At 69.8% G+C, this 54,501-nt stretch carries 63 protein-coding genes (2 of these 63 only partly in view); 25 read left to right on the top strand and 38 right to left on the bottom strand.

Annotated elements, in window-relative coordinates; translation table 11 throughout:
* The 3 genes from MQN93_RS33405 to MQN93_RS33395 all read right to left on the bottom strand — a co-directional run.
* Positions 1-416 carry the beginning of a polyamine ABC transporter substrate-binding protein gene (locus MQN93_RS33405; RefSeq protein WP_242712486.1) on the bottom strand. 775 nt of this gene lie to the left of the window's left edge, so only the first 416 of its 1,191 coding nucleotides appear in the window; its start codon is at positions 414-416; the stop codon falls past the left edge of the window.
* An 82-nt stretch (positions 417-498) separates the two neighbouring features.
* The gene (locus tag MQN93_RS33400) at positions 499-1,701 is read right to left on the bottom strand and encodes a sensor histidine kinase (protein ID WP_242712485.1); all 1,203 of its coding nucleotides are present in this window, start codon (positions 1,699-1,701) and stop codon (positions 499-501) included.
* Complete coding sequence (locus MQN93_RS33395; protein ID WP_037780334.1) at positions 1,698-2,354, bottom strand: response regulator transcription factor; 657 nt, start codon at positions 2,352-2,354, stop codon at positions 1,698-1,700. The genes MQN93_RS33400 and MQN93_RS33395 overlap by 4 nt, the downstream gene beginning before the upstream one ends.
* Positions 2,355-2,473: 119 nt before the next feature.
* On the opposite strand from MQN93_RS33395, the gene MQN93_RS33390 reads away from it, so the two are divergent.
* On the top strand, positions 2,474-3,115 hold the full coding sequence (locus MQN93_RS33390) for a hypothetical protein (protein ID WP_242712484.1): 642 nt from the start codon (positions 2,474-2,476) through the stop codon (positions 3,113-3,115).
* Positions 3,116-3,212: 97 nt separating this feature from the next.
* Here the strand turns inward: MQN93_RS33390 and MQN93_RS33385 are convergent, their stop codons facing one another.
* Positions 3,213-4,652 carry a gamma-aminobutyraldehyde dehydrogenase gene (locus MQN93_RS33385; RefSeq protein WP_016432372.1) on the bottom strand — a complete coding sequence of 480 codons (1,440 nt, stop codon included), beginning with the start codon at positions 4,650-4,652 and terminating at the stop codon, positions 3,213-3,215.
* Positions 4,653-4,832: 180 nt separating this feature from the next.
* Here MQN93_RS33385 and MQN93_RS33380 point away from each other — a divergent pair, with 180 nt between their 5' ends.
* The 7 genes from MQN93_RS33380 (at position 4,833) to MQN93_RS33350 (ending at position 11,485) form a co-directional block, all read left to right on the top strand.
* Entirely contained in the window at positions 4,833-5,351 is a 519-nt protein-coding gene (locus MQN93_RS33380; RefSeq protein ID WP_016432373.1) for an Lrp/AsnC family transcriptional regulator, read from the top strand.
* Positions 5,336-6,718, top strand: a complete 1,383-nt coding sequence (locus tag MQN93_RS33375; RefSeq protein WP_242712483.1) for an aspartate aminotransferase family protein — start codon at positions 5,336-5,338, stop codon at positions 6,716-6,718. The genes MQN93_RS33380 and MQN93_RS33375 overlap by 16 nt, the downstream gene beginning before the upstream one ends.
* A 193-nt stretch (positions 6,719-6,911) precedes the next feature.
* Positions 6,912-7,652, top strand: a complete 741-nt coding sequence (locus MQN93_RS33370) for an ABC transporter ATP-binding protein (RefSeq protein ID WP_242712482.1) — start codon at positions 6,912-6,914, stop codon at positions 7,650-7,652.
* Complete coding sequence (locus MQN93_RS33365; RefSeq protein WP_242712481.1) at positions 7,634-9,013, top strand: hypothetical protein; 1,380 nt, start codon at positions 7,634-7,636, stop codon at positions 9,011-9,013. Before MQN93_RS33370 ends, MQN93_RS33365 begins: the two co-directional genes overlap by 19 nt.
* Before the next feature lie 62 nt (positions 9,014-9,075).
* A complete protein-coding gene (locus MQN93_RS33360) occupies positions 9,076-9,483 on the top strand; it encodes a VOC family protein (protein ID WP_016432377.1) in 408 nt (135 codons plus the stop codon).
* Between the two features lie 26 nt (positions 9,484-9,509).
* Entirely contained in the window at positions 9,510-10,634 is a 1,125-nt protein-coding gene (locus MQN93_RS33355; RefSeq protein ID WP_242712480.1) for an LOG family protein, read from the top strand.
* A gap of 194 nt (positions 10,635-10,828) precedes the next feature.
* Entirely contained in the window at positions 10,829-11,485 is a 657-nt protein-coding gene (locus MQN93_RS33350) for an LAETG motif-containing sortase-dependent surface protein (RefSeq protein WP_242712479.1), read from the top strand.
* A gap of 108 nt (positions 11,486-11,593) precedes the next feature.
* On the opposite strand, the gene MQN93_RS33345 is transcribed toward MQN93_RS33350, so the two are convergent.
* The 5 genes from MQN93_RS33345 to MQN93_RS33325 form a co-directional block, all read right to left on the bottom strand.
* Entirely contained in the window at positions 11,594-12,613 is a 1,020-nt protein-coding gene (locus tag MQN93_RS33345) for an ABC transporter ATP-binding protein (protein WP_242712478.1), read from the bottom strand.
* Positions 12,614-14,215 (bottom strand): ABC transporter permease, encoded by a 1,602-nt coding sequence (locus tag MQN93_RS33340; RefSeq protein WP_242712525.1) that lies wholly within the window; start codon positions 14,213-14,215, stop codon positions 12,614-12,616.
* A 59-nt stretch (positions 14,216-14,274) separates the two neighbouring features.
* A complete protein-coding gene (locus MQN93_RS33335) occupies positions 14,275-15,333 on the bottom strand; it encodes a thiamine ABC transporter substrate-binding protein (RefSeq protein ID WP_278191444.1) in 1,059 nt (352 codons plus the stop codon).
* Positions 15,334-15,594: 261 nt separating this feature from the next.
* Positions 15,595-16,701 carry a dual-specificity RNA methyltransferase RlmN gene (rlmN, locus tag MQN93_RS33330; protein WP_016432383.1) on the bottom strand — a complete coding sequence of 369 codons (1,107 nt, stop codon included), beginning with the start codon at positions 16,699-16,701 and terminating at the stop codon, positions 15,595-15,597.
* A 340-nt stretch (positions 16,702-17,041) separates the two neighbouring features.
* Entirely contained in the window at positions 17,042-18,493 is a 1,452-nt protein-coding gene (locus tag MQN93_RS33325; protein WP_242712476.1) for an ApeA N-terminal domain 1-containing protein, read from the bottom strand.
* Between the two features lie 467 nt (positions 18,494-18,960).
* Between MQN93_RS33325 and MQN93_RS33320 the strand changes: the two genes are divergently transcribed.
* Positions 18,961-19,521, top strand: coding sequence for an HD domain-containing protein (locus MQN93_RS33320; protein WP_242712475.1), 561 nt, complete (start codon positions 18,961-18,963; stop codon positions 19,519-19,521).
* On the opposite strand, the gene MQN93_RS33315 is transcribed toward MQN93_RS33320, so the two are convergent.
* Positions 19,509-19,979: an NUDIX hydrolase gene (locus tag MQN93_RS33315; RefSeq protein WP_242712474.1), complete on the bottom strand. Its 471-nt coding sequence runs from the start codon at positions 19,977-19,979 to the stop codon at positions 19,509-19,511. The two genes, MQN93_RS33320 and MQN93_RS33315, sit on opposite strands and share 13 nt — an antisense overlap.
* A gap of 93 nt (positions 19,980-20,072) precedes the next feature.
* Positions 20,073-20,804, bottom strand: coding sequence for a helix-turn-helix domain-containing protein (locus tag MQN93_RS33310; RefSeq protein ID WP_242712473.1), 732 nt, complete (start codon positions 20,802-20,804; stop codon positions 20,073-20,075).
* 159 nt (positions 20,805-20,963) lie between these two features.
* Here MQN93_RS33310 and MQN93_RS33305 point away from each other — a divergent pair, with 159 nt between their 5' ends.
* The 14 genes from MQN93_RS33305 to MQN93_RS33235 all read left to right on the top strand — a co-directional run bounded on the left by MQN93_RS33305 (position 20,964) and on the right by MQN93_RS33235 (position 29,624).
* Positions 20,964-21,320: an SCO3933 family regulatory protein gene (locus tag MQN93_RS33305; protein ID WP_242712472.1), complete on the top strand. Its 357-nt coding sequence runs from the start codon at positions 20,964-20,966 to the stop codon at positions 21,318-21,320.
* A 2-nt stretch (positions 21,321-21,322) separates the two neighbouring features.
* Positions 21,323-22,678 carry an FtsK/SpoIIIE domain-containing protein gene (locus MQN93_RS33300; protein WP_242712471.1) on the top strand — a complete coding sequence of 452 codons (1,356 nt, stop codon included), beginning with the start codon at positions 21,323-21,325 and terminating at the stop codon, positions 22,676-22,678.
* 81 nt (positions 22,679-22,759) lie between these two features.
* Positions 22,760-22,966 carry a hypothetical protein gene (locus tag MQN93_RS33295; protein WP_242712470.1) on the top strand — a complete coding sequence of 69 codons (207 nt, stop codon included), beginning with the start codon at positions 22,760-22,762 and terminating at the stop codon, positions 22,964-22,966.
* 2 nt (positions 22,967-22,968) lie between these two features.
* Complete coding sequence (locus MQN93_RS33290; RefSeq protein WP_242712469.1) at positions 22,969-23,115, top strand: hypothetical protein; 147 nt, start codon at positions 22,969-22,971, stop codon at positions 23,113-23,115.
* 74 nt (positions 23,116-23,189) lie between these two features.
* Positions 23,190-23,858, top strand: coding sequence for a DUF2637 domain-containing protein (locus tag MQN93_RS33285; RefSeq protein ID WP_242712468.1), 669 nt, complete (start codon positions 23,190-23,192; stop codon positions 23,856-23,858).
* A gap of 21 nt (positions 23,859-23,879) precedes the next feature.
* Positions 23,880-24,071, top strand: a complete 192-nt coding sequence (locus MQN93_RS33280) for a mobile element transfer protein (RefSeq protein WP_242712467.1) — start codon at positions 23,880-23,882, stop codon at positions 24,069-24,071.
* A gap of 12 nt (positions 24,072-24,083) precedes the next feature.
* The gene (locus MQN93_RS33275; protein WP_242712466.1) at positions 24,084-24,239 is read left to right on the top strand and encodes a hypothetical protein; all 156 of its coding nucleotides are present in this window, start codon (positions 24,084-24,086) and stop codon (positions 24,237-24,239) included.
* A 24-nt stretch (positions 24,240-24,263) separates the two neighbouring features.
* Positions 24,264-24,581, top strand: a complete 318-nt coding sequence (locus tag MQN93_RS33270) for a SpdD-like protein (protein WP_242712465.1) — start codon at positions 24,264-24,266, stop codon at positions 24,579-24,581.
* 87 nt (positions 24,582-24,668) lie between these two features.
* Positions 24,669-24,866, top strand: coding sequence for a hypothetical protein (locus tag MQN93_RS33265; protein ID WP_242712464.1), 198 nt, complete (start codon positions 24,669-24,671; stop codon positions 24,864-24,866).
* Positions 24,863-26,248: a replication initiator protein RepSA gene (gene repSA / locus MQN93_RS33260; protein WP_242712463.1), complete on the top strand. Its 1,386-nt coding sequence runs from the start codon at positions 24,863-24,865 to the stop codon at positions 26,246-26,248. Before MQN93_RS33265 ends, repSA begins: the two co-directional genes overlap by 4 nt.
* Positions 26,249-26,250: 2 nt before the next feature.
* Entirely contained in the window at positions 26,251-26,448 is a 198-nt protein-coding gene (locus MQN93_RS33255) for a helix-turn-helix transcriptional regulator (protein ID WP_242712462.1), read from the top strand.
* A complete protein-coding gene (locus tag MQN93_RS33250; protein WP_242712461.1) occupies positions 26,448-27,710 on the top strand; it encodes a tyrosine-type recombinase/integrase in 1,263 nt (420 codons plus the stop codon). Before MQN93_RS33255 ends, MQN93_RS33250 begins: the two co-directional genes overlap by 1 nt.
* Positions 27,711-27,993: 283 nt before the next feature.
* Positions 27,994-28,584 (top strand): hypothetical protein, encoded by a 591-nt coding sequence (locus MQN93_RS33245; RefSeq protein ID WP_242712460.1) that lies wholly within the window; start codon positions 27,994-27,996, stop codon positions 28,582-28,584.
* Between the two features lie 374 nt (positions 28,585-28,958).
* Positions 28,959-29,624 carry a DUF4352 domain-containing protein gene (locus tag MQN93_RS33235; RefSeq protein WP_242712459.1) on the top strand — a complete coding sequence of 222 codons (666 nt, stop codon included), beginning with the start codon at positions 28,959-28,961 and terminating at the stop codon, positions 29,622-29,624.
* Between the two features lie 37 nt (positions 29,625-29,661).
* Here MQN93_RS33235 and MQN93_RS33230 read toward each other — a convergent pair whose 3' ends face one another.
* The 6 genes from MQN93_RS33230 to rpsB form a co-directional block, all read right to left on the bottom strand.
* A complete protein-coding gene (locus MQN93_RS33230; protein WP_242712458.1) occupies positions 29,662-30,120 on the bottom strand; it encodes an SRPBCC family protein in 459 nt (152 codons plus the stop codon).
* Positions 30,121-30,212: 92 nt separating this feature from the next.
* Positions 30,213-31,349, bottom strand: a complete 1,137-nt coding sequence (locus MQN93_RS33225; protein ID WP_016432387.1) for a phosphatidate cytidylyltransferase — start codon at positions 31,347-31,349, stop codon at positions 30,213-30,215.
* Entirely contained in the window at positions 31,349-31,906 is a 558-nt protein-coding gene (gene frr / locus MQN93_RS33220; RefSeq protein WP_037781101.1) for a ribosome recycling factor, read from the bottom strand. Before frr ends, MQN93_RS33225 begins: the two co-directional genes overlap by 1 nt.
* 145 nt (positions 31,907-32,051) lie before the next feature.
* Complete coding sequence (gene pyrH / locus MQN93_RS33215; RefSeq protein ID WP_016432389.1) at positions 32,052-32,810, bottom strand: UMP kinase; 759 nt, start codon at positions 32,808-32,810, stop codon at positions 32,052-32,054.
* Between the two features lie 187 nt (positions 32,811-32,997).
* Positions 32,998-33,834: a translation elongation factor Ts gene (gene tsf, locus MQN93_RS33210; protein ID WP_016432390.1), complete on the bottom strand. Its 837-nt coding sequence runs from the start codon at positions 33,832-33,834 to the stop codon at positions 32,998-33,000.
* 179 nt (positions 33,835-34,013) lie between these two features.
* The gene (rpsB, locus tag MQN93_RS33205; RefSeq protein WP_242712457.1) at positions 34,014-34,940 is read right to left on the bottom strand and encodes a 30S ribosomal protein S2; all 927 of its coding nucleotides are present in this window, start codon (positions 34,938-34,940) and stop codon (positions 34,014-34,016) included.
* Between the two features lie 271 nt (positions 34,941-35,211).
* Here rpsB and MQN93_RS33200 point away from each other — a divergent pair, with 271 nt between their 5' ends.
* Positions 35,212-35,874 carry a M23 family metallopeptidase gene (locus tag MQN93_RS33200; RefSeq protein ID WP_242712456.1) on the top strand — a complete coding sequence of 221 codons (663 nt, stop codon included), beginning with the start codon at positions 35,212-35,214 and terminating at the stop codon, positions 35,872-35,874.
* A 15-nt stretch (positions 35,875-35,889) separates the two neighbouring features.
* Here MQN93_RS33200 and MQN93_RS33195 read toward each other — a convergent pair whose 3' ends face one another.
* The 17 genes from MQN93_RS33195 to MQN93_RS33115 form a co-directional block, all read right to left on the bottom strand.
* A complete protein-coding gene (locus MQN93_RS33195; protein WP_242712524.1) occupies positions 35,890-36,447 on the bottom strand; it encodes a TetR/AcrR family transcriptional regulator in 558 nt (185 codons plus the stop codon).
* Positions 36,448-36,521: 74 nt separating this feature from the next.
* Positions 36,522-37,364 (bottom strand): RNA polymerase sigma factor WhiG, encoded by an 843-nt coding sequence (whiG, locus tag MQN93_RS33190; protein ID WP_242712455.1) that lies wholly within the window; start codon positions 37,362-37,364, stop codon positions 36,522-36,524.
* 277 nt (positions 37,365-37,641) lie between these two features.
* Positions 37,642-38,790 carry a DNA-processing protein DprA gene (gene dprA, locus MQN93_RS33185; RefSeq protein ID WP_242712454.1) on the bottom strand — a complete coding sequence of 383 codons (1,149 nt, stop codon included), beginning with the start codon at positions 38,788-38,790 and terminating at the stop codon, positions 37,642-37,644.
* Entirely contained in the window at positions 38,787-40,412 is a 1,626-nt protein-coding gene (locus MQN93_RS33180; protein ID WP_242712453.1) for a YifB family Mg chelatase-like AAA ATPase, read from the bottom strand. The genes dprA and MQN93_RS33180 overlap by 4 nt, the downstream gene beginning before the upstream one ends.
* A 1-nt stretch (position 40,413) precedes the next feature.
* Entirely contained in the window at positions 40,414-40,773 is a 360-nt protein-coding gene (locus tag MQN93_RS33175; RefSeq protein ID WP_242712452.1) for a YraN family protein, read from the bottom strand.
* A 161-nt stretch (positions 40,774-40,934) separates the two neighbouring features.
* Positions 40,935-41,243, bottom strand: a complete 309-nt coding sequence (locus tag MQN93_RS33170) for a DUF2469 domain-containing protein (protein WP_003993268.1) — start codon at positions 41,241-41,243, stop codon at positions 40,935-40,937.
* 56 nt (positions 41,244-41,299) lie between these two features.
* Entirely contained in the window at positions 41,300-41,833 is a 534-nt protein-coding gene (locus MQN93_RS33165) for an NUDIX hydrolase (RefSeq protein ID WP_242712451.1), read from the bottom strand.
* Entirely contained in the window at positions 41,823-42,593 is a 771-nt protein-coding gene (gene lepB, locus MQN93_RS33160; RefSeq protein WP_016432399.1) for a signal peptidase I, read from the bottom strand. The genes MQN93_RS33165 and lepB (MQN93_RS33160) overlap by 11 nt, the downstream gene beginning before the upstream one ends.
* 90 nt (positions 42,594-42,683) lie before the next feature.
* On the bottom strand, positions 42,684-43,688 hold the full coding sequence (lepB, locus tag MQN93_RS33155; protein WP_242712450.1) for a signal peptidase I: 1,005 nt from the start codon (positions 43,686-43,688) through the stop codon (positions 42,684-42,686).
* The gene (gene lepB / locus MQN93_RS33150; protein ID WP_242712449.1) at positions 43,576-44,679 is read right to left on the bottom strand and encodes a signal peptidase I; all 1,104 of its coding nucleotides are present in this window, start codon (positions 44,677-44,679) and stop codon (positions 43,576-43,578) included. Before lepB (MQN93_RS33150) ends, lepB (MQN93_RS33155) begins: the two co-directional genes overlap by 113 nt.
* Complete coding sequence (gene lepB / locus MQN93_RS33145; RefSeq protein ID WP_242712448.1) at positions 44,672-45,388, bottom strand: signal peptidase I; 717 nt, start codon at positions 45,386-45,388, stop codon at positions 44,672-44,674. Before lepB (MQN93_RS33145) ends, lepB (MQN93_RS33150) begins: the two co-directional genes overlap by 8 nt.
* A 45-nt stretch (positions 45,389-45,433) precedes the next feature.
* A complete protein-coding gene (gene rplS / locus MQN93_RS33140) occupies positions 45,434-45,784 on the bottom strand; it encodes a 50S ribosomal protein L19 (protein ID WP_016432403.1) in 351 nt (116 codons plus the stop codon).
* Positions 45,785-45,917: 133 nt separating this feature from the next.
* On the bottom strand, positions 45,918-46,751 hold the full coding sequence (trmD, locus tag MQN93_RS33135) for a tRNA (guanosine(37)-N1)-methyltransferase TrmD (RefSeq protein ID WP_242712447.1): 834 nt from the start codon (positions 46,749-46,751) through the stop codon (positions 45,918-45,920).
* A 3-nt stretch (positions 46,752-46,754) separates the two neighbouring features.
* Positions 46,755-47,297, bottom strand: a complete 543-nt coding sequence (rimM, locus tag MQN93_RS33130; RefSeq protein WP_242712446.1) for a ribosome maturation factor RimM — start codon at positions 47,295-47,297, stop codon at positions 46,755-46,757.
* A 91-nt stretch (positions 47,298-47,388) separates the two neighbouring features.
* Positions 47,389-47,628 carry an RNA-binding protein gene (locus tag MQN93_RS33125; protein ID WP_003973401.1) on the bottom strand — a complete coding sequence of 80 codons (240 nt, stop codon included), beginning with the start codon at positions 47,626-47,628 and terminating at the stop codon, positions 47,389-47,391.
* Between the two features lie 2 nt (positions 47,629-47,630).
* Complete coding sequence (gene rpsP / locus MQN93_RS33120; protein WP_016432406.1) at positions 47,631-48,050, bottom strand: 30S ribosomal protein S16; 420 nt, start codon at positions 48,048-48,050, stop codon at positions 47,631-47,633.
* A 307-nt stretch (positions 48,051-48,357) separates the two neighbouring features.
* Positions 48,358-48,954, bottom strand: a complete 597-nt coding sequence (locus tag MQN93_RS33115) for a hypothetical protein (protein ID WP_016432407.1) — start codon at positions 48,952-48,954, stop codon at positions 48,358-48,360.
* 518 nt (positions 48,955-49,472) lie between these two features.
* On the opposite strand from MQN93_RS33115, the gene MQN93_RS33110 reads away from it, so the two are divergent.
* Positions 49,473-50,339 (top strand): type 1 periplasmic-binding domain-containing protein, encoded by an 867-nt coding sequence (locus MQN93_RS33110; protein ID WP_051183505.1) that lies wholly within the window; start codon positions 49,473-49,475, stop codon positions 50,337-50,339.
* A gap of 6 nt (positions 50,340-50,345) precedes the next feature.
* Here the strand turns inward: MQN93_RS33110 and ftsH are convergent, their stop codons facing one another.
* The 4 genes from ftsH to MQN93_RS33090 form a co-directional block, all read right to left on the bottom strand.
* Positions 50,346-52,283: an ATP-dependent zinc metalloprotease FtsH gene (gene ftsH, locus MQN93_RS33105; RefSeq protein ID WP_242712445.1), complete on the bottom strand. Its 1,938-nt coding sequence runs from the start codon at positions 52,281-52,283 to the stop codon at positions 50,346-50,348.
* A 73-nt stretch (positions 52,284-52,356) separates the two neighbouring features.
* Complete coding sequence (ffh, locus tag MQN93_RS33100) at positions 52,357-53,910, bottom strand: signal recognition particle protein (RefSeq protein ID WP_242712444.1); 1,554 nt, start codon at positions 53,908-53,910, stop codon at positions 52,357-52,359.
* A gap of 93 nt (positions 53,911-54,003) precedes the next feature.
* Complete coding sequence (locus tag MQN93_RS33095) at positions 54,004-54,150, bottom strand: ACT domain-containing protein (protein ID WP_242712443.1); 147 nt, start codon at positions 54,148-54,150, stop codon at positions 54,004-54,006.
* Between the two features lie 78 nt (positions 54,151-54,228).
* A protein-coding gene (locus tag MQN93_RS33090) for a [protein-PII] uridylyltransferase (protein ID WP_242712442.1) crosses the window boundary here: on the bottom strand, positions 54,229-54,501 show its 3' portion. 2,175 nt of this gene lie beyond the right edge of the window; only the last 273 of its 2,448 coding nucleotides appear in the window; its start codon lies beyond the right edge, outside the window; its stop codon occupies positions 54,229-54,231.

Below are 54,501 nucleotides of genomic sequence, written 5' to 3'. Positions count from 1 at the left end.
TCCATCTCCTGCACCCAGCCCAGCCGTACGAACCGCGCGCACATCCAGTCGCTCATGACGATCAGATCGCGGCCGGTGCGCTGGTGGTTCATCAGGGCGGGGCTGATCTTGCCGAAGAACTCGTCGTTGTCGTTGATCTCCTCGGTGTACCGGACAGAGATCCCCGTCTGCTTCTCGAAGGCCTCCAGCGTGGGCCGCCGGTCGGGGTGGTCGTCGTCGGTGTCGATGTACAGCGGCCAGTTCGCCCAGTTCAGCCGCTTGTCGCTGCCCGACAGATCCGCGACGGCACGCTCGCCCGGCTGCACATAGGCGGCCGGCACCCCGCACCCGGCCAGGCCGCCGAGCACCGCACCGCCGCCCAGCGCGCGCAACAGGGACCGGCGGGTGAGGGAGCTGTTCTTCGCGGTGGAGGGCATGGCAGCACCATGCCGCCCCCGTTCGCGCCCCGGCAATCGACGCAGCGTCGAGTACGCCCGCGCGGGCCGGACACCCTGTCGATCACTCCGGCACACCTGCCGCCGGAGCCGGCGACCGGGGAGGGACAGAGGGAGCGGGCGGCTGCGCGGGCGGCAGGGCGACCTCCACGATCAGCCCTCCGGCCGGACGGGTCCGGGCCAGTACGCGGCCGCCGTGCGCGGCGGCGACCGCGGCGACGATGGACATGCCGAGGCCGAGTCCGTGCCGCCCCGCGACCCGGTCGGGGCCCAGGCGGCGGAACGGCTGGAAGAGCCCGGCCGCCTGGTCCGGCGGGATCACCGGGCCGCTGTTCTCGATCCGCAGCCCGGGCCGGCCCGTCACGTCCAGTCCCGTCCACACGCTCACCCACCCCTCCTGGCCCGCCGGGAGGTTGTGGCGCACGGCGTTCTCGGTGAGGTTGACGACCAGCCGCTCGATCAGCTGCGGATCGCCGAGCACGGGCGCCGGCTCCAGCCGCGACAGGACCCGGCACCCGGAGTCCGGCAGCCGTTCCCGCACGATCGCCGTGAGGTCGACCGACTCCCGCCGCTCCAGGCCCCGTTGGCTGCGCGCCAGCGTGAGCAGGGCGTCGATCAGCCGCTCCTGCTCCTGCCCGGCCGCGCGCACCCGCTGCAGGGCGGCCCGCAGGGTCTGCGCGGAGGCGTCCGGGTCGGCGAGGGTCACGTCGACGACGGCCTGCTGGAGCGTGAGCGGGGTGCGCAGCTCGTGCGAGGCGTTGGCGACGAACTGCTTCTGCGCCTCGAACGCGCCCTCCAGCCGGGCCAGTACGGCGTCGAAGGTGTCCGCCACCGCCTTCAGCTCGTCCTCGGGACCGGGCACCGCGAGCCGTTCGTGCAGGTTGTCGGCGGAGATACGGCGGGCGGTGGCGGTCATCGTCCGCAGCGGCGACAGCACCCGCCCGGCCATCAGCCGGCCCAGGGCCAGCGACGCCAGCGCCATCACGGCGAGCGCCACCGCGGCCTCGACGAGCAGGTCGTGCAGCTGGTCCCGGCGCAGGATCTCCGCCACGGCACTGACGGTCGCGGGCGCGGCGGGCGCGCCGCCCGTGCCCGGCACCCCGGGTTCCCCGACCGAGGTGATGGTCCTGCTGCTTGTCGCCGAGTGCGCGGCGAGGACGTAGACGAAGCCGAGCAGCAGGGCGCCCGCCACCACGAACAGGGCGCTGTAGAGCAGGGTCAGCCGCCATCGGATGCTGCGCGGGAACAGCCGGGCGAAGTCCCTCATCGGATGCGGTACCCGGCCCGGTCCACCGTCTCGATCAGCGGCGGCTCGCCCAGTTTGCGGCGCAGCCTGCTGACGGTGACCTTCACGGTCTGGCTGAAGGGGTCCGCCGCCTCGTCCCATGCCCGCTCCAGCAGTTCCTCGGTGGACACGACCGCGCCCTGCGCCCCGAGCAGCAGCTCCAGCACCGCGAACTCCTTCGGGCTGAGCGGGAGTTGGTCTCCGGACCGGCTCGCCTCCCGTCGCGCGGGGTCGAGCCGCAGCTCGCCGCGGACCAGGACGGGCGGCAGCGCGGGCTGCGCGCGGCGCGCCAGGGCCCGTATCCGCGCGACGAGTTCGGCGAACGCGAAGGGCTTGGGGAGATAGTCGTCGGCGCCCAGTCCGAGGCCCGCGACCCGGTCGGCCACCGTGCCCGACGCGGTGAGCATCAGCACCCGGGCCCGGCTGCCGCCGCCCGCCAGCCGCCGGCACACCTGGTCGCCGTGGATCCCGGGCAGGTCGCGGTCGAGTACGACGACGTCGTAGCCGTTGACCTCGGCGCGCTCCAGGGCGGTCGGGCCGTCGAGGGCGAGGTCGACCGCCATGCCCTCCCGGCGCAGCCCGCCCGCCACCGTCTCGGCGAGCTCTTCGTGGTCCTCGACCACCAGCACACGCATGCCCTCAGTGTGGCGAGCGGGCGGTTACACCCGGATAAGTCCGGCCGTTCCGCTGCTGTAACCGCACCTCGGGTTGCCTGGAGGACGTCAGCAACAGCGCCTCACCACTGGAGGAACCCATGCATGCTCTGGCGACCCGGCCGGGGCGGCTCGCCCTCGGCATCGCCGTCCTGACGGCCGCCGCGCTCGGCACGGTCAGCGCGTCGGCGGCCCAGGCCGCCGGCACCTCGACCGCCACCGTCGGAGCCGGACAGACCCGCGCCGTCGGAACCGGGCAGACCCATGCCCTCACGGGCGGACCGACCCACTCCGGAAAGTCCCACGACACGCGGCCGGCGTTCGCGGTCGCCTATCACCCCACCGCGGACGCCCCGGACGACGTCAACTCCGCCGACGAGGACTTCGCCGCGTGCATGCGCGAGCAGGGCCAGTCGGTCTTCCCGCGCTTCCACGCCTCGAAGGACGACGCGGGGCACATCCGCTTCCAGGTGCGGGTCCGCGGCGACGGCTTCGACCCGACGTCCGCGAGCTACAAGAAGGCCCTGAAGGCCTGCGGCCCGATCATGGAGAAGGCCGGCGTCACCTTCCCGGAGGGCCCCGCCCTGCCGCCGCCGGGGACACCCGGCAAGCCCGGGAAGCCGGGCAAGCCCGGTGAGCCCGGCACCCCCGGGAAGCCCGGCGAGGAAGGACCGTCCCTGCACACCGAGAAGGCCGGTGCGGACGACGGGCCCGGCCTGACGGCCGGCGTGCTGAGCGCCTGACCGCGGAGGGGGAACAGGAGGGGGGAACGGCGCGGCCCCGGACGGAACTTCCCGTCCGGGGCCGCGCCTCACGCCGTAGGGACCACGCGTCGACGGATCACGCGTCCAGCGACGTCATGACGTGCTTGATCCGCGTGTAGTCGTCGAAGCCGTACGCCGACAGGTCCTTGCCGTAGCCGGACTTCTTGAAGCCGCCGTGCGGCATCTCGGCGACCAGCGGGATGTGGGTGTTGATCCACACACAGCCGAAGTCGAGCTTCTTCGACATCCGCATCGCCCGGCCGTGGTTCTTGGTCCACACCGAGGAGGCGAGGGCGTACTCGACGCCGTTGGCCCACTCGACCGCCTGGTCCTCGTCCGTGAAGGACTGGACGGTGATGACCGGACCGAAGACCTCCTTCTGGATGATCTCGTCGTCCTGCTTGAGCCCGGAGACCACGGTGGGCGCGTAGAAGTAGCCCTTGTCGCCGACCTGGTGGCCGCCGGCCTCGACCTTCGCATGGGCGGGCAGGCGCTCGATGAAGCCGGAGACCTGCTTGAGCTGGTTGGGGTTGTTGAGCGGGCCGAAGAGCACGTCCTCGTCGTCCGGCTGACCGGTCTTCGTCTCGGACGCGGCCTTCGCGAGCGCCGCGACGAACTCGTCGTGGATGCCCTCCTGGACGAGGACGCGGGTGGCGGCCGTGCAGTCCTGGCCGGCGTTGAAGAAGCCCGCCACGGAGATGTCCTCGACGGCCTTGGCGATGTCGGTGTCGTCGAAGACGACGACCGGCGCCTTGCCGCCGAGCTCCAGGTGGACGCGCTTGAGGTCCTTGGAGGCCGACTCGGCGACCGACATGCCGGCCCGCACGGAGCCGGTGATGGAGGCCATCGCGGGGGTCGGGTGCTCGACCATGAGCCGGCCGGTGTCGCGGTCGCCGCAGACGACGTTGAAGACGCCCTTGGGCACGATCGAACCGATGATCTCGGCGATCAGGACGGTGGAGGCCGGGGTGGTGTCCGACGGCTTGAGGACGACGGTGTTGCCCGCCGCGAGGGCCGGGGCGAACTTCCACACGGCCATCATCATCGGGTAGTTCCAGGGCGCGACCTGCGCGCAGACGCCGATCGGCTCGCGGCGGACGATGGAGGTCAGGCCCTCCATGTACTCGCCGGCCGAGCGCCCCTCCAGCATCCGGGCCGCGCCCGCGAAGAAGCGGATCTGGTCGACCATGGGCGGGATCTCCTCGGACCGCGTGAGCCCGATCGGCTTGCCCGTGTTCTCCACCTCGGCCGCGATGAGCTCCTCGGCCCGCTCCTCGAAGGCGTCCGCGATCTTCAGCAGGGCCTTCTGGCGCTCGGCCGGGGTCACGTCGCGCCAGCCCGGGAAGGCCGCGGCGGCGGCCGCCATGGCGGCGTCCACGTCCGCCTGTCCCGACAGCGGCGCGGTCGCGTACGCCTCGCCCGTCGCGGGGTTGACCACCTCGGTGGTCCGTCCGTCGGCGGCGTCCCGGAACTCACCGTTGATGTAGTTGCGCAGACGACGCAGCTCGGTGCTCACTGCCGGCCTCCTGTCAGGGTCTTCTCTGGTTCTGGCTGTCCATTCACTGAGACACCCACCCTAATCGGCGACCCGACGTTTTCAACACCCCCGCTCGCCGCATTACTGCGAAATCCGCAGGTCTCCGTCACGCAAACAACGAATTTCATCGGTTCGCCCTTGCGGAACTGTCGAGACGTCGTGCACAGTGAAGCCGTGGCCAGTCGAAGCGCAGAGCAGAGGGACTCCCGCGAGTCCAGGAACGGCACGGGTCCGAACCTGGACGCCGTCTCCCTCGCCATCATCGAGCAGCTCCAGGAGGACGGCCGCCGGCCGTACGCCGCCATCGGCAAGGCCGTGGGCCTGTCCGAGGCGGCCGTGCGCCAGCGCGTCCAGAAGCTGCTCGACCAGGGCGTGATGCAGATCGTCGCCGTCACGGACCCGCTCACCGTGGGCTTCCGCCGGCAGGCGATGGTCGGCGTCAACGTCGAGGGCGACGTCGAGTCCATAGCCGAGGCGCTGACCGCCATGTCGGAAGTCGAGTACGTGGTGATGACCGCGGGCTCGTTCGACATCCTCGCGGAGATCGTCTGCGAGGACGACGACCACCTGCTGGACGTCATCAACAAACGCATCCGGAAGCTGCCCGGGGTGCGCTCCACCGAGAGCTTCGTCTACCTGAAGCTGAAGAAGCAGACCTACATGTGGGGAACCCGATAACCGTGAGTCCCAAGGACCTCAGCAAGACCGCGTACGACCACCTGTGGATGCACTTCACCCGCATGTCCTCGTACGAGAACTCCCCCGTCCCGACGATCGTCCGCGGCGAGGGCACCTACATCTACGACGACAAGGGCAAGCGCTACCTCGACGGTCTCGCGGGCCTGTTCGTGGTCCAGGCCGGACACGGCCGCACGGAGCTCGCCGAGACCGCCTTCAAGCAGGCACAGGAACTGGCCTTCTTCCCGGTCTGGTCCTACGCCCACCCCAAGGCCGTCGAACTGGCCGAACGGCTCGCCGACTACGCGCCGGGCGACCTCAACAAGGTCTTCTTCACCACCGGCGGCGGCGAGGCGGTCGAGACCGCCTGGAAGCTCGCCAAGCAGTACTTCAAGCTGGTCGGCAAGCCCACCAAGCACAAGGTCATCTCGCGCGCGGTCGCCTACCACGGCACCCCGCAGGGCGCCCTGTCCATCACCGGACTCCCGGGCCTGAAGGCGCCGTTCGAGCCGCTGGTGCCGGGCGCGCACAAGGTCCCGAACACCAACATCTACCGCGCCCCGCTCTTCGGCGACGACCCGGAGGCCTTCGGCCGCTGGGCCGCCGACCAGATCGAGCAGCAGATCCTCTTCGAGGGCCCGGACACGGTCGCCGCGGTCTTCCTGGAGCCCGTGCAGAACGCCGGCGGCTGCTTCCCGCCCCCGCCCGGCTACTTCCAGCGCGTGCGCGAGATCTGCGACCGGTACGACGTGCTGCTCGTCTCGGACGAGGTCATCTGCGCCTTCGGCCGGCTCGGCACAATGTTCGCCTGCGACAAGTTCGACTACGTCCCGGACATGATCACCTGCGCCAAGGGCATGACCTCGGGCTACTCCCCGATCGGCGCCTGCATCATCTCCGACCGCCTGGCCGAGCCGTTCTACAAGGGCGACAACACCTTCCTGCACGGCTACACCTTCGGCGGCCACCCGGTCTCCGCCGCCGTCGGCCTCGCCAACCTCGACCTGTTCGAGCGCGAGAACCTCACCCAGCACGTGCTCGACAACGAGAGCGCCTTCCTCGGGACCCTGCAGAAGCTGCACGACCTGCCGATCGTCGGCGACGTCCGCGGCAACGGCTTCTTCTACGGCATCGAGCTGGTCAAGGACAAGACGACCAAGGAGTCCTTCAACGACGAGGAGACCGAGCGCGTCCTGTACGGCTTCCTCTCCAAGGCGCTCTACGACAACGGCCTGTACTGCCGCGCCGACGACCGCGGCGACCCGGTCGTCCAGCTCGCCCCGCCGCTGATCTCCGACCAGTCGACCTTCGACGAGATCGAGCAGATCCTGCGCGCGACGCTGACGGAGGCGTGGACGAAGCTCTAGCCTCCGCTCCGGTCCCGTCCGGTCATACGGCCCGGGGTGCACCCGTACGAGTGAGAAGGGTGCCCCCGGGCCGCGTGCTGTCCGGCGCGGCGGCCTCGGCTCCCTAGCGTGCCTGGTAACCGATCGGCCCAGCCTTCGTTCCCCCGCCTGGGGGAAGGCACGGGAACTACGGATCTGAACGAGGTGTACGCCCATGGAGGCCCCGCCGGACAACGACGTGCTCTGGGCACGAGCCCTGCACTTCCAGCACAGCGACGGCTCGCCCGGGCTCAGCGGTGTCTCGCTCGGTGTCCGGGAGGGCGAGATCCTCGCCGTGAGCGGCCCCCGGGGCAGCGGCAAGACGACACTGCTCCACTGTCTGTCCGGCCTCGTGCCCACCCGGCGCGGCGAGGTCTGGTTCAACAGCGTGCCGGTGCACACCATGGGCCCGATGGCCCGGGAACGGCTGCGCCGCGACCGCTTCGGCTGGATCGACCCGGCCCCGGTGCTCGTCCCCGAACTGAACGCCTGGGAGAACGCCGCCCTCCCGCTGCTGCTCCGCGGCGTCGACCGCGGGCGCGCCAAGACGGCCGCCCTGGAGTGGCTGGTGCGTCTCGACATCGGCGACAGGTCCCGCAGGCGCCCGCACGAGCTGACGCAGTCGGAGCGGCAGCGCGTCTCGATCGCCCGCGCCCTGGCCACCGCCCCCACGGTCCTCTTCGCCGACGAACCGACGGCGCCCCTGCACCGCGCCGACCGCGCCCATGTGCTGCGCACCCTGACCACGGCGGCCCGCTCGCACGGCATCACGGTGGTGCTGGCCACCCACGACGCGGAGACCGCGGCCCTCGCCGACCGCACGGTGTCGCTGCTCGACGGCCGCCGTGTGAACACGGTCCACCTGCCCCCCGTCGCCGAGACGGAAGGCCGGGCCGCGTGCTCGCTCTCCGTCTGACCCGCGGCGCCCACCCGGCCGTACAGCTGCGCCGTGCCCTGGTGGCGCTGGCCTCGGCGGGCACGGGCTTCCTCCTGCTGTGCTCTCTCGGCTATGCGATGAGCCATGCGGACCACGTCACCTCCTCGATGCTGCGGCTCGCCTGGTGCCTGACCCCGATGGCGGCGACCGTCCATCTCGCGGTCGCGGTCGCCCGCACCGACCCGGCGACCAGGCCCCGCCCCGGCCTGTCCGCCATCGGGCTCGGCCCGGGCCGTCTGATGACGATCTCGGCCACCACCACGGCCCTGTCCTGCACGCTCGGCTCGCTGCTGGCCCTCGTGCTCTTCCTCCAGCTGCGCGGCGACCTCGCCGGTGCGCCCCTGGAGGGAACGGCCGCTCAGTTCCTGGCCGCGGACCAGCCGTTGCCCTTCCCGGCCGCCGTGACCCTGCTGGCGCTGGTCCCGGCGATCGCGTCGGCGACCGTGGCACTGATCCTGCGTCCGCGGGACGCGCAACCGGCCACGGCACGGCCCATGCGGGGATACGGCCGCTTCGGGCCGTACGGCAGGTCGGCGGCGCGCGAGACCTTCGGGGCGTACGGCCGCTTCGGCGCGCACGGCCGGACCACCGGGAGCCGGACCGCCGTGGCTGCCGGGGCTGCCGGGGCTGCCGACGTCGCGGCTCCGTCGGCGAACGGCTCCGGCCCGGCGGAGCAGGCGGCGGCCGCGCCCGCCCCCGATCCCGACCGGACCCGGCCCCCGGGCCCGCGCAGCGCGCCCGGGGGCCTGCCCTGGGGCATCGCCGTCCTCGCCGCCGGTCTGGCCGTGGAGGCCTATGCCGACCGCGCGGGAGACGGCTCCCGGCTCGCCCTGCCCGGCGGCCTCGCCACGGGCGCCCCGGGGGTCCTGGCCGGCTGGGCGCTCACCGCCCTCGGCCTGGCGCTGGCCGGGCCGGGCCTGACGCATCTGTGCGGCCGACTGCTGCAGTCGGCCCGTCCGGGCGCCCTGCGGCTGCTCGCGGGGCGGGTCCTGATGGAGGAGGCCACCCGGATCGGCCGTCCGCTCGGGGTCGTCTGCGCGGTCGCCTCCGGCGTCTTCGCCATGACGGCGCTGCTCGACGCGCACGAGCCCGGCTTCGGCCCCCTCAGCACCTTCGGCACCCTGCTCGTGGCGGGCTGCACCGTGGCCACGCTGCTCACCGCCGCCGTGGAGGCCAAGCACGAGCGGGCCGACACCACGGCCGCGCTGCTGCGGCTCGGCGCACCCGCCACGATGCTGCGCAGCGCCGCCGCCCTGCGGGCCGGAGCGCTGCTCGTCGCATTCGCCCCGCTCACCCTGATCGTGGCCGAACTGGCGGCACTTCCGCTCGCCCACCGATGAGTTTCGCGCAGGCCCCCGGTCTACCCCTGCGAAAGGCACCCTGCCCGACGGGAGAGACGCACATGTACCAGCAGATGATCTTCGTGAACCTGGCCACCGACGACGTCGAGGCGTCGAGGAAGTTCTTCACGCACCTCGGGTACACGATCAACCCGCAGTTCAGCACCGAGGACTGCACCTGTGTCGTGATCAGCGACACCATCGTCGCGATGCTGCTGAGCAAGCAGCGCTACGCCGACTTCACGAAGAAGGAGATCGCCGACTCCACCAGGACCAGCGAGGTGCTGATCTGTCTGAGCGCGGAGAGCCGCGAGAAGGTCGACGAGCTGGTGAACAAGGCGGTCGAGGCCGGCGGCACCGCCAACGAGGACGCCCAGGACCACGGCTTCATGTACGGCCGTTCCTTCGACGACCTCGACGGCCACTCCTGGGAGGTCATGTGGATGGACCCGGCGGCGGTCCAGGCCTGAGCGGACCCGGTGCCTAGCATGGGGCCGTGCACACCAGCCCGGCCCATGCGGCCCCTCACGACGACCGCGAGATCGAGACGCTCGAGGACTTCGACGCGACCGTCTCGGCCCGCGGCACTCTCGCCGGACACCGCGTACAGGGTGTCGATCTGACGGACCGTACGCGGGAGTTGCTCACCACCGACACCGCGCAGGCCGTGTTCCTCGGCTGCCCGATGCGCGAGGACGCGGCGGCGAAGGTCCGCGCCGACGGCGCCCTGGTCTTCCCGCCCGTCCCGCATCTGCCCTTCGACCCCTACCGCGGCCATCTCTACACGCCCGACGAGCTGTTCGCCTCGCTCGACAAGGGCTACGAGCAGACGCCGGACGCCCTCGCCTACGCGTGGTTCCAGCGCACCAAGGCCGACGGCGACATCTACGCCTCGATGCTGCGGGCCGTCCACGACGACTCCATCTCGGACGCCCTCGACGAACTGCTGCGCGGGGCACGGGTGGTGGGCGTCATGGGCGGCCATGCGATGAAGCGCGGCACGCAGGCGTACGCCGGTGCCGCGCGCCTCGGCCGTGAACTGAGCCGCGCCCGGCTGACGGTGGCGACCGGCGGCGGCCCGGGCGCCATGGAGGCGGCCAACCTGGGCGCGTACGCGGCGCCGTACGACGACGCGATGCTGGAGGAGGCCTGTCTGCTCCTCGCCAAGGCGCCGTCCTTCACCCCCTCGGTCACCGAGTGGGCCCAGGCCGCCTTCGAGGTGCGCACCCGCTGGCCGAAAGGCAACCACTCCGTGGGCATCCCCACGTGGTTCTACGGCCACGAGCCGCCCAACGCCTTCGCGTCGCACATCGCCAAGTACTTCGCCAACGCCACCCGCGAGGACGGACTGCTGGCCCGCTCCACCGCGGGTGTGGTCTTCCTGCCGGGTGCCGCCGGGACCGTACAGGAGATCTTCGACAACGCGACGCCCAACTACTACGAGTCACGCGGCGAACCGACGCCCATGGTGCTGGTCGACCGGGAGCACTGGACGGAGCGGCTGCCGACGTGGCCCCTCTTGTGCGCGCTCGCCCGGGAACGGTCGATGGAGTCCCGTATCACCCTCGTTGACCGGATCGAGGAGGCTCCGGAGGCCTTGAAACGTCTCGGCGTGCAATAAAACTGTAAAAGCCAACGGGCGGACCCCGCCTACGCATTGACACTCCTTATGGAACGCTTATAGACCTGTGAGTCTCCTGGGGAGAGTGAGGCTTCGCCTCCACAGACGTTTCACCTTCCCACGTCAACCCCCCGCAGTTGCGCACCCCGTGAAGGGCAAACGTGTCCATATCCCGCCGTACCGCACGTCGTTCCGTGCAGATCCTTGGCGTCGCCGCCGCTTCCTCCGCGCTCGCACTGAGTGCCGCGGGCAGCGCGCTCGCCTGCAACATCAGTGAGTTCTCCGCCGAAGCCAAGTGCGACGGCAGCAAGGGCGTCATCACCGTCACCGATGTCGACGCCTCCGGCACCAAGGCGACCGTCTCCGTGTTCCTCGAGAACAACGGTGCGGACGTCCAGAAGGTCGGCGAGCAGGAGGTCAAGGGCTCTCGCGAAGGCACCACCATCACCTTCGCCGAGGACTGGAAGCCGAACGCCGAGTACCGCGTCCACGTCACCGCCGGCAACGGCAACCGCAAGCTGGTCGACGAGGACATCAAGCCGAACCTGAAGACCCCGTCCGAGGGTTGCTCCAAGGACGAGTCGACCCCGCCGGCGAGCCCCTCGCCGTCGGAGTCCAAGCCGGCCGAGGAGTCTCCGGCTCCGACGCCGTCGGCCTCGGAGAGCAGCACCGCCCCGGCGGACACCTCGAGCAACGCCCCGTCCCCGGCGGCCGGTGACTCGAACCTCGCCGAGACCGGTGCGAACTCCAACACCGGCATGATCGCCGGTATCGCGGCCGCGCTGGTCGTGGTCGGCGGCGGCGCCGTCTTCTTCGGCATGCGCCGTCGCGGAGCAGCCAACAAGGGCTGATCACCGCACACAGCAGTACGTCTGTGGCCCGTCCCCGTATCCCCGGGGGACGGGCCACCGTCGTACTCAAGGGCTGCAGACGGTCCTCAGGCAGTCCTCAGGCAGCCCTCAGTCCAGGACGACGACTTCGGCCGCGTCGAACTCGACGCCGACCCTCTCGCCCGCCTCCGGCGCGTCCTGCAGCGCGCACGCGGCCTCCAGCCGGGGAGCGTCCTCGGGCTGGAGCTGTACGGCGACGTGGGTGCCTCTGAAGGTGCGTGCGGCCACCGTGCAGGGCAGCCCCTCGCCGGCTTCCACGAGGCGGACGCCCGCGGGCCGCACGAGGAGTGTGCGGGTGCCCTGGGCGGCGTTCTCGGGCACCGGCAGCTTGCCCCAGGGGGTGTCGGCGGCCTGGCCCGCCACCGTGCCCTCGACGACATTGTCGAAGCCGAGGAACCGGGCGACGAACGCGTCCGCCGGCCGCTGCCACACCTCAAGGGGCGTACCGGACTGGGCGATCCGCCCGTCCCGCATCACCACGACCCGGTCGGCGAGCGCGAAGGCCTCGCCCTGGTCGTGCGTCACGGCGAGGACCGTGGTCCCCAACTGGCCGAAAAGCTCCCTCAGTTCGACGACGAGCCGCTCGCGCAGCGAACGGTCGAGCTGGCCCAGCGGCTCGTCCAGCATCAGCAGCCGGGGGCGCGGAGCGAGAGCGCGCGCGAGCGCCACCCGCTGCTGCTCACCGCCGGAGAGCGAGGCGACGGCCCGGCCCGCGGCGCCCGGGAGACCGACGAGTTCCAGCAACTCCCGTACGCGCTCGTCCTGTTGCCGCCGCGAGACCCCGTGCATCCGCAGCCCGAAGGCGACGTTGCCGCCCACGTCCCGCTGCGGGAAGAGCTGGTGGTCCTGGAACATCAGGCCGACCCCGCGCCGGTGCGCGGGCACGCCCGCCTGGTTCCGCCCGTCCAGCGACACCCGCCCGCCGTCCAGGGGCTGCAGCCCGGCCACCGCCCGCAGCAGCGTCGACTTCCCGCTGCCGCTGGGCCCGAGCACGCACACGATCTCGTGCTCGGCGACCTCGAGACCGACGGCGTCGAGCACGGCCCGCCCGCCGAAGCGGACCGTGGCGTCCTGCAGGCTCACCAGCATCTAGAACTCCCCTGTCCGGTCGGTGCGCAGCCGCTCCAGCACCAGCAGCGCCACCGCGCACACCACCATCAGAATCGTGGAAAGGGCCATCGCCTGGCCGTAGTTGAGCTCCCCGGGGCGGCCGAGCAGCCGCGCCACCGCGACCGGCAGCGTCGGGCGGTCGGGCCGCGCGATGAACACGGTCGCTCCGAACTCCCCGAGCGACACCGCGAAGGCGAACCCGGCCGCGACCAACAACGCCCGCCGCACCAGCGGCAGATCGACCTCGCGCCACACCCGCCAGGGCGACGCCCCGAGCACGGCCGCGGCCTCCCGCAGCCGCGCGTCCACGGCCCGCAGCACCGGCAGCATGGTCCGTACGACGAAGGGGACGCCCACCAGGGCCTGCGCGAGCGGCACGAGGATCCAGGAGGACCTGAGGTCCAGCGGCGGCTCGTCCAGCGCGATCAGGAACCCGAAGCCGACCGTCACCGCCGAGACGCCCAGCGGCAGCATCAGCAGCGCGTCGAAGCCGCGCACCAGCCGGCCGGCGTCCCTGCGGGCGAGGGCCGCGGCGGCGAGTCCGCCGATCACCACGGCGACGGCGGTGGCGGCGACGGCGTACTGGAGCGAGTTGCCGATCGCCTCGATCGGCGGGACGAGGAAGGTGCCGCCGTCCTCGTGGGTCAGCGCCCGGTAGTAGCCGAAGTCGGGCGTGTCCAGGGACCGTTGCACCAGCACGGCGAGCGGCAGCACGAGCAGGACGGCGACGGTGGCGAGGACTCCGGCGAGCAGCCCCCACTCGCGGGCCCCGCGCGGCCGCCGCGCCGTCACGGAGGCGTCGACCAGCCGCAGGGCGGTCTCCCGCCGCCGTACGGTCCAGGCGTGCACGGCGAGGAGCGCGCCGACCGCCACGAACTGGACGACGGTGAGCACCGCGGCCGTGGACAGGTCGAAGATCTCGGACGTCTGCCGGTAGATCTCCACTTCGAGGGTGGAGAAGGTCGGTCCGCCGAGGATCTGCACCACGCCGAAGGAGGTGAAGGTGAAGAGGAAGACCATGAGCGCGGCGGCGGCCACGGCGGGCGCGAGCGCGGGCAGCGTCACCTTGCGCCAGGCCCGCAGCGGCGAGGCGCCCAGCATCCGCGCGGCCTCCTCCTGCCGCGGGTCGAGCTGGGCCCACAGGCCGCCGACGGTCCGTACGACGACGGCGTAGTTGAAGAAGACATGCGCGAGCAGGATGGCCCACACGGTGGTGTCCAGGCGTACGCCCCACAGCTCGTCGAGGAGTCCCCCGCGCCCGACGAGCGCCAGGAACGCCGTGCCGACGACCACCGTCGGCAGCACGAACGGGACGGTGACGACGGCCCGCAGGACCTGCTTGCCGGGGAAGTCGAAGCGCGCGAAGACATAGGCGCCGGGGAGCGCGATCAGCAGCGTGAGCGCCGTGGAGGCGAGCGCCTGCCACGTGGTGAACCACAGCACGTGCCGGATGTCGGACTGCGTGACGACGTCCGCGATCCGGCCGAAGTGCCAGGTTCCGTCGGCCTTGAACCCGCGCGCCACGATCGCGGCCACCGGCCAGGCGAAGAACACCGCGAAGAACGCGACGGGCACGGCCATCAGGCCGAGCCGCGCCGCGCTCCCCCGCCGGGACCTGCGCGGGGCCGCCTCGGCCGCGGCTACTTCAGTACGAGTGACGTCCACGACTTGACCCACTGGTCACGGTGGTCGGCGATCCTGTCCGGCGCCATCTGCTCCGGATGCTTGGCGGGCTGCCCGAACTTCTGGAACTCGGCCGGGGTCGTGGCCCCCTTCACCACCGGGTAGACGAACATGTTCAGCGGCATGTCCTCCTGGAACTCCTTGGTCACCAGGAAGTCGATGAGCGCCTTGCCGCCCTTGCTGTTCTTGGCGTTGCTGAGCAGTCCCGCGTACTCGATCTGCCGGAAGCAGGTGCCGTACGAGGTCCCGGTCGGCGCCGTCTTCGGCTTCGGGTCGGCGTAGATGACCTCGGCGGGCGGCGAGGAGGCGTAGGAGACTACGAGCGGCCGGTCGCCCTTGGCCTTCTTGCCGCCTGCCGATCCGGAGAACTCCTCGTCGTAGGCCTGCTCCCAGCCGTCGACGACCTTCACGCCGTTCGCCTTGAGCTTCTTCCAGTAGCCCTGCCAGCCGGCGTCGCCGTACTTGGCGGCCGTGCCGAGCAGGAAGCCGAGGCCGGGCGAGGAGGTGGCGGCGTTCTCGGTGACGAGGAGGTTCTTGTACTGCGGCTTGACCAGGTCGTCGAAGGACTGCGGCGGGGCCAGCTTGTGCTTGCTGAAGTAGGCCTTGTCGTAGTTGACGCAGATGTCGCCGGAGTCGATGGGCGTGACGCGGTGCCTGTCCTGGTCGACCAGATACTCGGAGCGAACCTGATCGAGCCCCTTGGCCTCGTACGACTGGAAGAGACCGTTGTCGAGGGCCCGGGAGAGCAGGGTGTTGTCGACGCCGAAGAAGACGTCGCCCTGCGGGTTGTCCTTGGTCAGGATCGCCTTGTTGACGGCCTGGCCCGCGTCGCCGTCCTTGAGGACGTGGACCTTGTAGCCGGAGCTCTTCTCGAAGTCCGCGAGGACGCTCTTCGAGACGGCCCACGAGTCGTGGCTGACGAGGGTGACGGTCTTGGAGTCGCCCGAGCTCTCGCCGCCGGACGACGACCCGCACGCGGACAGCGTGATCAGACCGAGGCCGACCGCAGCGGCCATGAATGCCTTCTTGTGCACTGACTTCCTCCTGGCTGACCAGGAAGAGACGCGGCCCTGCCCGGGGCGGCGGAACATCCCACCGGCTCCCGGGCAGGGCGCAACAGCTTGAGTGATCACCGAACTTCCTACCCAGAATGACCTGGGCAAGGTTCAGAGGGTCTGCGGCCCGGTTGCCGCACTCTCAGCGCTGTGGCGCTCCCCTGTCGGAATATGCAGATGTGTGTACGGGCGTATGTGTACAGGTGTGCTTACCGGCTCAGGTTACCGCTCGGTGGCCGCGAGCTGACCGCAGGCCCCGTCGATCTCCTGCCCACGGGTGTCCCGGACGGTCACCGGCACACCGTGCGCGGCGATCGCCTCGACGAAGGCCTTCTCGTCCTCGGGCCGCGAGGCGGTCCACTTCGATCCGGGCGTCGGATTGAGCGGAATCAGATTGACATGCACGGGCTTGCCCTTGAGCAACCGCCCGAGCCGGTCCCCGCGCCAGGCCTGATCATTGATGTCGCGGATCAGTGCGTACTCGATGCTGAGCCTGCGCCCGCTCTTCTCGACGTACTCGAACCCGGCGTCGAGGACCTCGCGCACCTTCCACCGGGTGTTCACCGGGACGAGGGTGTCGCGCAGCTCGTCGTCGGGGGCGTGCAGCGAGATCGCGAGCCGGCACTTCAGGCCCTCGTCGGCGAACCGGTGGATGGCCGGGACGAGCCCGACGGTCGAGACGGTGATCCCGCGCTGTGAGAGCCCGAGCCCGTCCGGGGCCGGATCGGTGAGGGCGCGGATGGCCGTGATGACCCGCTTGTAGTTGGCGAGCGGCTCGCCCATCCCCATGAAGACGATGTTGGACAGCCGCGCGGGCCCGCCCGGCACCTCCCCGTCCCGCAGGGCGCGCATCCCGTCCACGATCTGATGCACGATCTCGGCGGCGGACAGATTCCGGTCGAGGCCGGCCTGGCCGGTGGCGCAGAAGGGACAGTTCATCCCGCACCCGGCCTGCGAGCTGATGCACATGGTGACCCGGTCCGGATACCGCATCAGCACCGACTCGACGAGCGTCCCGTCGAACAGCCGCCACAGCGTCTTGCGGGTGGTGCCCTGGTCGGTCGACAGATGCCGCACGACCGACATCAGCTCCGGCAGCAACGCCTCCTGCAGCTTGCCGCGCGATCCGGCCGGAATGTCGGTCCACTCCGCCGGGTCGTGCGCATACCGCGCGAAGTAGTGCTGCGACAGCTGCTTGGCACGAAACGCCTTCTCCCCGACCTCGACCACAGCCTCCTTGCGCTCGGCAGGACTGAGATCAGCAAGATGCCGCGGCGGCTTCTTGGCTCCGCGGGGGGCGACGAAAGTGAGTTCTCCGGGCTTTGGCATGGCTGTACCAGTGTCGCAGATCGAATGGTGTGACCTGCGACTGTGAGCGGGGACACCTGTCGTTGGTGGTCGTCATGCGTCGCCGCTGAGCGGCCTCGGACGGCCCAGGGACGGCCCAGCGGCGATCACTCGTCGGCTGCTTGTCACTCGTCGAGCCGGACCTTGACCTGGTGACCTGCTGCTGAGGTGTCCGATAGAGCTGTCGGCGATGGCCATCCTTGAGCGCCCTTCGACAGACCGTGGGCGGCCCGGGAGGGCGCTCACACGTCAGGTCTGCGAGCTGAGTAACTACCGACCTGATGAGCATACTCAACGCCTCATTATGTCCTGTGCTGGCTCATCACCGTGAAAGAGCTGACAATTCTTTCTTGAACTCACGGCTGATGTGACTGATCCTTGAGTTCATCTCAACCGCCCGCCGTTGCACCTCCTGGCTAACTCCTAGCTCTGACATCAGGACTAGACAGAGCAGCGCATAGGTGACTTCCATAAGCAGAAAAGCCTGAGAGCTCTCGTCGCTTTGAGAAGATCTTTCGTTCGCGTGCGCTAGATCATTCCTGGACTTCTTTAGAGCCGTGGCCCAATGCTCGCGATTACCTAGGAGAGTCTCGACCGCTTCATTGTCAGGTATGGATGCTAGTTCGAGCATGCGCTCGTTATAGGTAGGATTATTACGCAGACCCGTCTTGACGAAGTCAACCAGATGCTGGGGCTCGTCAGATATGACTGAAAGAATCTTATTCTTGAGCTGCTTATATTCCTGCTTGGTTAGGGGAGTGCTGGTTGAGCGGAGAGCTGCATGGATGCTTTCGGCTGCTGTAGCGACTCCTAGGAGGCGAGTTCCGACGTAGCCTCTTTCGATGTACCTAAGGCCGAACAGAATATTGCACCCCGTGCGGGCCTTCTCCTTCAAGTCGAGCCATCTGGGAATGGAGTCTTTGAAATCGATGTCGGCTAGAGTAAACAGAGAGTCAGTACCCCTGCTTCGCTTCTTCTGGCCGGGCGTCCGGTAGATCTGACGTCCGATTACCTCAACTTCTTTGGGTTCATCCTCGGATTTCATATAGGTGAGAGATCGACTTAGAGCGCCACAGGGCTCGTAAGTGCTGAGGGTGAGCAGGTCCTGCATATCCTTCTCAACCTCATCGAAGTGTTTACAAGGAACGGGATGGGGCGGGGTAAAAGTAAGTACTGCCGACTCTTTTCCCGAAAGGGATCTCTCGTTCGATATCATCTGATCTTCGTACTGAAAATCTCTCGTAAGCAGGCGCAGTGATATTTCGATGTCGTTATGCCGCGTAGTTACGGGTTCCGCTTCCACTCTATTTACCTGCTTCGATCGAGGAAGTTCCCCCTCCCTCATTTCCATAGAAAGTCGGAAGGCTGACTGGTTCGACCAGTGGAGCAGTCGCTCAAGCCGAAGATGAGCGCGAATAAATATTGGAGCGTCGAGACTTTCTAGGTGCACTCCACGTAGGGCGCGAATGGAGGACCAATCTTGCCTAGTAATGTCACCGTCGAAGAACCCAAGACCGCTGCTGTGAAGGCAGCTGTTGTCCAACAGTGTGAACCTCTCGCTCCCCGAGAGCCCATGAATTAGCGGTATGTCGCGCGTGTCGCTACTTACGGAATACCCGTTCCCGTCGGGGAGCGGTTTTCGAATAGTGATGTCGAAGCCGCCGACGAGTTCCAGCCTGACTTCGCCTTCTTCGTTGCAGCGCAAAATGCCGGGTATCTTTACTTCCGGTGTAGCAGCTTCCCACCAATATCCCCGCCAAGTGCGATCAGTCATGGAGGCAGAGTAGCGGCCTCGCAGTCACGTCGAGTGGCAGATGGTGAAATGCGCGGAAGGTAGGCCGAATAGGTCGGTGGAGCGGCTTTGGGCGGGAGCTGCCATGGGGCGAGTGATCATGGCCCCGTAAGCTTCCGGCGCGTCGGGCAGTCTGTGGACCTGCCCGTTAAAGCACGACGTTGGGGCCATGATCTTAGAGGCTCGCCCCATGGTGGCTGCCTAAAGCCGTGGAGCCGACCGCCCCAGCTACAGAGGGTGTCTCCCACTTCATGCCCGCAGCTCGCCAGCGCGCCGCCGGGCGCGGCCAGCCGGGGCGAAGACAGGAGGCAGGCCGCGCCGCAGAGGCGGCGCGCGCCCGCGCCGTGCGCGGGCCTTGATGAACGTAGGGAAACTTCCACCGCGCCGTGATCCGGAGGGTCCGGCTTCGGACTGTCGGCCATCCTCACGACTCGGCTACCGTGCCATTCATGCCTTCTGCACTGGACACGCCCCAGGGCGCTGCCGAACTCGCGGAGTCTCTGTTGCCCCCGCTCGGGAACCGTTGGCTGCACACTCAGGCCGTCGCGGTCCGGGCGCGCGAGCTGTCTGCGGCTGTGTCCGAGGAAGACAGGGATCTTCTTGTCGCGGCGGCCTGGCTGCACGACATCGGCTACGCCACGGAGCTGCGCGAGACGGGGTTCCATCCGCTCGACGGTGCTCGTCATCTCGACCGGCTCGACGCACCCCCGCGACTCGTGCAGCTCGTCGCCCATCACTCCGGAGCCGTCTACGAGGCAGAGCAACGCGGGCTCACGTCCGAGCTGGCCGTGTACGAGCGTGAGGAGTCTCCGCTCTCCGATGCCCTCATCTGCGCCGACATGACGACTGGTCCGGCGGGCCAGTCCTTCACCTTCGATCAGCGCATAGACGAGATCTTGCAGCGGTACGAGCCGGGCAGTGAGGTTCACAGTGCCATCAGCAAGGCCCGGCCGTACCTCGGGGCCGCTGTCGAGCGGACGCTTGCCCGCCTCGCTGATCAGCCGATGTAAGGCTTCGCCCGGTTCTCCAGGCCGTGATCGATCCGCATCCGCATGGACGGATGGATGTTCAACTCGTCCAGCCTGCTCGGAGCGACGAAGGCAACTTCCTTGCTCTCGCTGCTCGTTCGAAGCCCTCCGCCAACGATGCGCGCCGTGAAGCAGATCGAGAACTGTTGGCGTACCTCTCCGTCGTCGTACGCCATGACGTGCGCGGGGTTGGTGTAGAGGCCGATGAGGCCGGTCACCTCGACGTCGAATCCGGTCTCTTCCTTGGTCTCGCGTACGGCCGCGTCGGCGACCGACTCGCCAACGTCGACACCGCCGCCGGGTAGCGCCCACAGGTCGTTGTCCGTCTTGTGGATCAGCAGGACTTCCCCGGCTTCATTGAGCGCTACAGCCGTGACTGACGGCACGATGCTGTTCGCCTTCGGGGCGTTCGGGTCATTGAAGTAGTCGACTCGGGCCATACCTCCAGCCTCGCATGACCTGTCGCCGAACCGACTCGGCTGGGGACCGGGTGCCGGTTCCGCCGGCGCCCGCAGCCCCGGCTCCCGAGGAACTTACGCGGCGCGACCGCGCTCCCACGCGTAGTCGAAGCTGCGCATGTAGTGCCGGAAGGTTCGGGCACCGGGGAGGTAGCGGAAGTGCAGTGCCGGATTCTGTCCGGCGGGTGCTCCGAGAACGTGCGGGTTCACCAAGATGTCGTCGTCGAACCGGTAGATCGAGTTGTAGAGGATTGTGTCGTGCAACCTGATCTCGACGCCGGGTGTCTTCGCCGCTGGTTCGAGGTAGCGCCGGGTGATTCGCGCCCGCGCGGCTAGATCGTCACCGATCCCTTCCTCTTCGCCGCGTAGACGGACCATCTCTGAGTCAGGGTCGCCCAACAGGATGCGGATCTGCCCGCCAGCCTTCGCCTTCTCGGTCAGCTGCTGTGGAAGGTCGGGGAAGCCGTCGAAGAGGAACGTGCCGCCATACACCAGGATGTCGATCTGGTCGTTCGCCTTGTCGATCAGCGATGACCACAACGAGGTTGGGACCGCGCCGCGGTGCGGGTAGTACGTGATCAGTTCGGATGAGCTTGCGGCCTCGGCCTGCTTCTCGACGGTGGGCCAGATGTAGACCTCATCGACGCCGAGGAAGCTTGCGGCCTTCCAGCGGTGGCCCCGGTGCGGCGTCCGGTCGGTCGTGATCCAGCGCTCCACGCTCTTCGGGTCGACCCCGACGTGTTGAGCTACGGACTGGATGGTCTCGTCCTTCGCTGAAATCGCCGCGCGCAGACGCTCGTTCGCCATGGCGTGCCCTCTCGTGGGACGTCTCAGGGACGTTTTGACGATAGCTCAGACGTCCCCAAACGTCCATACGGACCGTGATACGTCCACCACTTGTCGCGGTCTCCTGATCTCACCGCCGAAACGGCGGATCAACTCCCCATCAGATCAGGAGCACAGACGATGCGTCAGATCCCTGTCGACACCACCACCGCGACCGTGATGGTCGCCAAGAACCCGCAGCCCAAGGTCAAGGATCGCCGTACCGGCGAGATCGCCACCGACGCCGAGACCGGTGCGAAGCTCATGACGGTCGACGTGATGTTCGCGGCGAACGACGAGGTCGAGATCCTGTCCGTCGCCGTCCCCGAGCCGGGTATCTCCGGCGAGCTGGCCATGGGCACCCCGGTGGCCCTTACGGGTCTGATCGCCCGGCCGTGGGAGAACGAGTTCAACGGCCAGAAGCGGCACGGCATCGCCTTCCGCGCGGTCGCGGTCACCTCGCTGGTCGAGACTGCCGCGAAGTCGAAGGCAGCCTGATCATGACCTGGTTCATGGTCGCGCTGGTGGTGGTTGTCGCTGCTGCGGGTCTCCTGCGGTGGCGGCGCCCCGCCTGGTACTGGCTCACCTTCGGCGCATCCCTGGCGATGCTGCGGGTCCTGGTCCGCTACGGCTCCGTCATGGACGCCTGCGGGCTCACCGTCCCGCCCTCCCGCTGGCGCCTGGCCGTGGCCCGGGCCACCAACCGGCCCGTTCCCGGCCCCCGCGCCCCGCGCATCCTGCGGATACGCCCGACTCGCACCGGCCTGGTACTCCGGCTGGGACTTCGGCCCGGTCAGGACGCCTTCGACGTCGCCGCCTCCTGCGACCGGCTGCGCCACTCGTTCGCGATGTACGGCGTCACGTCCCGCGAACTGCGCTCCGGCGTGGTCGAGGTCCGCATGACCGGCTACGACGTGCTCAAGCGGGTGCAGATGCCCGCCAGCACCGACGCCGGGCCGATGCGGGTGCCGGTCGCCCTGCGCGAGGACGGCTCGGTCCACTACCGCGACTATCGGGCCGTTCCGCACGCGCTCACCCTCGGCGCCACCGAGTCGGGCAAGTCCGTCTACCAGCGCAACCTGGTCGCGGGACTCGCACCGCTGGATGTCGCCCTGGTCGGCATCGACTGCAAACAGGGCGTGGAGCTGTTCCCGCTGGCCCGCCGGTTCTCCGCGCTCGCCGACAACCCGGACGCCGCCGCCGATCTCCTCGACGCGCTCGTCGCGCACATGGAGGACGTGTACCAGCTGATCCGTGCCGAGCAGCGGATCACCGCTGACGTACCGGATGCGGAGATCGCCGCCGACATCTGGAGCCTGCCCGCCAAGCTGCGGCCGGTGCCGGTCGTGGTCTTGGTCGACGAGGTCGCCGAACTCGCCCTGTATGCCTCCAAGGAGGAGGAGAAGCGCCGGGACCGGATCATCACCGCGCTCGCCCGGCTCGCCCAACTCGGCCGCGCCGCGGGCATCTACCTGGAGATCTGCGGGCAGCGCTTCGGCTCCGAACTCGGCAAGGGCATCACGATGCTCCGCGCCCAGCTCACCGGCCGCACCGCACACCGCGTCAACGACGAGTCCAGCGCCAACATGGCCTTCGGCGACATCGCCCCGGACGCCGTCCTGGCCGCGATCCAGATCCCCACCGACATGCCCGGCGTCGCCATCACCGGCGACTCGACCGGCGGCTGGGCCCGCATCCGTGCCCCGCACACCTCCCTGCGCCAGGCCGTCAACACCTGCAACCGGCACGCCAACCGCACCCCGGACCTGCCCGCTCTGGCCCCGTTCCGGCCCGTGCTCGGCATCCCGGCTCCGGCCGACGCACCGGCTGTTGAGTCCATCCCGGCCACTGCCTGACCCACCCCCGTTCCACCGGTCGGCGCGACCGCCTTCGCGTCAGGTCCCTACCCGAGCCATGCCTCAAGGAGATCGCCCGCCATGTGCCCCAACTGCGAGGACTTCGCCCGCACCGTGGTGATGCTCGGCCAACTCGCCCTCTACGCCGACACGTTCGGCACCGACCAGGACTTCGTCGACACCGTCGGCCCGTGCCTGGCCGCATCGCTGCCGGAGCCGCCGCCCGGCACCTTCCCGCCCGGCTACGACCCCACCGAGGGCCCCGAGTACCCCGGCGAGGGGTGGTGACCGTGGGCGACGTCATCCACTTCCCCCAGCCCGCCCCGGCCCCGGGCCCGGCCGATCCGCTGGAGTCCGCCCTGCTGTCCGCCTGGAACAACTCGCCGGAGGTCATGGACGACTACGGCGACGAGGGCCCCGACGACACCGACGACTGAACCCGCCGGACTGAGGCGGCTAGAGACCGCTCCCCGCCCCAGTCCTGGCTCAACTCGCCGAAGGAGGTGAGGACATGACCCGCTCGATCCGCCCGGACGCCGTCCTCGTACAGGCCGTCATTGCCGGGGCCCTGTCCTTCGCCCACCTGCACGACCTCGCCGACGCAGCCGGACAGACTGGCTGGAAAGCCTGGGCCTACCCCATCTCGGTTGACCTGCTGCTGGTCGCCGCCTGGCGTCGACTGCGCTCCGGTGAGCCGTCCCGGCTGGCCTGGTGGTGGTTCCTGGTGGCTCTGGTGGCCTCGCTCGGCGCGAACGTCGCCACCGCCGGTTTCCTCGATCTGGACCAGCCGCCCGCCCTGCTCCGCCTCGGCGTCGCCGGGTGGCCCGCCGTCGCCTTCCTCGGCGGCACCCTCCTCGCCCATTCGCCGTCACCCGCTCCGGCCGGGGACCGGGTGCCGGTTCCGCCGGCGCCCGCAGCCCCGGCCCCCGCACCCGACAACGAGCCCGAACCCACTCCCGCCCCGGAGCCGGTCCCGGCCACCGACGACACCCCGGCCCTGCCCGCCGCCGACCCCGTTCCCGCGGTGCCGATCGTCCCGGCCGCCCTGGTCGACCACGCCCGCAAGGTTGCCGCCGACCACGAGACCCGCACCGGCACCCGGATCGACACCGACACCCTGCGCGCCCGGCTCGGCGTCCCGTCCCACCTGGCCGACGCCATCGCCGCCCAACTCGCCTGACCCGAAGGGAGAACCACCGTTATGCCTGCCCGCGACTTCTTCCACTCCGTGATGAGCATCGGCCCGGTGCAGATCGGCACCCACCGCGACCGCCGTGGCCAGACCCGACACGCGGCTGTGTGTACCGCCGACAACTGCGGTTGGTCCGCCGACTACACCAGCCAGTCGGCCGCCCAGCTCGCCGCCCGCACCCACCGCTGCAAGGTCCGCTAGGAGGCCACCGCCATGGACGTCCCGCTCTGGTTCGCCCTGCTCGTCGTCGGCTACCTCGGCGTCAAACTCATCCGGCCGCCCGCCTGGCTCATCGCCGTGCTCCTGCTCGGCGGCTTCCTCCTCGCCGACAGCGTCCTCGCCCCCGCCATCGACAGCTTCGTCAAGTAACCCACTGCAGAAGGGAGTTCATCGATGCTTCGCCCGAAGATCCCGACCATGCCGACCCCGACCGGCGTCATCACCCCGCCCGCCGTTGTCGAGCCGACCACCGTCATCCCAAGCACCGCGACCCCGCCGCCCGCTCCTGCGGCTCCGGGGGTGTCCCGGCCGGTCGCCCAGCTCACCCCGGGCACCGTGCTCGCCCTCGTCGGCGGCGGCACCGCCGTGGTCCTCATCGTCGGCGCCGTGCTCGTCTCGCTGCTACTCGCGGTTGCCATCACCGGCCTGTCCGTGGCCGTGGTCGCGGTCGTCCTGCGCTCCCTGCTCGCCTCCGAGACCCGGCGACGCTGACCGGCCCCCGGGCGGCCTCAACCGCCAAGTCTCCGCCGCCCGGGCGCCGCCCCACTCCGAACCAACGATCCGGAAGGAACCTCCATCATGACCGGCCCGACCCCGGCCACCCCCATCAGCGTGCGGATCTGCCCGAACTGCGACGGCTTCGCCTCCGCCGCAATATCGTCCGGCCCCCGCGACGCCCACGGGCACCTGCCCACACTCACCGTCGACTGCCCGGTCTGCGACGGCCACGGCACCGTCCTCGCCCCCGCCGCCCAGCTCACCGGGGGCCGCGCATGACCGACACCGCGACCTTCGCGGGCCTGGACCCGATCACCCTCGGCGACGCACTGCGGGTGGCCGGGTCCGACCGCTTCGACCGCTGGCAGGACCAGATCCGCCGCACCGGCGGCTGCGCCGACCCCATCCACCTCACCGGCTGGGTCCTGCACAAGGACAAGACCACCGGCGAACTGCTGCACCACTACAGCACCGAGACTGAGCCCGGCGGACGCCTCCGCATCGCCTGCGGCAACCGCCGCGCCTCCCGCTGCCCAGCCTGCGCCTGGACCTACGCCGGAGACACCTACCACCTCATGCGCGCCGGATTGGCCGGAGACCAGGGCAAGGACATCCCGGCCACCGTCCGCGACCACCCCCGGGTGTTCGCCACCCTCACCGCCCCCTCGTTCGGCCCGGTCCACAACCGGCCCGACCGAGCCGCCTGCCGCTGCGGGGCACGCCACCGCGAGGACGATCCCGCCCTCGGCACCGCCCTCGACCCGGCGACCTACGACTACGCGGGCGCCGTGCTGTTCAACAACCACGCGGGCGAGCTGTGGGTGCGCTTCACCAACCGGCTCCGCCGCGAGATCGCCAAGCGCGCCGGACTCACCCAACGCGAACTGAAAGAACTCTGCCGGGTCTCCTACGGCAAGGTCGCCGAGTTCCAAAAGCGCGGCGCCGTCCACTTCCACGCCGTGATCCGCCTCGACGGCCCGGACGGCCCCGACTCGCCGCCGCCCGCCTGGGCCAGCACCACCCTGCTCACCGCGGCCATCCGCGCCGCCGCCAAGCACCCGTACACCAGCGTCAGCGTCCCTGCCGCGGGCGACCAACCGGCCCGCACCTTCCGCTGGGGCAAACAGCTCGACGTCCGCCCCGTCAAGGCCTTCGGAGACGGCTCCGACCTCACCGAACAGGCCGTCGCCTCCTACGTCGCCAAGTACGCCACCAAGGCCGCCGAGAACACCGGCACCCTCGACCGCCGGATCGGCGAACTCGCCGAACTCGACCGCCACGGCGTCCCCGACCACGCCCGCCGCCTGATCACCGCCTGTCGCGACCTCGACCCGCTGTACCCGGACCGGCGGCTGTGGGCCTGGGCGCACATGCTCGGCTTCCGCGGCCACTTCTCCTCCAAGTCCCGCCGCTACTCGACCACCCTTGGCGCCCTGCGCCAGGCCCGCGCCGACTACCGCGCCACCCAGGAACGCGAAGCCCTCGGCCTCGACGGCATCGAGCCGGACACCGTCCTCGTCCTGGCCGACTGGCAGTACGCCGGACACGGCCACACCCCCGGCGAATCCGCCCTCGCCGCCACCATCCGCCGGCATATCGAGCTCAACCGCGAAACCGCCCGCGAGGAACTGCGCACGCAGCCCATCGAAAGGGAGTGGTGACCATGGCATCAGAGCTGCCGAACCGCTTCCTGACCCCTGACGACCTGGTGGAGATGTTCGAACTCCCCAGCGTCGAAACGGTCTACCAGTGGCGCCGCAAGCACACCGGCCCTCGCGGCTTCCGCGTCGGCCGTCATCTGCGCTTCGACCCGAACGACGTGCGGGCCTGGGTGGACTCCCAACTTGGGGAGGCCGCCTGATGGCCGGACACATCCAAGACCGCTGGTACAGGACCGAGTCCGGCCCGGACGGCAAGCCAGTCAGGGTCAAGACAGAGCGCCACGGCACGGGCCTGCGCTACCGGGCCCGATACATCGGCCCCGACGGCACGGAGAAGTCGAAGAGCTTCCCGGACCGACAGAAGCGTCTCGCGGAACAATGGCTTATCGACATCGCGTCGGACATGTCGCGCGGTCAGTACATCGACCCCCGGGCCGCTCGAATCACCTTCAAGAGCTACGCCGAGAAGTGGCTCAAGACGCACGGCATCGACCCCGCCAGTCAAGTTGTGGTCGAACAGAGGCTCCGCCTACACGCGTTCCGATTGATCGGCTCGCGGCCCCTGGACTCATTTCGTCCAGAGCACATCCGCGGCCTGGTGGGTGCGCTGGAGCGGGACCCTGCCGTGAGCGGTGGGTACGCGCGGAACATCTACGGCGACGTACGAGCCGTACTCAGCGCCGCCGTTGACGACGGGCTGTTGCCACGGAACCCGTGCTCCGCAAAGTCGGTCCGCCCGCCGGCGTCTCAGCCACGCCGGGTTGTGCCCTGGTCGCCCGCTCAGGTTCAGGCTGTCCGTGCCGCGCTCCCCGAGCGGTATCGGTCCATGGTCGACATGGGGGCAGGATGCGGGCTGCGGCAGGGTGAGATCGTCGGTCTCGCTGAGGACGCGGTCGACTTCGAGGGCGGCACCGTGCGCGTCGTCCGCCAGGTGAAGCTCATCAGAGGGAAGGCCGTGTTCGCCCCACCCAAGTGCAACAAGGAAAGGGACGTGCCACTGCCCTCATCGGTGGCTCAAGCCCTTCGCACCCACATGGACGCGTACAAGCCGCTTGAGATCACCTTGCCGTGGCGCAAGCCGGACGGCCCGAAGGTGTCGGCCCGCCTGCTGTTCACGAACACCGCGAGCGGGCTCGTCTGGCGCAGCAACTTCAACATCCAGGAGTGGAAGCCCGCGCTCGCGGCGGCCGGACTGATCGCGGAAGCGGACGAAGACGGCAAGTACGAGTCGGCCCGAGAACACGGCATGCATGCCCTGAGGCACTTCTACGCGTCGGTCCTGCTGGACGCCGGGGAGAGCATCAAGGCCGTGAGCGAGTACCTGGGGCACTCCGACCCCGGGCTGACGCTCCGGGTGTACGCCCATCTGATGCCGTCGAGTCAGGAGCGTACGAGGAAAGCCGTGGACCGGGTGCTATTGCCCGGCCCTCCTGAGCCGGACGGCCCAGAGACGGCCCAGTGACCCACACCAGGCCCCCTATCCGCGCCTAACGCGCTGGTAGGGGGCTTATTGCTGCCCAACTGCTGCCAGTTCTCCGGGATTTGGCATGGCTGTACCAGTGTCGCAGATCGAGTGGGGTGACCTGGGGCGGCGGGATGGGACGCCTGTCACTGGTGGTCGCCGTCTGTCGCGGCTGAGCGATCTCGGACGGCCCGACGGTGGAGCAGTACCTCGCCGCTGCAATGCAACTGCTGCACAGGGCTGGGCAGTTGTGCAGCTGGGAGCCGTCCGGCAGCATGTCACCGTGGATCAAGGCCTGGCTGCAGTCCTCGGAGCCGGTGTCGGCGTGGTGGGCACGTTGGGCACCGCCTGCGTCACCTATCTGGCGACACGGCACCAGGCAAAAGATCAAGAACGCGTCGAGCACGGGCAATGGCTGCGCCAGCAGCGTCAGCGCGCTTACGAGGACTTCCTGGTTGCTTACGATCGTTTCGCGGGAGCCGCCACAGCCATGGAGGACGCGCTGCAGGTCCGGCGCACCGAAGGGCTTGAGGAGCTCGCGGTGAACCTCAAGGATGCGATCGAGGATTTCGGCAGTGCCCGCGTTCGAGTCGCGGTGGCCGGGCCACACTTCGCTTCGCAGAGCGCCGGCCGGATCGCCATCCTCTTCCAAGACGTTCGTCGACTCCTTCTGGCGTGGCGCGATGCGCAGACAGCCGGGGACGATACGACGGAAGTGAGCACCCAACTGCAGGACAGCCGGGGAAAGACTCAGCTCGCTTACCGGGACTTCGTGCGCGACGCCCGCACAGTTCTGGAATCGCCTGCACCCGCGGCGGGTGGCACGTCCAGGTGGCGGGGAGCGCGGTCGGAGAACAGCGATCGTGAACCGTGAGTAGTGGTGCGGCACGGTGAGGATCGGCTGACGAGGGTCGTCACGATCAAGGTGTGACCGTCCGGTCCGAGGAACCTCGCCCCCGCACGGCTCCGAGATCGCAGCCTGCCCCACCTCCACGCCAGGCGCCTGGGTACGACGCGGTCCATGTCGCCGTGGAGCAGGAGGACGGGTACGGCGATCTGCCGGGGGTCGAAGCCCCACGGTGAGACGTAGGCCAGATCATCGTCGGCGCCGGCCACATCTCGGTCCTCAACGACGCCGCCACCACACCGTTCATCACGATTGGGTGAATCCAGCCGATGTGAGGCAACCACACATGGCATCCACAAGTCGCACACTTCGCATTCACCACAGCACGTCCAGGGGAGACCATGAGTAACCCGCAGTACCCGCAGCAGCAGCCCGGATACGGCTACCCGCAGCAGCCCGGACAGCAGCCCTACGGCCAGCAGCCGTACGGACAGCCCCCGTTCCCGCAGCCCCAGCCGCCGAAGAAGCGCAGCACCGGGAAGATCGTCGGCCTCGGGTGCCTCGGGATCGTCGCCCTGTTCGTCCTGATCGGCATCATCGCCGCCGTCGCCGGAGGTGGCGGAGACAGCGACTCCGCGTCAAGCAGCTCCAGCGACACGCCCGCGGCCTCCGCGCCGAAGGACGACAAGGAGGCCGCCGACGACGAGAAGAAGAACGAGGAGGACCCGAAGCCCGCCCCGGCCCCGGTCAAGGTCACGGCCAAGAAGACCGGCTTCTCGAAGAGCATTCTGGCCCAGGACCGCAATTACACCAGCGTCCTGGTCACCGTCACGAACAACAGCGACGACAAGGTCGACGTGAACCCCCTGTACTTCACCGTCACCGACACGGGCGGCACCAAGCACACCGCCGAACTCGGCGTCGACGAGAAGCAGATCGACACCGTGGACCTGGCGCCCGGCGAGAACATCACCGGCACCATCACGGGCAAGGGCACCTTCACGCCCAAGTACGTGACCTACACGGACGGCCTGCTCGGCGACTCGCTGCGCGCCGACGTGAAGTGACCGAAGCCTCGAAGGCCCGCCACCGCGCGGGCCTTCGTCAGGCCCGGAGCTTGCCGTGAATCTGCAGCCTCTCCTTGAGCAACTGCTCGTTCCGAGGCAGTTCCTTCCGCACCTGGGGGCGTACGACAAGCGGTACCAGGAGTTTGCCGATGCCGTGGCCCTCGAAGTCGAGGTCCAGGGTCACGCGGGTGCGGCGGCCGTCGTCGAGCGGCTCTACCGCTCCGTGGAAGTACCCCCTGACCGGGCCGTCGATGCCGCGCAGACTCCAGCTGTGCGGTGGGTCGTACTCGGTGAACTCCATGGTCATCGGCATCTCGCGGTTCCCGACCCGGCGCATGACGCGGACCCGGGAGCCGGGGTGCGGCGGATCTTCGTCGAGCTGCTCAGCGGAGACCGCGCTCAGCTGCCACTCCGGCAGATGCGAGGGATCGACGACGTACGACCAGACGTCCTGTGGGGCACGGTCGACATCGATCTCTCCGTGGAAGGCGGACATGACGCCCTCCTTTCGAAACGACCCCGCTTACACCGGAATCGTCCCACTCGGCCGACGGCGCCGCCATCGCCGGAGTGGGACCACCCGTGTCGTCAGCCGGACCCCACGAACAGGACCAGCAGCAGCCACACCACCGGCGCCGTCGGCAGCAGCGAGTCCAGCCGGTCCATGATGCCGCCGTGGCCGGGCAGCAGCGTGCCCATGTCCTTGATGCCCAGGTCCCGCTTGATCATCGACTCGCCGAGATCGCCCAGCGTGGCGCTGCCCGCGACCGCGAGGCCGAGAACCAGACCCTGCCACCAGGCGCCGTCGTCGATCAGGAACTGCATGCACAGCGCGCCCGCGACCATCGCGAAGCTGACCGCGCCGACCAGTCCTTCCCGGGTCTTGCCGGGGCTGATGCGCGGAGCCAGCTTGTGCTTGCCGAAGCGCCAGCCGACGGCGTACGCGCCCGTGTCGCTGACCACCGTCAGGAGCAGGAAGGTCAGCACCCGCCACGGGCCGTCGTCGGCGGTCAGCATGAGCGCCACGAAGGTGGCCAGGAACGGTACGTAGAACGCCGCGAAGACGCCTGCCGTGACGTCCTTGAGGTAGCCCTCCGGCGGCTCCGTCATGCGCCATACGAGCACGGCCAGCGCCGTGAGCGCCATGGCGACCCAGGCGCCCTCGGCGCCCCGGACGTACCCCGCGACGACCATCGCGGCGCCACCGAGCGCCAGCGGGACCAGTGGCGCCTTGATGCCCTTACGCTCCTGGAGCCGGCTGGTCAGCTCCCACAGGCCCACGACCACGGCGACGGCGATCACGCCGACGAAGACGGCCTTGACGACGAACAGGGACGCGATGATCACCACGCCGAGCCCGACGCCGACCCCTATGGCCGCACCCAGGTCGCGCCCCGCGCTCTTCTTCTGCGGCGGGGGCGCCGGCTGCGGGGCGTCGGGCATGGGCTCCGGATTCTGCTGCACCGCCCCGGGGGGCGGCGCCTGCGGCGTCTCGTCGCGGAACAAGGGGCCACTCAGCCGAGCAGCCCCCCGGTCGTCATCCTGGTCACCGCCGTACGCGGGTCCCTCGGGCACGATGGGCATGGGGCGAGTGTGCTGCGCCTTGGGCGCATCGTACGCGGGACCCGCCGGGGCAGCCCCCTGGACAGGTCCCTGGTCCGTCGGCCCCCAGTACCCGGCCTGCGGTCCGGTGTGCGGCGGCGCTCCCCAGGAAGATTCGTTCATCAGACCTCGAGCAGCTCCGCTTCCTTGTGCTTCAGGAGCTCGTCCACCTGGGCAACGTACTTGTGCGTGGTGTCGTCGAGTTCCTTCTCGGCACGGCGGCCCTCGTCCTCGCCCGTCTCGCCGTCCTTGATGAGCTTGTCGATCGCGTCCTTGGCCTTGCGGCGCACGGAGCGGATCGACACGCGCGCGTCCTCGGCCTTGCCCTTGGCGACCTTGATGTAGTCCCGGCGACGCTCCTCGGTGAGCTCCGGGAACACCACTCGGATGATGTTGCCGTCGTTGCTCGGGTTGACGCCCAGGTCGGAGTCGCGGATCGCCTGCTCGATGTTGCGCAGCGCGCTCTTGTCGAACGGGGTCACGACCGCCATGCGCGGCTCCGGCACGGAGAACGAGGCCAGCTGGTTGATCGGCGTCGGCGCACCGTAGTAGTCGGCCACGATCTTGTTGAACATCGCCGGGTGCGCACGACCGGTACGGATCGCGGCGAAGTCCTCCTTGGCGACCACGACGGCCTTCTCCATCTTCTCCTCGGCCTCGAGGAGGGTCTCTTCGATCACCACTTGCTCCTGCGTGTCTTGAGTAAGGCCCGGCTGCGGTTCCTTGGTGGGGGCGGCGGCCGGCTGCGTCGCGTCTTCTTCCTGCACGGTTCCCGACCTGCGGGACATTGTCCATCCCCCGGTCAGGGTCCGTCGGTGTTGCCTGTCAGTCCCGGCTGCCCTGCTCACCCACAAGCGTGCCGATCTTCTCACCATTGACGGCGCGGGCGATATTGCCCTCCGTCAGAAGCTCGAAGACAAGGATGGGGAGCTTGTTGTCGCGGCACAGCGTGATGGCGGTGGCGTCGGCGACCTTGAGGTCGCGGGTGATGACCTCGCCGTAGCCGAGGGCGTCGAACTTGACCGCGTCCGGGTTGCGCTTGGGGTCGGAGTCGTAGACCCCGTCCACGCCGTTCTTGCCCATCAGCAGCGCCTCGGCGTCGATCTCCAGGGCGCGCTGCGCGGCCGTGGTGTCGGTGGAGAAGTACGGCATGCCCATGCCCGCGCCGAAGATGACCACGCGGCCCTTCTCCAGGTGCCGTACGGCGCGCAGCGGAATGTACGGCTCGGCGACCTGGCCCATCGTGATGGCGGTCTGCACCCGGGACTGGATGCCCTCCTTCTCCAGGAAGTCCTGGAGGGCGAGGCAGTTCATCACGGTGCCGAGCATGCCCATGTAGTCCGAGCGGGCCCGGTCCATGCCGCGCTGCTGCAGTTCCGCGCCGCGGAAGAAGTTGCCGCCGCCGATGACGACCGCGATCTGCGCCCCGTCGCGCACGACCGCCGCGATCTCGCGGGCGATCTTGTGCACCACATCGGGGTCCACACCCAGGCCCCCGCCGCCGGAGAAGGCCTCACCGGACAGCTTCAGCAGAAACCGACCGGATACTTTGCCGTCGTCGCTCTTCTGGGCCTTCGTGGTCATCGAGTTCCCGCCTCTTTCATGTGGTGCACATACGAAGAAGGCCACTGCCGGTGGGGTGTGGTCGCAACCCGTGCTCGGCAATGGCCTCCTCGTCAGATCTGCTGTCGCCCGTCACGCGCGCGCGTGACGGCGTACCGGACGACTGCTGCCGACCCTATCGGGCCGACGCGCCGCTCGCGGCACGGACTCAGATGCCGACCTTGATACGCGTGAAGCGCTTCAGGGTGACACCGGCCTCGTCCAGAACCTTCTGGACCGACTTCTTGTTGTCGAGCGCGTACGGCTGGCCGAGCAGCGTGGCGTCCTTGAAGAAGCCGTTGAGGCGACCCTCGACGATCTTCGGCAGGGCGGCCTCGGGCTTGCCCTCGGCGCGGGTGGTCTCCTCGGCGACGCGGCGCTCGGACTCGACGACCTCGGCCGGCACGTCCTCCTTGGAGAGGTACTTCGGCGCGAAGGCGGCGATGTGCTGGGCGACGCCCTTGGCGACCTCGGCGTTGGGCTTGTCGAACTCGACGAGGACACCGATCTGCGGGGGCAGGTCGGGCATCGTGCGGTGCATGTACGCGGTCACGAAGCCGTCGCCGTACTGCGCGAAGCGGTCCAGGACGATCTTCTCGCCGAGGTTGGCGTTGGCCTCGTCCACGAACGCCTGGACGGTCTTGCCGGCCTCGATCTCGGAGGCGAGCAGCGCCTGGAGGTCGGCCGGGGAGGTCTTGGCGATGTGCTCGGCGATCGCGGTGGCGACGGCCTGGAACTTGTCGCCCTTGGCGACGAAGTCCGTCTCGCACTTCAGCTCGACGAGGACGCCGGAGGAGTTGTCGTCGGCGATGATCGAGACCACGGCGCCGTTCTCGGCGGAGCGGCCCTCGCGCTTGGCGACGCCCTTCTGGCCCTTGATGCGGAGCGCCTCGACGGCCTTCTCGACGTTGCCGTCGGCCTCGTCCAGCGCCTTCTTGCAGTCCATCATGCCGGCGCCGGTGAGCTCACGAAGCTTCTTGACGTCGGCGGCGGTGTAGTTCGCCATGAGTCTTTGAATCTTTCTCGAAGTCTGGAAGATCGAAGATCTACGGGGTCTGCGGCCCCATGTGGTCGAGGCCGTCGACGCTCCGCCGACCTACGGGTGAACGGCGGGAGCGGACTTCACCGCGCCGAGGGCGCAGGTTGCCGTACCGCTCCCGCCGTCGACTACAGGACGCTGACGGGTCAGGCCTGCTCGGCGTCCGCGGCCGGAGCCTCGGCGGCGGGGGCCTCGGCAGCCGGGGCCTCGGCAGCCGGGGCCTCGGCGGCGGGGGTCTCGGCCGGCTTCTCGGCGGCGGCCTCGGCGGGCTTGTCGGCGGCCTGCTCGGAGTCCGCCTTCTTCTCGCCCTCGAGCAGGTCGCGCTCCCACTCGGCGAGCGGCTCGCCCGCGGCCTTCTCGCCCTTGCCCTCGGTGGCGACACCGGAGCGGGCGATGAGACCCTCGGCGACCGCGTCGGCGATCACACGGGTGAGCAGGGTGACGGAGCGGATCGCGTCGTCGTTGCCCGGGATCTTGTAGTCGACCTCGTCGGGGTCGCAGTTGGTGTCGAGGATCGCGACGACCGGGATGTTGAGCTTGCGGGCCTCACCGACCGCGATGTGCTCCTTCTTGGTGTCCACGACCCAGACGGCGCTGGGCACCTTCTGCATCTCGCGGATACCACCGAGGGTCTTCTCCAGCTTGGCCTTCTCGCGCGAGAGCACGAGAAGCTCCTTCTTGGTCAGACCCGAGGCGGCGACGTCCTCGAAGTCGATCTGCTCGAGCTCCTTGAGGCGCTGCAGACGCTTGTAGACGGTCGAGAAGTTGGTGAGCATGCCGCCCAGCCAGCGCTGGTTGACGTAGGGCATGCCGACGCGGGTGGCCTGCTCGGCGATGGCCTCCTGCGCCTGCTTCTTCGTGCCGACGAACATGACCGTGCCGCCGTGGGCGACGGTCTCCTTGACGAACTCGTAGGCGCGGTCGATGTACGACAGCGACTGGAGCAGGTCGATGATGTAGATGCCGTTGCGCTCGGTGAAGATGAAGCGCTTCATCTTCGGGTTCCAGCGACGGGTCTGGTGACCGAAGTGGACGCCGCTCTCCAGCAGCTCCCGCATCGTGACGACGGCCATGGCCGTTCTCCTTGGTTTCTCGGTTGTGCCGCGGGTGCCGGATCAGCACTCGCGCCTGACGCCCGCGTGCGCCGTGCCACGAAGGACCGAGGGGCGCTGACACCGACCTCTACGAGGTGTGGTGTCGGGGCGTGCGAAGTCGACCCGGTGACCCGGATCGCCAAAGGAAGTGTACGGGACCCACGAGGCAGCGGGTGACGCCGCTGTCCACAACCGGGCGGTGGTCCACAGATCCCGGCCATGATCACGGCTCGTGCGGGACGGTTGCGCCATGCGAACCAACCGATGCGTGCGGATGTTCTGGGCGGTACTGCCCGTGTTGTTGGGCCTATTGATGCTGACGTCGACCACCTTCGTCACGGGGGCCTGGGCGGAGCCTCCGCCTGGGCCGCCGGGGGCGGGGGCGGAATTCGGGCCAGGGGCGGGATCGGGACCGGAGCCCGGATCAAGGTCGGATCCTGCGGTCCCCGCCGTCGGCCGCGCCTGGCCCGTGGGACCCGTGGGCACGCGCCCCGCAGTCCTGCGGGGCTGGGAACCCCCGGCGACGCCTTACGGCCGCGGTCACCGCGGCGTGGACCTAGCGGCCCCACCGGGAACGCCGGTACGCGCCGTCGCCCCCGGCCGCGTCTCCTTCGCCGGGCGGGTGGCGGGCCGGGGCGTGGTCTCCGTGCACCTGGCCGGCACCTCCTTACGCACGACATATGAACCCGTGCGGGCGACGGTGACCAAGAGAGAGGAGGTGGCGGCCGGGGATGTGCTGGGCACGGTGGAGCCGACGGGCTCGCACTGCACGACGTCCTGCCTGCACTGGGGCCTCCTGAGAGACAAGACCTACCTCGATCCCCTGTCCCTGCTCCCCCCGAACCTCCTGACCCACGGCCCGTCGAGACTGCTACCGGTACTGGGGGTGCCGCTGCCTCGTGAGGTGGAGTAGCCGGGGTTGGGGCGATCAGCCCCGCACCCCCCGCAGCGCCATCCCAACCGCCGCCTCGGTGATCGCCGCAGGCTCCTCCGCCGCGCCCAGTTCGAGGAGTCGTACGGCAGCGTCCACGATTCCCTGGAGCAGCATCGCGGCCAGCCGCGGCTCGGAGTGGCCCAGCTGTGCGAGGGCATCGCCGATCATCGTCACGAGTTCTCCGTGCGCGGCCCGGATCTTCTCCCGGGCTCCCGCGTCCAGTTCGCTCGCGGAGATCGCCACGACGGCCCGGTGCCGCCGGTCCCCCACCAGCGCCAGCTGCCGGCGCACATACGCCTCGACCTTGGCCTCGGCCGTGTCCTCCCGCTCCATCGCCGCCGACACCTCCGCGGCCCACACGGGAAAGTCGACCTCGCACAGTTCCTCGACCACGGCGGCCCGTGACCGGAAGTACTCGTACACGGAGGACCGCGCGAGACCCGTCCGCTCGGCAAGGGCCGGAAAGGTCAGCGCCTCCGTCCCGCCCTCGGACAGCAACGACCGAGCCGCGTCCAGCAGGGCGGCTCGCTGCATCGACCGGTGCTCGGCCACGGAGGCCGCTCGAATCCTTGGCACGTCAACCACTCTACGGACGCACCACCCGCGACGGGAGCGTTGCACCCCTCTCAGCGCCCGAAGCTCGCCAGCTTCGCCCGTAGCTGCAGCACCGACTTGGTGTGGATCTGGCTGACCCGGCTCTCGGTCACACCCAGGACGTTGCCGATCTCGGCGAGCGTGAGCCCCTCGTAGTAGTACAGCGTGACGACGGTCTTCTCCCGGTCGGGCAGCGTGTTGATCGCCCGCGCCAGGAACCGCCGCAGTTCGCGGTCCTCCGCCACCTCCACGGGATTGTCGGCGGCGGTGTCCTCCAGCGTGTCCATGAGGCTGAGCCGGTCCCCGCCCTCACCCCCGACATGCAGCAGCTCCTCCAGCGCCACCACGTTGGCCAGCGACAGCTGGCTGAACACCGCGTGCAGGTCGTCGACCTGGATGCCCATCTCGGAGGCCACCTCGGTCTCCGACGGCGTCCGCCTGAGCCGCGCCTCCAGCGTCGCGTACGCCCGCTCCACGTTCCGCGCCTTCTGCCGCACCGACCGCGGGATCCAGTCCAGCGCCCGCAGCTCGTCGATCATCGCGCCGCGGATCCGGGTGATCGCGTACGTCTCGAACTTGATCTCCCGGTCGATGTCGAACTTCTCGATCGCGTCGATCAACCCGAACACCCCGGACGAGACGAAGTCGGCCTGCTCGACATTGGGCGGCAGGCCGACACTCACCCGTCCCGCCACGTACTTGACCAGCGGCGAGTAGTGCAGGATCAGCTGCTCCCGCAGCCGCTCGTCCCCCGTGTCCTTGTACGACCGCCACAGCTCGTCGAGCGTCGAGGGAGCGGGCGGCCGCACGCTGCCACCTTCACGGGCGGCTGGGGGGACCGCCGCCCGGTCGGACCCAGAGGTGTGCTGGGGCATTCGTCGCCTTGTGCCGTTCTGCTGTGAAGTGGGGATGCCTGGGTGAGCTGTCGGTCTGATGTCGAGATGCCTGTCTGCGTCGGAATCCTCGTGAGCGTAGCGTGACTAAGGAGTCGCAGTGAGCGAAGGGCGGCCCGGAATGTGTACGCAGATACGTTCCGCAATGCGCCCCACCGAGTCATGGCGATCGCTCTGCGTGATTTCCATCGAGCGCCAACTGCGGGCATTTGCACAGGTCTCGGGCTTCCCCCGGACGGCCGAACACGCTCGGTCAGCGTCAGTGGCGACCTCCTCGGACGGAGATCATCGCCTGGCGTGTCAACTTCCAGCCGTCGCCGTGTCGTTCGACGTAACCAAGTGATCGGAGTTCGTACAGCCTCGCGATCGCGTCGTCCGGTGTGGTCTGCGCACCCCGCGCGATCGCACCGGGCTGTGCGGCGCCGCGGCCGGGCAGCGCGGCCAGCACCCGCCGGGCACCCGGGTCCAGCAGGTCCCTCGGCAGCACGGGCCCTCGCCGGTCCGGGGCCAGCTCGCCCATCTCGCCGACCAGTTCGACGACGTCCGCGGCGTCGGTAACCAGTTCGGCGTCGCCCCGCAGCAGTTGGTGCACCCCCGCTGACAGGCCACTGGTGGCGGGCCCGGGCACCCCCATGGTGTGGCGCCCCAACCGCTGCGCGGCCCGTGCCGTGACCAGCGACCCGCTGCGATGGGCCGCCTCCACGACCACGGTGCCCCTGGTCAGGGCGGCGATCACGCGGTTGCGGACGATGAATCTGCTCGGCGTCGGATGATCACCGGGCGGCAACTCGCCCACCACGAGCCCCTGCTGCGCGATCCTGGTGATCAACTCGGTGTGTCCCCGCGGATAGGGCTGGTCGACCCCGCAGGCGAGGACGGCCACGGTGGCGCCGCCGGCCCCGAGCGCGCCCCGGTGCGCCGCGCCGTCGACTCCGTAGGCGCCGCCCGAGACCACCACCCAGCCCCGCTCGGCGAGCCCCGCGCCGAGCAGGGCCGCCATGTGGGCGCCGTACTCGGTGCAGGCGCGGGCGCCGACGACGGCGACCGAGCGCAGCGCCCACATCCGCAGGCCGGCCCGGCCCCGCACCCACAGTCCGAGCGGCCGTGCGTCCCCGAGGTCCTCGAGCTGGCCCGGCCACTCGGCGTCCCCCGGCATCACGAACCGCGCCCCGGCGTCCCGTGCGGCGGCGAGATCCCGCTCCGGCTCGGCCTGCCGCGCACGGCCCAGCAGCCCTGCCCAGCGCTTGTCGGTCGCTCCGCCGAGCGGCGGGCCGTTCTCCCGCAACCGCCGGACCAGTTGGACGGCTCCCAGCTCGCGCACCCAGCGTCCGCCGGTCTCGTCGCCCGGTTCGAGCACCCGGGCCAGGAAGATGCGGGCGAGCCGTTCCGCGTCGTCGCCGGCGCTCATGTCAGGGCCCCGATGGCCATCGGCACGCCGCGCGGGACGCCCGTGCGCAGTTGGAGGGCCAGGGCCACGTCGGTGGCGTCGGGGCGGTCGTGGCCGACGAGGTCCGCCACGGTCCAGGCGACGCGCAGGACACGGTCCAGCCCGCGGGCGGTGAGCACCCCGCGCTCCAGATTGCGCTCGGCGTCGTCCATGGCCCCGGGCCGTGCGTGCCAGCGGCCGCGCAGGTCACGCCCGGGGATCTCGCTGTTGGTTCGCCAGGGCGTGCCCGCAAGGCGTGCGGCAGCGCGCTCCCTGGCCGCCCTGACCCGGTCGGCGACCGTGGCGGTGGACTCACCCCGGGCGCCCGGCTCGGCCAGCTGGGCCCGGGTGACCGGATCGACCTCGACGCGGAGGTCCACCCGGTCGAGCAGAGGTCCGGACAGCCGGGCCTGGTACCGGCGGATCGCGGACGGCGGGCAGTCGCACAGCGAGTCCCGCTGCGAGAAGCGTCCGCAGGGGCACGGGTTGGCGGCAAGGACCATCAGGAATCTGGCGGGGAACCGCACCACCCCGGCACTGCGCGCGATCACCACGTGCCCCGCCTCCAGGGGCTGCCGCAGAGCGTCGAGGGTCTGGCTGTGGAACTCCGGTGCCTCGTCGAGGAAGAGCACCCCCCGGTGGGCCAGCGACACCGCGCCGGGCCTCGCGATGCCCGGTCCGCCGCCGACGAGCGACTGCATGGTGGCCGAGTGGTGGGGGGCGCAGTAGGGCGCGACGTCGATGAGGGGCTTGCCCGGCGGCAGCAGTCCGGCCACCGAGTACACCGCCGTGACCTCAAGCGACTCCTCCCGCCTGAGCGGAGGCAGGACGGCGGGCAGCCGCTCCGCCAGCATCGTTTTGCCTGCTCCTGGCGGCCCTTCGAGGAACAGATGGTGTCCGCCCGCGGCGGCGACCTCCACGGCCGTGCGTGCCGAGGTCTGGCCCACGACGTCGGCCAGGTCGTGGTCGTGCTCGTGCTGCGCGGCGCCCAGGCTGTGCATGCCGGTGGCCGCTCCGGTGCCCGGCACGCGCAGGCCGGCCAGCAGCGGGTCGGGGCGGCCCAGCTCGTCCGGTTCCTCCTCGGGCACGGGTTCGTCCGCCAGAACGGCGATGAGCTGCCGCAGACTGCGGATTCCCAGCACCGACACCCCGGGCACCAGCGAGGCCTCGGCGGCCGCGCACTCCGGCACGACCACCTGCTCGTAGCCGGCGTCGGCCGCGGCGAGCACCGCGGGCAGGATGCCGCGGACCGGGCGCACCCTGCCGTCCAGTCCGAGCTCTCCGATCATCACGATGTCGGCGAGCACCCGGGGGTCGATCCGCTCCGAGGCGCCGAGCACCGCACAGGCCACCGCCAGGTCGAAGCCCGATCCCGCCTTGGGCACCGACGCGGGGCTCAAGCCCACCGTGAGCTTCTTCTGCGGCCACTCACCTCCGGAGTTCACCACCGCCGCCCGCACCCGGTCGCGGCTCTCGGTCAGGCTCTTGTCCGGCAGTCCGACCAGGGTGAACGCGGCGACGCCGGGCTCCAGGTCGGCCTGGACCTCCACGACCACGCCCTCGACGCCCACCAGGGCCACGGCGCACGTACGCGCGAATCCCATCTCAGGCCACCCCCCGCGCATGCTCGACCACGGGGGCTCCGCGGTCGGGGAGCAGGATGCCGATCAGGTCGATGCGGCAGCCTCCCGGTGGGGCGCCCCCGTGCTCCTGCGCCCAGCGCTCCGCGAGGCCGCGCAGACGGGCCGCCTTGGCAGGCGTGACCGCGGCCATGGGGTCGTAGGAGCCCGTCCTGCGGGTCTTGACCTCGCAGATCACCAGGACGTCGCCGTCCCTGGCCACGATGTCGATCTCGCCGGTCCTTCCGGCGCGCCAGTTGCGCTCCAGGACCGTCATTCCGGCCTCGGTCAGCCGCCGCGCGGCCACGTCCTCGCCGTACCTGCCGAGTGCACTGCGTGCGTTCATGTCGGCACCACCTCCGGCGCCAACCGTCACGCATCCGGCCCGACCGAGTGGATCTTGGTGGACCGCTCACCGAATGTGGAAAAACCCGTCACTCACACGAGTGCCAATCACGCGGATCGCGCGAATCACGCAGATCGTGAGAATCGCGCGGAGCGCGTGGATCACCCGCTCGGCAGCTCCAGGTCGCTCTTGTTAAGCTCCTCGATGTTCACGTCCTTGAACGTGAGCACCCGCACCTGCTTGACGAACCGAGCCGGCCGGTACATGTCCCACACCCAGGCGTCCGCCATGGAAACCTCGAAGAAGACCTCGCCCTGGACCGAGTGCACCTGCATCTCGTAGTCGTTGGTCAGGTAGAAGCGCCGCTCGGTTTCGATCACGTATTTGAACAGACCGACGACATCGCGGTACTCCCGGTAGAGCTTCAGCTCCATCTCGGTCTCGTACTTCTCGAGGTCCTCGGCGCTCATGGCAGCTTCCCCTTCAGCCGTGCGATCCCACCATTGTGCGCCAGTCCCGTCAGCCCCTAGACGATTTCCGCGTCAAGGGTCACGGGCCCGGCCGGGGGACCTTCGTCGAGCAGCAGGCGCAACAGCTCGGCGAGTCTGGTCGGATACACCGTCTCATGGGCCCGGGCCAGTTCCTGACAGGTCCACCAGCGCGCTCCGGCGACGCTGCGCCGCTCCAGCTCCGTCAGGCCCGTGCCCCGGGGCACCTCGCCGGACGTGTCCGTCGTACGGGCCAGGTAGTACCACTCGTCCTGGTCCCAGCGGCGGCCCGCGAAGGGGAAGGAACACATCCGCCGCCACAGCACCGGCCCGAGCTCCACATCGGTGATGCCCGTCTCCTCGGCGAGTTCCCTCAGTGCGGCCTCTTCACGACTCTCCTCGCCCTCCAGTCCGCCGCCCGGTGTGAACCACCAGTCGTCGGCCGGGTCGTCCGGCTCATGGCCGTGCAGCAGGAGGATGCGGTCGTCGGGGTCGAGCAGGACCACGCGGGCCACCTTGCGCAGTCCGCCCGCGTACGGGTCCTCCCGGGCGCCGGTGGCCTCAGCGGGCACGCACGGGCTCCGTCCGCGCACGGGAGCGTCCCGTCCGCTTGGCGATCGGGCCGTACGCACCGCCGGCGAACACGAGCACCGCACCGGCGATGATCAGCGTGAGAATGATGCGCAGCGGGCCGGGCTGGGACAGCGCGCCGAGGGTCTCGAAGCCGGTGGGGCGCTCCAGCATGCCCTTCATGGGCCATACGACGGCGTCCACACGGGCGGTCACAGCCGAGGCGGCGACGGTGCCCTGGGCCGCGTCGCTGAGGTGGGCGGAGGAGTCCAGGGAGCCCTCGCGCTCGTCACCGAGGAGGAACAGCCGGCCCTTGGGGACCTTCACCGAGGGGATCTTCTTGTCCTCCACGACGTTGCCCTTGAGGTAGGACTCGTCGATCTGCTTGCCGTTGACGGTCAGCTTGCCGTCCGTGCAGCAGGAGACGGTGTCGCCGCCGACCGCCACCACGCGCTTGACCACGGCCGAACCGGTCACCCAGGTCTTGTCGTTGAAGACGACGACGTCGCCCCGGCGTATCTCACCGGCGTCCACGCGCTGCGCCAGCACCCGGTCGCCGGCGTCGATCGTCGGTGTCATCGATGTGGTCGGCACGGTGTACGGCCGGTAGATCACCGCTCCCCAGGCGAATCCTCCGAGGAACAGCACAACGCCCAGTGCGACCGCCAGTCCGGACAGTCGCTGTCCGGTCCTGGTGCCCACCGGGCTCGTGCTGGTGCCACCGCTGCGCGGGGCCGTACGCGTAGTGCTCTCGCCACCCATGGCTCCGCACCCTACCCGGCGGTACCTGACCCGGTCAGCCCCTGATGGGCGACCGGGGCACAGCTACACCAGGGCTTCACCAAGGCTGTCTCAGACACCCTCGACCGAGCCGCCCCGGCGGGTGTCGACCGGCGCGATCCTCCTCCGCCGCCACACCACCACAGGGACCGTGGCCGCGAGGGCGGGTGCGTTCGGCGCGGCCGTCATGGCGGCGGACGCCGAGGACTGCTTGTCCAGGCCGGGCTGGTCGAAGGTGTCCGGAACCGGCAGGGTGTCCCAGCGGGTGATCGGCCAGGCGATGACGATGGCGCGTCCGACGACCTTGTCCACCGGGACCATGCCGTTGTGCTTGTCGCTCTGGTTGTAGCGCGAGTCGCGGGAGTTCTGGCGGTGGTCGCCCATGACCCAGATGTAGCCCTTGGGGACCTTGACCGTGAACTGGCCGCCCTGGTCGTCCACGCTGCACGGCGTGTTGCCGGCGAAGACGATCGAGGAGTCGTTCAGCGCCTTGCCGTTGACCGTCAGCGGGCCGGAGCCCTTGCAGGAGACGGTGTCACCGCCGACGCCGATGACCCGCTTGATGAGGTCCTTCTCCTCGGCGGACGGCATCAGGCCGATCCAGCTGAGGACCTTCTGCAGGGCGTTCGGGCTGGCCGTCGGCTCGCCCGCCAGCCAGTTGTCCGGGTCGTGGAAGACGACGACCTCACCGCGCTCCGGTTCGGAGCCGAACCATGGGGTGAGCTTGTCGACGAGGACCCGGTCGCCCTCCTGGAGGGTGTTCTGCATCGAGTCGGACGGGATGGAGAACGCCTGCACCAGGAACGTCTTGATCAGCAGCGCGAGCACGAGCGCGATACCGATCAGGATGGGCAGCTCCTTCCAGAAGGAGCGCTGCTTCCCTGCCTTGGGGGGTGTGCCTCCCGATCCCTCCTGCTTGGTCCGGTCCCGGCCGCCCGGCCTCGCGTCGTCGGTCGCCCCGGAGTCATTCCCGGAGGTCACGGCGCTGTCCGCGGCCGGGACGGCAGCGTCCACGGAGTTCCCGCGGTGCTCCTCGCCGTCGTGTCCGGACCGTGCGCCAACCGCCACATCCCCCACGCCAACTCCTTACTCTGTGCCGCTGCCTGCCCGTGAGACGGCGCAGGCCCACCACTCCCATAACGAGCGGGAGTTCCGCAGGGGTCGGGAGCTGGATCGTTCCGTTGAAATCGTCCGGAGCAACCCTATGCGACAGCTGCGAGGACGCGGTCGTCCCCGACACGGAGTTGGAAACGGAGGCGAAAGTTTTAGGTTCCTTCAAGGTGTTCCAGTGGCCGAACGGCCAGGCGATGACCATGGCGCGTCCCACGACCGAGTCCTCGGAGACCGTGCCGCCGTAGTCGGTGTTCTGGTGGGCCCGGGAGTCCGCGGAGTTGGCCCGGTGGTCGCCCATCACCCACAGCCGGCCCTTGGGGACGGTGATGTCGAATTCCTGTGTGGAGGGGGCGTTTCCCGGATACAGGTAGTCGGTCTCGGCCAGGGGGACGCCGTTCACGGTCATCCGCCCCTGGGCGTCGCAGCACTTGACGTGGTCCCCGCCGACCCCGATGACCCGCTTGATGAGGTCCTTCTCGTTGTCGGACGGCAGCAGGCCGATGAAGGTGAGTCCCTCCTTGACCTGCTTGACGACGATGGGGTCCTTCTTCTTCGTGGTGGGCTGCTCGTCCGCGAGCCAGCCGCCGGGGTCCCTGAAGACGACGACGTCCCCGCGCTTGGGCGTGGAGCCGAACCACGGGGTGAACTTGTCGACCAGGACACGGTCGCCGATCCGGATCGTCTGCTCCATCGAGCCGGACGGGATCACGAACGCCTGGACGAGGAACGTCTTCAGGACCAGGGCTATGAGGACCGCGACGCCGACGAGGAGAGGTATCTCCTTGACCGCGCTGCGCCTGCGCTTTCGTTTGACCTTGCGCTGCAGCTTGCGCCGCTCGGCGCGGGTACGGCCACCCGTCGCGGGGCCGGCGGTGCGCCGGGAGCCGGTGGGCAGGAGGTCCTCGGTGCCGTAGGGGTTGCTCGGTGTGCCGCGCGGTTTGCCACGGTTACCCATGTGCACCGCCGGCGGCGGGCACGCGCGCGTAGGCGCCGGGACGGTGCAGGCGGGTCCAGTGGGAGGCGGGCCAGACGATCCAGTCGGCCCGGCCGACGACGTCGGACACCGGGATCATGCCGCCGCCGGGTGAGCCGAGGTGGTCGCGGGAGTCGCTGGAGTCGCTGCGGTGGTCACCGAGGACGAAGAGGGTCCCGTCGGGCACGACGACCTTGAAGGGCACCGTGGACGGGCCGTCACCGGGATACAGGAACGTCGACTCGTCCACCGACCGGCCGTTCACCTCGATCCTCCCCTTCTTGTCGCAGCAGACCACCTGGTCTCCCCCCACACCCACGACGCGCTTGATGTAGTCGCCCTTGCCGAAGTACCCGGTGCCGTCGAACACGACGACATCGCCGCGCCGCGGCTCGGCACCGAAACGGTACGCCAACTTATTTACGAGAACGCGGTCCCCGATCCTCAATCCGTTCTCCATGGATCCGCTGGGAATCAGGAACGGTTGCACCACGAAAGCGTTGAGAAGCAGCAAAAACACCAGGCAGACCAGCAGGGTCAGGGAGATCCGCCTGCCCGGCAGCCGGTCGGTGATCCGCGCCACGAACGCGAAACGCGACCGTTCCTCCGGTCCTCCTGTGTCCGAGGTCTCCTCGGACGGGGAAGGGCGGGAGGAGCGGTCGCGCTCCGTCTGCTGTGGTTCGGTGTCCATCGGGGCGGAATGTTATCCGGCCGCCCTGAGGACCCCGGCGCGAGCTCAGCTCTCGCGCTTCTCCTTGATCTTCGCAGCCTTGCCGCGCAGCTCGCGCAGGTAGTACAGCTTGGCACGACGCACGTCACCGCGGGTGACGAGCTCGATCTTCTCGACGATCGGGGTGTGCACCGGGAAGGTGCGCTCGACGCCGACGGAGAAGGAGACCTTGCGGACCGTGAAGGTCTCGCGGACGCCGGCGCCCTGGCGGCGGATGACAACGCCCTTGAACTGCTGCACACGAGAGCGGTTGCCCTCGATGACGCGGACGTGGACGTTGACGGTGTCACCCGGGCGGAAGGCCGGGACGTCGCTGCGCAGCGACGCGGCGTCGACGGAGTCGAGCAGGTGAGACATTTCGTCTGCTTTCTTCGCCCATGCCACAGGTCATAGGCGGGAACTAGGTTTCCGGGAGGATGTTGTCCGTGTCGGGGCGGGCGTCGTGTCCCCCTGTGGCAGGGGCGCACGCCGGACGACGCACAACAGCGGCCTATTCTTCCACGCCGTCGGTCCTGCGCCAAAATCGGCCGTACGGCTCCCCTTCCGGGTCCGGGGCCCAGCCCAGGATGGAGAGCATCTCGCGGTCCTTCTTGTCGAAGGCCTTGGGGTCGCAGCGCTCGATGAGGTCGGGCCGGTTCGCCGTCGTACGCCTGAGGGCCTCGTCGCGGCGCCAGCGGGCGATCCTGCCGTGGTGGCCGCTGAGCAGCACCTCGGGGATGTCCCGGCCGCGCCACTCGGGGGGCTTGGTGTAGACGGGGCCCTCCAGGAGGTTGGCCATGGCGCCGGGTGCGAAGGAGTCGTCGCGGTGGGACTCGGCGTTGCCGAGGACGCCGGGCAGCAGCCGGGCCACGGCCTCCGTGACGACCAGGACGGCCGCCTCGCCGCCGGCCAGGACGTAGTCGCCGATGGACACCTCGTGGACGGGCATACGGGTGGCGTACTCGTCGATCACCCGCCGGTCGATGCCCTCGTAGCGCGCGGGCGTGAAGACCAGCCAGGGCCGCTCGGAGAGCTCCACGGCGAGCTCCTGGGTGAAGGGGCGGCCGCTGGGGGTGGGCACGATCAGCGCGGGCGCGTGGGAGCCGGTCTCGTAGCCGTCGGCGAGGACGGAGTCGAGCGCGTCGCCCCAGGGGCCGGTCTTCATGACCATGCCGGGGCCGCCGCCGTACGGGGTGTCGTCGACGGTGTTGTGGCGGTCGTGGGTCCACGCGCGCAGGTCGTGCACATGGACGTCGAGCTGTCCACGCGCGCGTGCCTTGCCGACGAGGGAGACGTTCAGCGGTTCGAGGTACTCGGGGAAGATCGTGACGACGTCGAGGCGCATCTCCTACGACTCTTCCCGCGACGAGACGATCTCTGACCTGTCGTCGATCAGGCCCGGCGGCGGGGTGATGACGGCCCGCTGCTCCTGGAGGTCGATCTCGGTGACGATCTCCTCGACGAAGGGGATCATCACCTCGCTCCCGTCGGGCCGCTCGACGATGAAGAGGTCCTGGGACGGCAGATGCGAGATCTCGGTGATCCGGCCGACCTCGACGCCGTCCGCGGTGACCACGTCCAGGTCCATCAGCTGGTGGTCGTAGTACTCGTCCTCCTCCTCGGGCAGCTCGTCCGGGTCGACCTCGGCGATCAGGACGGTGTTGCGGAGGGCTTCGGCGGCGGTGCGGTCGCGCACGCCCTCGAAGCGCAGGAGGAGGCGGCCGCTGTGGACGCGGCCGCTCTCGATGGTGAGGGGTCCCGCGTCGGCGGGATCGGTGGTGAGCACGGCTCCGGGCGCGAGCCTGAGCTCCGGCTCGTCGGTGCGTACCTCGACGGTGACCTCGCCCTTGATGCCATGGGCACGGCCGATCCGCGCGACTACCAGCTGCACGTGTCCAGATCTCCTGTCATACGACTGCGGGCCGGGGACGGCCCAGCGGCCCTCCCCGGCCCGAGCCGGTGCTGTCTTCTTGCCTGTTGCGTCAGCGGACGTGGTCCACGTCGACGAGGTCGACGCGGACACCGCGGCCGCCGATGGCGCCCACGACGGTACGCAGAGCGCGTGCGGTGCGGCCGTTGCGGCCGATCACCTTGCCGAGGTCGTCGGGGTGGACCCGGACCTCCAGCACACGCCCACGGCGCAGGTTGCGCGAGGCGACCTGCACATCGTCAGGGTTGTCGACGATGCCCTTCACGAGGTGCTCGAGAGCCTCCTCGAGCATGCTCAGGCCTCGGTCGACGCGGACTCGGCCGGGGCCTCGTCCTTCTTCTCAGCCTTCTTCTTCTGGGTGATGGCCTCACCCTTGCCCTCGTCGTCGCCGCCAAGGGCCTCGAACGACGGGCGCGCGGCCTTCTCGGCCGGCTGCAGCAGCGGTGCCGGGGCGGGCTCGCCCTTGAACTTCTGCCAGTCGCCGGTCTTCTTCAGAATGGCGAGCACGGGCTCGGTCGGCTGGGCGCCGACGGAAAGCCAGTACGCCACGCGGTCGGCGTTGACCTCGATGCGCGAGGGGTTCTGCACCGGGTGGTACAGGCCGATCTCCTCGATCGCACGGCCGTCACGGCGGGTGCGGGAGTCGGCGACGACGATGCGGTAGTGAGGCGAACGGATCTTGCCCAGACGCTTCAGCTTGATCTTGACTGCCACGGGAGTGGGTTCTCCTGGTTTGACGTGGTTGGGCACGGCGAGACTGCCGCGTGGGGTTGCGGTACCCGAGTGCCCGATGGACGCGTCAGCCGGAGGAGAGAGGGGTCCTGTGCGGCTGTCGAGTACAGCTAGCCATTGTGCCACACCCCGAGGGGCACCTCCGGCCGCGGGTGAGCGCGGATGCCCGGGCACGCCTCAGGGGCACCCGGCTCCACGGGTGCCCCGAGGTCGGTCGCACAGCCCACCGCGGGCTGCGCCGCTGCCACGGCACCGACAGCCACGAGATGCCGGTACCTCGTACGGGCCGCTACGCCGCTCCCATGACCTCCGGAATCCTGAACGGCTTCCCGCAGCCGCCGCAGACGATCGGGGCCTGGGCCAGGACGGACGGAACCACGCGCACATTGCGGCCGCAGTCGCAGACCGCCTTGACGCGCACCCCGCCGCCGGACGAGCCGTGCCGGGCGGCCGGGCCCCGGAAGCTCTTCGGGGTGTCGGCGGAGGTGGCTGCCGTGTGCGCCTTCAGGGCGCGCTGCAGCCGCTCCATCGTCGGGCGGTAGCGGCGCTTGGCCTCGGGGTTGAGCGTGACCAGCGAGAAGCCGCTGCTGGGGTGCGGTTCCTCGGGGTGGTCCAGGCCCAGCTCCTCGGCGATGGCGAGGAATCTGCGGTTGTGGTAGCGGCCGGCGCGGGATGTGTCGCGCACGCCGCGCGAGGCGGCGATGCCATGGACTGCCTCATGGAGCAGTCGCTCGAAGGAGAGCTCGTGACCGCAGGCGGACGAGGACTCTCCGATCAGGGACTCGGGCGCGGCCAGATCGGGCAGCTCGGGGTGGTACCGCTGAATGTCGGCCCACGCCTGCGCCAGCTCTGCGGCCAGAACAGGTGGTGTCTGTGTCGTGCTCACGTAATGACAACGAGCGGGGGTGCCGCTGTGTTCCGATTCCGGGGCATCCCAAATAATTTGCACGTACCCGTCAGTTGCCGCTGATGCGTCCTGACGAGGGCGGGTGCGCTGATCTGCGGAGAAACCTCACAGCTCATACCAAGGCGGTACGTAGCCCGACCTACGACCCGGCGCGTAGACGATGTCCACGGGCCGGTACGGCTGTGATCCGCCGATGCGCAAGAGGCGTTTCGGCCGCTCTCGCGGCGGAGGCTTTGCCTCACGGTGCGCCGTCGGCGCCCGAGACGTTACCGGGCGGCCGTCCGCACCCCGGCACCGGCCCGGCGATCGTAGTGGCCCAGGTTGCCGTCATGTGAAATCTCGCCACTCCCCCGGCGAACCCTCAAGCAGGGCCCCACTACCACTGGACGCGCGGTCGAGTGCGGAGTTACCTGGCATACGGGGGGAGAGCGAGCGCACGTCACGGGGGCCATGTAATCGGGCACAGCGGCAACTCTCGGCGGATTGGGGCGCTTTACATGACACCTACGCTCGTGCGACGGCACCTCCCTCACGAGGACGAGGCACCCCGTGTGGATCTGTGTGCACGCGCGCGTGACTGGTCGGAGATCCAGGAGCGGATGCTGGTTCCGCTCTACGAGACCGTCTACGAGCGACTGGAAGTGGGCCCCGGCACGCGGCTGCTGGGTCTCGGCTGCGGCAGCGGCCTCGCCCTTTTGATGGCGGCGTCCAGAGGCGCCACCGTCACCGGTGTCGACCACTCCTCCCCCGAACGGCTCGCCCTCGCGCGGGAGCGGCTGCTTCCCGACACATGGGGTGCACGCGCGCGTGCGGGCACTCGGCTCGTCGACGGTTCACCCGAGGACGTGGGGAACGCGAGCGGCGCGGAGACGCCCGCGTACACCCTGGTGACCGCTTTCGAGCCCATCGGGTGTCTGGCGGGCGACTCGGAGGGGCTCGGCGGGCTGTTGCAGGCAGCGATGCCGCTCGCCGAGCGCGGGGCGCCCGTGGTGCTGGCCGGCTGGGGTCCGCCGGAACGCTGCACCACGTCGTCCGTGCTGCGGGTGGCCACCAGGCTGGCGGATCCGCTGCGCAGCGCGGGCAGTTGGCGCCCCGCCCTTCGCGACGACCTGGAGGAGGTGGCCCAGCGGGCGGGGCTCAGGCCCGACGGCTCGGGGCGGGTCGCGTGTCCCTTCGGGTACGCCGACGGGGACAGCGCCGTCAGGGGCCTGCTGTCCACCGGCCTCTTCGACGCGGCGGTCGCCGCGACGGACCAGGCGCAGGTGGACAAGGAGCTGTCCGAGGCGCTGCATCCGTATGTGCGGCGCGACGGCACGGTGTGGATGCCCAATGTGTTCCGGTACCTCATCGCGCGCGTGCCGTAGGGCGGTTCAGGCCTCGTCCTTGCTCAGCCGCGTGATCCCCGCGATCCGGTAGGCGTCCGCCTCCTCCAGGGTCTCGTTCGCCAGCAGCGCCTCGGCGAGCGCGTCCAAGCGGGAGCGGTGGTCGCGCAGTTTGCGGCACGCCTCGTCGTAGCACTCGTCGACGATCCGGCGCATCTCGCCCTCGATCACGTCGAGGGTCTGCGGGGCGGCCGCGAGGCCGTACGCCTGCTGGGCGTCGCCGGGCAGCGCCGAGAGCCTGCCGACGCGCTCGCTCATCCCCCACCGGGCGACCATGCCGCGCGCGATGTTCGTGACCTGTTCCAGGTCGTTCTCGGCGCCGGTCGTGACGACGCCGTAGACGACCTGTTCCGCGGCCATGCCGCCGAGGGCGCCGATGATGCGGCCGCGCAGATACTCCTCGGTGTAGGCGTACTTGTCGGACTCCGGTGTGGAGAGCGTGACGCCGAGGGCGCGGCCGCGCGGGACGATGGTGATCTTGCGGACGGGGTCGGCGCCGGGCTGGAGCATGCCGAGCAGGGCGTGGCCGCTCTCGTGGTACGCGGTGCGCCGGCGCTCCTCCTCGGGCATCACCAGCGGGCGTTCCGCGCCCAGTTGGACCTTTTCCAGGGCCTCCGAGAGGTCGCCCTGGGTCACCCGCTCCTGTTTGCGCTTGACGGCGAGCAGGGCGGCCTCGTTGGCGAGGTTGGCGAGTTCCGCGCCGGTCATGCCCGGGGTCGTACGGGCGACCTGGCCGAGGTCGACGCCCTCGGCGAGCGGGATCTCGCGGGTGTGGATCTGCAGGATGGCCTCGCGGCCGCCGCGGTCCGGGGGCGAGACCTGGACGACGCGGTCGAAGCGGCCGGGGCGGGTCAGGGCCGGGTCCAGGACGTCGGCGCGGTTGGTGGCCGCGATGACGATGACGCCCTCGGAGCCCGAGAAGCCGTCCATCTCGGTGAGGATCTGGTTCAGCGTCTGCTCGCGCTCGTCGTGGCCGCCCACGCCGGAGCCGCCGCCGCGGGCGCGTCCGATGGTGTCGATCTCGTCGATGAAGATGATCGACGGCGCGACCTTGCGGGCCTCGGCGAACAGCTCGCGCACGCGTGAGGCACCGACGCCGACGATCATCTCGATGAACTCGGAGGCGGACGCGGAGAAGAACGGCACGCCCGCCTCGCCGGCGACGGCACGCGCGAGGAGGGTCTTGCCGGTGCCGGGCGGGCCGGTGAGCAGCACACCGCGGGGCATCTTGGCGCCCATCCTGCGGTAGGCGTCGGGGTTCTTCAGGAAGTCGACGACGTCGTTGAGCTCGCCCTCGACCTCGTCGATGCCGGCCACGTCCTCGAAGGTGGTGCGCTCCTGCCCGGGCTCCAGCTCGACCGGTCGGGGCGGCGCCTTGCGGCCGAGCATCCCGCCCGCGCCGCCGAGTCCCGCGCTCATCCGCCGGGCGACGAAGACCCACACCGCGATCAGCAGCAGCATCGGCGCCAGGGAGATCAGGAGATTGGCCAGAAAACTGCGGTGCTGGACGACCGGCTCCGCCGTGACCGTGACGTTGTGCTTGGTCAGGTCCTCCCAGAGCTGGTCGTCCGCGAAGGACGGGCGCTGGGTCTTGAACTTGGTGTACGTGCCATCGCCGTCGGGGTTGTCCCGGCCCTTGTCGAGCTGGCCCTGGATCGCGTCGCCCTTGGCGTAGATCTTCTTGACGTTGCCCGCGTCGACCTGCTTGCTGAACTCCGTGTACGAGATCGTCGGCTCGTCGCCCTCGTTGAAGAACGACAGGACCAGATTCGCGATCAGGTACACGATCAGCGCGGTCAGGATCAGGCTCCACCAGCCGCCGCGCATCTTCCGCCCGCCCGGCGACGGCTTCTGCGGCTCCTCGGGGGTGCCTTCCGTACGCCAGGGCTGGTCGGGCGACTTGCGCGGCGGTGCGGGGTTGGTCATATCGGGACGTTACGACAACGACCAACCCCCGGCACGCGCAGCGGGTGGGCCCGCCCCCGGGTCGCCCGGGGCGTCAGCCCATGAACTTCTTGAACTCGTCCGGCAGCTCGAAGTCCTGCGGGGCCTGCTGGCCCGGCACACCGAAGGCGTTGCCGCCCTGAGCGGCGGCGGCCCTGCGCTGGGCCTCCTCCTGCTCCTGCTGCTTGCGCTTCATCGGGTTGCCGGAACGCTGCTTGCCCTTGGCCTTCTTGGGCTGCTTCTTGGTCCGGCCGGGACCGCCGCCCATGCCCGGGACGCCCGGCATCCCCGGCATGCCGCCGCCCTGCGCCATGCGGGACATCATCTTGCGGGCCTCGAAGAACCGCTCGACCAGGTTCTTCACGGCGCTGACCTCGACACCGGAACCCTTGGCGATACGGGCGCGGCGCGAGCCGTTGATGATCGTCGGCTCCTGGCGCTCGCCCGGGGTCATCGACTTGATGATCGCGGCCGTGCGGTCGACGTCCCGCTCGTCCAGGTTGTTGATCTGGTCCTTGATCTGGCCCATGCCGGGCAGCATCCCGAGCAGCTTCGAGATGGAGCCCATCTTCCTGACCTGCTCCATCTGGGCCAGGAAGTCGTCGAGCGTGAAGTCCTGGCCCTTCTTGGAGGCCAGCTTCTCCGCCATCTTCTGGGCTTCGGCCTGGTCGAAGGTCTTCTCCGCCTGCTCGATCAGGGTGAGCAGGTCACCCATGTCGAGGATGCGGGAGGCCATCCGGTCCGGGTGGAAGGCGTCGAAGTCGTCGAGCTTCTCGCCGTTCGAGGCGAACATGATCGGCTTGCCGGTGACCTGGCGGATCGACAGGGCGGCACCACCGCGGGCGTCGCCGTCGAGCTTGGACAGGACCACGCCGTCGAAGCCGACGCCGTCGCGGAAGGCCTCGGCGGTGGTGACCGCGTCCTGACCGATCATCGCGTCGACGACGAACAGGATCTCGTCGGGGCTGACCGCGTCGCGGATGTCCGCGGCCTGCTGCATCAGCTCCTGGTCGATGCCGAGGCGGCCGGCGGTGTCCACGATCACGATGTCGTGGACCTTGGACTTCGCGAACTCGATGGAGTCGTTGGCGACCTTGACCGGGTCGCCCACGCCGTTGCCCGGCTCGGGGGCGTAGACCGCGACGCCGGCGCGGTCGGCGACGACGCTCAGCTGGTTCACGGCGTTCGGGCGCTGGAGGTCGGCGGCGACGAGCAGCGGCGAGTGGCCCTGCTCCTTCAGCCAGTGGCCGAGCTTGCCCGCGAGGGTGGTCTTACCGGCACCCTGCAGACCCGCCAGCATGATCACGGTCGGCGGCTGCTTGGCGAAGCGCAGGCGCCGGGTCTCGCCGCCGAGGATCGTGACGAGTTCCTCGTTGACGATCTTCAGCACCTGCTGGGCGGGGTTCAGCGCGCGGGAGACCTCGGCGCCGAGGGCACGCTCCTTGACGTTCTTGATGAACGACCGGACGACGGGAAGGGCCACGTCCGCCTCGAGGAGCGCGATACGGATCTCGCGCGCGGTGGCGTCGATGTCCGCCTCGGAGAGCCGTCCCTTGCCGCGCAGGTTCTTGAAAGTCGCTGAGAGGCGATCGGAGAGAGTATCGAACACGGCGGCGTCGGTCCTCGGAGTCGGTGTCAGTGTGAGCGTCTTCCAGGGTATCGGGCCGCGCAAGACAATCGCCCCGCCCGGCCCTCTTCCAGGTCACACCCGCAACATCTCCTCCAGCTTCCCCGCCACCGCCGCCGCCTCCTCACCCGGCAGCGGCGCGCCCTCCGGGCCGGTCACGTAGAAGGCGTCCACGGCGTTCGCGCCCAAGGTGGGAGACGTGGGCGCTACGGACCTGCACATGCGCACCTCCAGGGCGCGGCCGAGTCACGCCCGCCGCGCCGCGGACCTGCACACGCGCGCCCCGCAGGGCACGGCACCTCACGCCCGCAACATCTCCTCCAGCTTCCCCGCCACCGCCGCCGCCTCCTCACCCGGCAGCGGCGCGCCCTCCGGGCCGGTCACATAGAAGGCGTCCACGGCGTTCGCGCCCAGGGTGGAGACGTGGGCGCTGCGGACCTGTACGTGGGCGTCCTCCAGGGCGCGGCCGATGCGGAAGAGCAGGCCCGGGGCGTCCTGGGCGCGTACCTCGATGACCGTGGCCAGGCGGGAGGCGGCAGGGGCGACGGTCACGCGGGGCGGTGGGGCGACGAC

This window comes from Streptomyces spinosisporus (assembly GCF_022698145.1).
Classification (GTDB): domain Bacteria; phylum Actinomycetota; class Actinomycetes; order Streptomycetales; family Streptomycetaceae; genus Streptomyces; species Streptomyces spinosisporus.
The sequence above is the reverse complement of the archived record's forward strand: the minus strand, read 5'-3'. Positions and strand labels throughout refer to the sequence as shown.

Coding starts and splice junctions, on each gene's coding strand:
- MQN93_RS33305 (WP_242712472.1), top strand. CDS start 20,964: ATGCGTCAGATCCCTGTCGACACCACCACCGCGACCGTGATGGTCGCC.
- MQN93_RS33370 (WP_242712482.1), top strand. CDS start 6,912: ATGGAGGCCCCGCCGGACAACGACGTGCTCTGGGCACGAGCCCTGCAC.
- MQN93_RS33170 (WP_003993268.1), bottom strand. CDS start 41,243: ATGAGCGCCGAGGACCTCGAGAAGTACGAGACCGAGATGGAGCTGAAG.
- lepB (WP_242712448.1), bottom strand. CDS start 45,388: ATGGACACCGAACCACAGCAGACGGAGCGCGACCGCTCCTCCCGCCCT.
- lepB (WP_242712449.1), bottom strand. CDS start 44,679: ATGGGTAACCGTGGCAAACCGCGCGGCACACCGAGCAACCCCTACGGC.
- MQN93_RS33390 (WP_242712484.1), top strand. CDS start 2,474: ATGCATGCTCTGGCGACCCGGCCGGGGCGGCTCGCCCTCGGCATCGCC.
- MQN93_RS33235 (WP_242712459.1), top strand. CDS start 28,959: ATGAGTAACCCGCAGTACCCGCAGCAGCAGCCCGGATACGGCTACCCG.
- repSA (WP_242712463.1), top strand. CDS start 24,863: ATGACCGACACCGCGACCTTCGCGGGCCTGGACCCGATCACCCTCGGC.
- MQN93_RS33180 (WP_242712453.1), bottom strand. CDS start 40,412: ATGGGATTCGCGCGTACGTGCGCCGTGGCCCTGGTGGGCGTCGAGGGC.
- MQN93_RS33225 (WP_016432387.1), bottom strand. CDS start 31,349: ATGAACGAATCTTCCTGGGGAGCGCCGCCGCACACCGGACCGCAGGCC.
- dprA (WP_242712454.1), bottom strand. CDS start 38,790: ATGAGCGCCGGCGACGACGCGGAACGGCTCGCCCGCATCTTCCTGGCC.
- MQN93_RS33275 (WP_242712466.1), top strand. CDS start 24,084: ATGGACGTCCCGCTCTGGTTCGCCCTGCTCGTCGTCGGCTACCTCGGC.
- MQN93_RS33285 (WP_242712468.1), top strand. CDS start 23,190: ATGACCCGCTCGATCCGCCCGGACGCCGTCCTCGTACAGGCCGTCATT.
- MQN93_RS33335 (WP_278191444.1), bottom strand. CDS start 15,333: ATGGCCGCTGCGGTCGGCCTCGGTCTGATCACGCTGTCCGCGTGCGGG.
- rlmN (WP_016432383.1), bottom strand. CDS start 16,701: ATGCCAAAGCCCGGAGAACTCACTTTCGTCGCCCCCCGCGGAGCCAAG.
- MQN93_RS33280 (WP_242712467.1), top strand. CDS start 23,880: ATGCCTGCCCGCGACTTCTTCCACTCCGTGATGAGCATCGGCCCGGTG.
- ftsH (WP_242712445.1), bottom strand. CDS start 52,283: ATGACCAACCCCGCACCGCCGCGCAAGTCGCCCGACCAGCCCTGGCGT.
- rplS (WP_016432403.1), bottom strand. CDS start 45,784: ATGTCTCACCTGCTCGACTCCGTCGACGCCGCGTCGCTGCGCAGCGAC.
- MQN93_RS33295 (WP_242712470.1), top strand. CDS start 22,760: ATGTGCCCCAACTGCGAGGACTTCGCCCGCACCGTGGTGATGCTCGGC.
- pyrH (WP_016432389.1), bottom strand. CDS start 32,810: ATGACCACGAAGGCCCAGAAGAGCGACGACGGCAAAGTATCCGGTCGG.
- whiG (WP_242712455.1), bottom strand. CDS start 37,364: ATGCCCCAGCACACCTCTGGGTCCGACCGGGCGGCGGTCCCCCCAGCC.
- MQN93_RS33340 (WP_242712525.1), bottom strand. CDS start 14,215: ATGGCCGTGCCCGTCGCGTTCTTCGCGGTGTTCTTCGCCTGGCCGGTG.
- MQN93_RS33110 (WP_051183505.1), top strand. CDS start 49,473: ATGACACCTACGCTCGTGCGACGGCACCTCCCTCACGAGGACGAGGCA.
- lepB (WP_016432399.1), bottom strand. CDS start 42,593: ATGGGTGGCGAGAGCACTACGCGTACGGCCCCGCGCAGCGGTGGCACC.
- MQN93_RS33250 (WP_242712461.1), top strand. CDS start 26,448: ATGGCCGGACACATCCAAGACCGCTGGTACAGGACCGAGTCCGGCCCG.
- MQN93_RS33270 (WP_242712465.1), top strand. CDS start 24,264: ATGCTTCGCCCGAAGATCCCGACCATGCCGACCCCGACCGGCGTCATC.
- MQN93_RS33315 (WP_242712474.1), bottom strand. CDS start 19,979: ATGGCCCGAGTCGACTACTTCAATGACCCGAACGCCCCGAAGGCGAAC.
- MQN93_RS33310 (WP_242712473.1), bottom strand. CDS start 20,804: ATGGCGAACGAGCGTCTGCGCGCGGCGATTTCAGCGAAGGACGAGACC.
- trmD (WP_242712447.1), bottom strand. CDS start 46,751: ATGCGCCTCGACGTCGTCACGATCTTCCCCGAGTACCTCGAACCGCTG.
- MQN93_RS33230 (WP_242712458.1), bottom strand. CDS start 30,120: ATGTCCGCCTTCCACGGAGAGATCGATGTCGACCGTGCCCCACAGGAC.
- MQN93_RS33395 (WP_037780334.1), bottom strand. CDS start 2,354: ATGCGTGTGCTGGTGGTCGAGGACCACGAAGAGCTCGCCGAGACGGTG.
- MQN93_RS33265 (WP_242712464.1), top strand. CDS start 24,669: ATGACCGGCCCGACCCCGGCCACCCCCATCAGCGTGCGGATCTGCCCG.
- rpsB (WP_242712457.1), bottom strand. CDS start 34,940: ATGGCCGTCGTCACGATGCGGGAGCTGCTGGAGAGCGGCGTCCACTTC.
- MQN93_RS33200 (WP_242712456.1), top strand. CDS start 35,212: ATGCGAACCAACCGATGCGTGCGGATGTTCTGGGCGGTACTGCCCGTG.
- tsf (WP_016432390.1), bottom strand. CDS start 33,834: ATGGCGAACTACACCGCCGCCGACGTCAAGAAGCTTCGTGAGCTCACC.
- MQN93_RS33255 (WP_242712462.1), top strand. CDS start 26,251: ATGGCATCAGAGCTGCCGAACCGCTTCCTGACCCCTGACGACCTGGTG.
- MQN93_RS33360 (WP_016432377.1), top strand. CDS start 9,076: ATGTACCAGCAGATGATCTTCGTGAACCTGGCCACCGACGACGTCGAG.
- MQN93_RS33095 (WP_242712443.1), bottom strand. CDS start 54,150: ATGTGCAGGTCCGTAGCGCCCACGTCTCCCACCTTGGGCGCGAACGCC.
- MQN93_RS33125 (WP_003973401.1), bottom strand. CDS start 47,628: ATGCTCGAGGAGGCTCTCGAGCACCTCGTGAAGGGCATCGTCGACAAC.
- MQN93_RS33345 (WP_242712478.1), bottom strand. CDS start 12,613: ATGCTGGTGAGCCTGCAGGACGCCACGGTCCGCTTCGGCGGGCGGGCC.
- MQN93_RS33400 (WP_242712485.1), bottom strand. CDS start 1,701: ATGAGGGACTTCGCCCGGCTGTTCCCGCGCAGCATCCGATGGCGGCTG.
- MQN93_RS33325 (WP_242712476.1), bottom strand. CDS start 18,493: ATGACTGATCGCACTTGGCGGGGATATTGGTGGGAAGCTGCTACACCG.
- MQN93_RS33175 (WP_242712452.1), bottom strand. CDS start 40,773: ATGAACGCACGCAGTGCACTCGGCAGGTACGGCGAGGACGTGGCCGCG.
- MQN93_RS33320 (WP_242712475.1), top strand. CDS start 18,961: ATGCCTTCTGCACTGGACACGCCCCAGGGCGCTGCCGAACTCGCGGAG.
- MQN93_RS33300 (WP_242712471.1), top strand. CDS start 21,323: ATGACCTGGTTCATGGTCGCGCTGGTGGTGGTTGTCGCTGCTGCGGGT.